Raw genomic sequence first — 57671 nt, 5'->3', positions numbered from 1 at the left:
GCGTTCTTTTTTTCAGTAACCTCAGCTCTAATGGCTTGAGCTAGGTTTTTCAGCTCCTGCATACCTTTGCGAACACGCGTTCCCGCAGCAGCGTTCCCATTCTCATAAAACTTCACCACATCAGCCTCAACCGAGGCAATCAGCTCTTTTACTTTTCCAAAATTTTCCATTGCATTAAAATTTAATAGGTTGAATCTCTTTATCTGCCCGCTAATTTATCAAAATACCTTAAACGCCCAAACCCTGCTCCTGCTCTTTTTTATTGGTCTTTTCCTTACCGGCAGATACCTCGGCTACCTGCTCAGGCTTAAGGTACTGCTCTCTTTTTATCGATCTACCCTCCAGTGAATACAGGTTGACCTGCTTGAATTCCGGAACCGCCTCAGCCAGTATCGCCTCTTTTTTCCCGGCAATATTTACAGTGACCACCGCCCTGTCCCCGTTCCTGAGCGCTGTCTCCACATCGGCACGTTTATCCAAAGTTGCCAGCTCCCTGAAATTAAACCTGTCCAGCACCGCTGAGAGATCATAACCATAGCCTTCACTGAAAGTTTTCATCGGAAAATTCCCACTCTTATCCCTGGGTCCATCAAAGTCCAGTTTCGCCCATGCAGTATATTCGTTCTTCTGCACATTGAGCATGTCCTCCCTGTAGACCGAACGGCCCGCAAGCAGGTTAAGGCCTTGCGAAAGGGAAAACCCGGTTCCCTGCTCCACGTAAAAGGTCTGCCCTGGCGAAGGGTTCTTCAGCGTCTTATAAAATTCTTTATCAATGTTGATCAATTTCCCGTCGCCCATCGTCGCCAGTTCCCTGGAATCCTGCAAACTAACCCCTACATACAACTGCGCCGCCCCGCGTATATCCTTTGATGCTTCCATACGGGTATTGAATTCCTTAACCGCCAGGCTAGGCATCTCAAATTCCTTCAGCACCACCTCCTCACCCTGGCGCTGAGCAGAAACAAAATACTTCTCGCCCGGTGCCAGTGGCGGCTGGGTTTCCCTAACCAGATCAAACTTGTTGAAATAATAATATTCCGAGGTCCTGGACTGGTTAAAGTGCAGCGCCATCTCCACTCTTCCCTTTTCGGACTGCACTTCATCATACAAAATAAAGCGCGGCTCATTCGCCGCCATTTTGGCCTCCATCTGGCCAATCAAATCGTCAGTAAAGCCGAGCTTAGTCATCTCGGCCTTAAGGTTTTCTAAATTCTTTGCATCCATAATCATTTTTTTTTAATGGGGCCAGATTCCCGATCGCTCAGGTTTGATTGTCCCCGCTTCCATTAATCCTATTAAGTATATACCACTTTTGCTTTTCTCGACAACGAAAAAAATACCCTTAACTTTCCCAAAATTCCCCATCGTTCATTGGCACCAGATAGTCTTACACTTCCCATCAATCAGCCATTACTACCTTGGCTTTAGTTCAGACACTAGGGTCGATTGTTTCGAAGCAAAACTTTTTCCCCAGATTTCAGCTTCACCCTCACCACACGCACTTTCCTGGAAAAAAGACTTTTCGCTGCATCCAGTCCCGCACCCGCTACCTGCCCTGCCACGCCATCCATCCCATAAACCGAGATTCCGCCTACTGCATCCACCGCACCGCCCGATGCTACATCACCAAACACCGCATCCCTTGCCTCAAGGCCCGGCATGCCATCCATCGAGTACATCGTTAGTTCCACCGGAATGATTAGTTCCCTCAACCTGATGCTCTTGATGTCCAACAGCAAGCGCTGGTTCACCAGCCTGCACAGCCCAAAAACCAGATGTCCCTTAGGCACCACTATGTTCTTCAGCACAACTGAATCCAATAATCGAAGCTTAACTGTTGATCCCTGCACCACCTTTCCACCATCCGCTATCTCTGCCGGCACCGCCAAAAATTCCCGCTCTGCCCCATCCCCATAAATTTTTGAAACCAACTTTTGCTGGACGCGGGCAGGATTCTGGATATCCAGCAATTTCTCCAGCATCGAATTCATCTGCTCCATTTCCGGATCACCTCCCTTATCCGCTTTCATGGATTTCATCAGCAGCTCCAGCCGGTCCACGTCTGCAGAAATATCATCTCTTCCATTTTTTGAAGCGGTGCTGGCCGCTGAGCCTTTGCTGCCGCCAATATCAGTAGGTGCAGCATTGATTTCCTTATTCAATGCCTCCAGCTTCAAATTAATCTCAGCTGTCTTCTCATCCTCCATCCTTCCCCCGAAGCCCATTTTCTCGGTCAAACCGGAAATCCCACCTGACCAGGAACTATCCTTTTCGCCCTTTGCATACAACCCCATTTTGTCCAGTGGCCCCTCCGGTTTGAAGTTCGCATCAGGCAGCGCGGTATTAATGCCCTTGGATGCTACCGCACCCCTAAACGAAGCCCTTCCTCCACCGCCCGCATAAAATGCCAGCGCCAGAAATGGCATGACCAGTAGCGGCAATACCAAGAGGATTTTCCTCTTGTCCCTTGTTTTTGTTTTTGTTTTCATAAAATCTGATTTGAATTGTTAAAAATTAGACCGATAAAATATTGCGTTAATGATAATATAGACCAGGTAGCCAGCAAAACCGATGAGCGTCGCCCCTAATAAACAAATGACGTTCGTTTTTCCTATTTTTTGGGCCTTGCCATTCAGCTTCGCTGCTGTGCGCTTTTGCAACGCCAATATCTTATGCGCTATGCTGCCAGCAATTTTGTCCTGATGCTGCGCCAAAGGCTTTGTTTTACTTGCTCTTTTCCTTAACCATCCCATAACCTAAGGCTTTATGATATCCTGATTTAGTACCGTCTCCCACCTTTCGATCAGAAACCCATGCGGGTTATTGTCCGACCGCGACACGTTTCGCAAATCACCTTGCGTCACCAGTTTCCTTGAAACCCTAGAGCTCGAGCGGATCAGTTGCTGCGTGGAAAAACACCTGAAATGAAAAGGTTCCTGGGCCATATCCAGTAGCACCGAATCGATGGTAATATCTTGAGAAATGTTCGCCGAAATCAGATTGGTGAAATATCCCTTTTCCTTTAAATTGTCATATTCTTTCTTTGCCGAACCATCGGCCAGGTACAAAGCCTTTCCGATGTTTGAGGCGATCACCTTTTCATCCGGGTCTAACGTAAAGAACCAATAATGGAACATCTTCACATGGTCGCGAATTTCCACCGCTACATTGTCCTTCCTTTCAGCCGAAAAAGCCTCCAGGGCCTTACCATTAGCCAGGATATAGACCTTACCGGTAATTTCGCTGACCGCCTGAAAGCTCTTCCATATCGCAAAGCCCGACAACAGCACACATGCAAGGATCAGAAAGAGGCTGAACCTTTTGATGTGCGAGAAGGCGGTATCTATATTTCTAAATTGTGTAAACATGAGCTCAAATCTTAAAATGAATTTTTTATTGTTTTAATCTAGGGCTGAACAGGAAGCGCAGCTTTCAGCACAGCCATAAGCCTTTTCCCATATTAAAATCAGTTTTCCATTGTCTTAATTTGGGGCGGGGCAGGAAGCTCAGCCTTCAGCAAAGCCCAAAATCAATCGTCACTTGCCGCTTAACTTATCATGCTGATGGGAATTGCCACCAGACTTACCCTCCGGAAAATAATCGCCCTGCGAAGCCCCGGCATACCCCTGGCTCATCAGTCTGGGCGCATTTCCAAGCGCATCCGCCGCCATGCCCATGCCAGCTGATCCTGCCGAGCTCACCATCCTGGACGAACTTGACACGATCATATTGGTTTTCTGTAGAATCGTATTCCCGCCTCCGGCATGCACGATGTAGTTCGCCACGGTCGGCACGCAGAAATAAGCCACTATTCCAATCACCATAAAAATCAGATAAGCAACATCACTGGAAGAAAAAAAAGTTTCTCCCTCCTGGCCAATCTGGGAGATGTCCAGTTTGAGCATATTCTCCTGAATCTTTCCCAGAATGCTCCCAAGGATATTGGCAATCGGCAGCCACATGAAAATGTTCACATACCTTGCAATCCAGACGGTCAGACTCTGCTGAAATCCATCAAACACCGTAAAGCCCATCACTAATGGTCCCAGAATAGTCAGCACGATAAGGATAAAAGTACGCACCACATTGATGCACAGCGCCGCCGCTGCATATAGCACCTCGAGCACTTCTGCCATCCATTGCTTGATGGAGTTGCGGAAATTGTAGCCCTGCTTTTCCATAAAAAAACTCATATCATTACTCACCGATTCCAGCATTCCCTCACCCGAGCCGTCCGGATCATCAGGATGGGTATACTTGTACCATCGCTCGCGATCCCCGTTCCCATCCTCACCCACATACAGCTGCCATTTCTTCGTTTTCTTCAACGCGGCTTCTTTCTGCGCCAGCAGCACCAAAATCGCCTTGTTACTATCCTTCACCATTTCTCCGGTTGCCCAAACCGTAGGCTGCAATACCCCGTTAAAAAGCGACATGACCGCCGGGAACATCACAATAGCCATCCCAAGGGCAAAGGGGCGCAGCAGCGGATAAAAATCGATTGCTTCAGCTACGGCAATCTGCCGCCATACCCTTGATCCGATGTACCACAGCGCCCCAAAACCCGCCAGTCCCCTCGACACGTCAATCAGCCTCGAACTTAAAGGAATCATATCCTGATAGACCTTTTCCAGCACCGCCTGCATCCCGTTCAGCGAATCCGAAATCCCTTGGGCATGGCTGGCGCCTGGCAAAAGCATAGCCACAATGAAGCAAAGCCCCAGGTAAAAAATCCTGTTTTTCATAAAATCTAATTGTTATTGTAATAACTTTTGAGCTGTGCAATTTCGCGCTGCTCTTTCTGCTTCTGGCGAAACAGCACAAGCGCACCCCGATTGAAATCCCTCAAAAACTCCAGCTTGTCCGCAGTATCCAGAAAAATCCTATCAATCGCCTTTAGCCTTTCCTCATCGCTCATACGAAGTTTAGAAGAAGTGATCACCATCGCCAGATCCTCCAAATTCTGTAGCGAGGCATCAAAGAGCGAAGCATACACACTGCCCAGGTAATCCAGTTCCCCGGCATTGAATACGTCTGCTCCCCGAAAGGCACCAAGCGCCGCTTTATATTCCAAAACGATTGCTCGCTGAGCTGAAATAATATCCGCCACCCGCCTGTACTTTTTCACTTCTGGCGAGACCACCATCAGCCCGTCCAGGAATACCTCGTGCAGCGAAAAATTGCCCGAGGCAATTGCCGCCACCTTGGAATAGCCTTGCGATAGCACAGTATATCCTTTTTTCATGTCCGAAAGGATGTTTTTCAGACTGGATAGCTTTTCCACGTTCAGCATCAACTGCTTTGCCTCATTGGACTGGGCAGTAGCGCCCAGCCCGCAAAGGCACATCAACCAAACCACCAAAGCATATCTTCTAATTTTTTTCATAAAGCCTCCTTAACTCTTCTATATCCAGTTTTTCTCCTTTCTCAGACCGGGCCACAAGCGCAGCCCCCGTGCAGAACCATCTTGTAAATTCTGATTTCTCCCGCATCGAGGCGTGAATCGCACCCAATCGACCAAGCCGCTCCGCATCGTTCAAAGCCAGATTTCCTGATAACACAATATCCATCAGTTCATCCAGATCGGAATTGCATTCTGCTGCTATCTTTTCCTGCACTGCCTTATAATAATCTTGATTTGGGGCTGGGCTTAAGGCTGAGCCTTTCTGCAAAGCCCTTAAATTGGAATTGATGCCAAGTTGGAATTTCACGATTTCTTCGATCCTGAAATCCTTCCTCACCAAACTGCTCACTTTTGACAGGCCTGAGATAAAGGCCTCATGCAACCTGAATTCTCCAGAAGTAAAACCACCAATGTTTTCCAGACCACCACTCACCAGTTTATAGCCGTTCCAGGCCTGACCGGCATATACTTTAAGATAGGCGATTTGCTTAAGTAAGTATTTTTCCTGCGTTATCTTTTGACGAAAGACCTCGTTCCAATTTTGAGCTTTGCAGGAAGCTGAGCTTAAAGCCACGCCCCAAATCACTACCATAAAACCAAAAAGAAATTTCCAGTAACCTTTAATTCTCGATCCCATACAGCTCCTTTAGTTTAGCAACCTCATCCAATGATTTCGCCCTTTGAATTGAAAGCAAACTATTTTCCCTGTTAAACCTTTTCAAATCCTGCCAGTTGGCTTCCATCGCGTCCGCCGCCGCAACAATCAGCTCCAGCCTCGCCCCGTCGCTCATCTGCGTCTTAAATGAACCCACGATTGAAAGAATCCCGTCTACATTCTTCACCGAAACCTCCAGTATCCCCGAATACACCTTTTCCATCGCAAGCAGCTCATCAGCAGAAAAATGCCCAGACTTATTGAACAGGTTCCAGGCCCACTTATATTCCTCCACGATGCGTACCTGAATCTCAGTCAGTTCCCGAAGCCTTTTATAGTACACGATTGCAGATTTCACCTTCCAGAGCTCCTCATAGTACTGGCCATAAAGCGCTTTCTGTTTCCCTGTCCATTCCGCAATCTCTCCCAACTTCAGTTTTGAAAGCTGGTTTTCCAGCACCTTCTGCGCGTTTTGCAGCCAGATCGTCTCGTTCTGCAAGCGCTGCACCTTTAGATCCATCGCCTTAATCACCTTTTTAACCCCTGCCTTAATCACCTCCAAAAACGCCACCTGCGCGTTCGCACCGGTTGGCAAAGTCACAAATATTGTCATCGCCGAGATTGGCAGTATCACCATAAACTTTTTCATGCTTCCCATCATTTTCTTGTCCTCGTTCTGTTAATTTATCTTTTTATATATGCGCTTACCAACGCTCAGCTCCCCTCGTCCTGGAAAAAAGGAGATCACTCTTCCTTTCCTGAGCTCAGTTAACTGATTTGTGGCTACGCTATAGGTGCAGCTCCAAACCTGCGTTTCATATTCCCTCCTCCCGACCTTGCCATTACGGATCAGGTTGTAGCCCGTACTTCGCAAAACCTTATAATTGTTACCTTCCACCAGCTCGACCTTTAGCGTATCGCTGGCCATGCTGAACTCGCCGCCTGCCGAGCTCACATAACTCCCGGGCATAAAATCCCTGACCCTATCTCCCTGGCAAGCGGCTAAAGCAAAGCCAAAGCACAGCCCCAGCAATAATTTGATTGCGCTCATGTTATTCGTTTTTTAGTAAACTTTAATTGATTTCCCTTCGCTGTTTTCTTTCGGAGCCTTTGCCGGAAGCTTAGCTTTTAGCCAAGGTCCAAATCCTTCCATATCCAATAAAGAATTAATTTTAGATTGGGTGTTACCCGGGCTTTGCCCTGATCTCAGCAGCCAACGCCGCAATCCCCCGTTGCATCGAGCCGTACCTGCCCGCATATTCGCTCACCCGAAGCTTTTCCCGCTCTTCAGTGGTATAGCACAGATACTCTTCCAGAGAAACCTCGGTCCGGTACACCTTACTCATCTGCCCGCCGATAGAAATGAATACCTCCTTATACTTCCTCTTTGCGTCGTTTGCTTTGTTTAAGGACAACACCTGCGCCTTTTCCTTATCGGTTAGTCCCAAAAGTTCCTGTATCTGATCGAACTTGTTCTGGTATTTGCTCTGGTCGAGCAGAATCTTACAGTCCGAGTTATTGATAATTGCCTGCTTGACAATGGGAGAAGAAATAATGTCCTCCACTTCCTGGGTCACCACTATCGCCTCCCCAAAATGCTTTCTAACCGTTTTAAATAAGTATTTCAGCTGCTCAGCCATTCCTTCTTTGGCAATGGCCTTCCAGGCCTCCTCGCACAAAAACACCTTACGAACCCCTTTGAGCTTTCTCATCTTGGAGATGAACACTTCCATAATGATAAGGGTCACCACTGGAAAAAGAATCGGGTGGTCCTTTATATTGTCCAGCTCAAAAACAATAAAGGGCTGAGCTAAAAGGTCCAGATTCTCCCTCGCATTCAGCAGGTAATCAAACTCCCCGCCACGGTAAAAGGGCGAAAGCACATAAATGAAATTCCCGATATCAAAATCAGAAGCCTTGACCCGTCTCCGCTCCAGCTCCGCCCCATAACCAGACTGCAAATACTCATAAAAAGAATTAAAGCACGGAAAGATATCATGCCTGGTTCCCAGATACTCAAAATATAAGCTCAGCGCACCCGAAAGCGCCACATATTCCGAACGAGTAAAAGTCTCATCATCCTTTTTCCAAAGTGCAAGCAAAAGCGTCTTAATGGATTCCTTCTTCTCAGTATCCATCACCTCCCCCTCACCGAGATAAAACGGATTAAAAGCAATAGGCGAAGATTCAGAATAGGTAAAGTAATACCCACCCATCAGCTCACAAAGCCCCGAGTAACTATGTCCCACATCCACAATCACCACATGCGCCCCCTGCTCGGCATAACTCCGCATCAGATGATTGGTCAAAAAAGACTTTCCGGAACCCGAAGGTCCTAGGATAAACTTGTTGCGATTGGTCGCTATCCCAAGGCTAATCGGTTCATCCGAGATGTCCACATGTACCGGACGGCCGGAAAGCCTGTCCCCAAGACGCACTCCAAAGGGCGAAACCGACGAGCGGTAATTACTCTCCAGGTTAAAAAAACAACTCGCCTGTTCTAAAAAGGTGTCAAAGGTATCGTTCATCGCAAAATCCGCCTCATTGCCCGGCAGCCCGGCAAACCAGACCTGCGCCTTCCCGTCGCTCTCCAGTTTCGCTACCGCATCCATCTGCGCCATAGCCGAAGAAACCATATTACCTGCTTCCTTCATCTCCCCCTCATCTTCGCTCCAACAAAGCACATTAAAATGTGATTTCACAGGCAATTTTCCACCAGCAATCGCCTCATTAAGAAAATCGTTTACCGCATCCCGGCTGATCGCATTCTCCCGGCTGTAAGCAGAAAGCGACTGCAAACGAAGTTTCTTCGCCTCGAGTCTTTTAAGCGTCAGCGAACTATCCCCCAGAAAGATGTACTGGTTATAGATATGATTACAGTTGAGCAGCTGCCCCAGGGGTGAAGCAAAACCCACCGAAAATTTGGTCCTGTCGGTAGAATACTTATCATAATTTATCCGCGAACCGACCATCGAAGGCAAATCTTCCGTGTTCGAGAGCGTAAACAGCCAGCAATGTTTCTCCCCCACCCTGATCTCGTCCCGAAGGTGGATATCACGGATAACCGAAGGCTCTCCTTCAGCCAAAAGGAAGCAGTATCTTTCCAGTACGCCCGGGAAATTGGCTGTACCCGCTAGCTCATTATCGCCCAGCCGCTGCAAGGAAACAAAACCCGAGTCCTGCATGATGCGAACAAACTGCCCGGCAGCATCTAAAAATTCATCCACCAAAACCTGATTTGTGGTCTGGGCGGGCGCGATGCTTTTGCGCAGCACATTACTTAACGCCGAACTCGACAATCTCCCACCAGCCTTTCTGGTCAGAAAAATGTAGCAGCTATGGTCCAAACATTCCCGTTCCTTAAAAAACCGCTCTGAAGACCTACCTAAAAAACTGTCTCCAGCCGAATCAAAATCAGCCTTAAACCTCCCCTTGACAAACCAGTCCTGCTTATGAAACATGCAAGTTTCAGGTAATAACTTAATCGCCTTCACCCAGCTCTGGTGATAGCTTTCATACTCCCTGTCCGAAAGGGTAAAAATCTCCGGCAAAGACACCTTAAAGCCAACCGTCACATCTCCCTGCCTGGATAAAATGCAATCCTTCTCAATTTTATAAATTGGCATTATCATCTTAGCTTCTACCATAGTCCCCTCCTTTCAAGCCAACAAACAACCTGCGCGAGGAAAACCTGATATAGCTTGGCACGCCCCGCCTCGCCATCCACTTTCCCAACCCGTACACCCCGAACCTTTTCGATAAACGGAACACCGCCATAAAAAGCCCCGCCCCCAGCAATAAAACTATTGGCAACAGCACATACAAAGGCGTTCTTAAAATATAGAGTGCCGCAAACCCCACTAGTAGAAACACCAGCCCGCCAGCCAATACCCCGATGTAAACGCCTTTAAGCCCCTTGAATTCAATCGGACGCGAAACCCCTTTATTCACCTGATATACACTAGCCATTACAAATCCTCCTAACCTTAAATCCCAAAAAACGACTTTAACACCGTCGCCACCACCACCAAAAATATGCAGGAACCAAACCAGGCCGCCGCCACCTTATTGGTGTCCGGCTCTCCCGCGTTCCACTTATTGAATACCTTAATGGCCCCGATAATCCCCACCACCGCACCAATGGCATACATCAAATCGCAGCCCGTATCAAAATAGCCTTTCACCTTATTGGTCGCCTCCTGGATCCCCGCATTGCCATCCTGAGCAAAGCAGTTCAGCCCCGCCGCAATCCAGACAATCATCAGCGCCAGAACAAACACACATCGCCACAACTCAATATTATACCGCTTTATACTTTGTCGCAGAGCCATAAAGCCCCGCTTCCCCCACATTAACCTTTTCATATCCATTACCTTAAAAAATCCAAAACCAGACTAATACCACAAATTCTCCAACTCCTCAGCAGTTAGGTGAAACGGTGCCTGCTCCACGATAAACCCCGTCAGTGCACCCACCGACGGATGCCCCGACAGCGGCCCGTAATCCTCTTTCACCCTGGCCAGCAGCCTAAAGAAATCTCTTTTATCACCTGCCTTTTTTTCCAGCTCCGAAAAGATACTTTTGAGCTCCTGCACCACATCAGCCACCAGCCCAATCTGATCATACCTTTCCTCACCCATAGCAGTAGAAAAACTAACCTGCGAAGAACTTTTGACCTCCACTCCATCGGGCATTCTCGAAACCCCCATCAGCGCCGCATCCACTTCCCTTTCGATTTCCCCATCCCGCCACTCTTCATCCTTAAATGAGTCCCTGTCATCAACGCTGACACCATCCACGCTGCTCCCACCAAAGACCCCGCCCAGAAAAGCCGAGACCTCCGGGCGGTAAAAAACCAGACCAACAAAAACATACCATACCACATTGAGCACAATCGAAGCGACGAGAAACGCTCCCCAGGAAAACTGCTGTAACATAAACCAGAAAATCAAACCCTCAGGCCCCATTGCCCTCAGAACGAAAGCAAAACTCGAAAACAAACGGTACCCAAACTGACAAGCACATAGGGTCAGCCCCTAAACTTGATTTCAAAAGGCTCCTACTGGCGATACCACCAACGTCGTAGGCGCTTTCGGTTTTTGAAAAATCCGCTATGTGATTGACGCTCGACAGATCTGCGAGCGCCGTAAAAAAAGAATACGAAATGCTAACGCTAGAACTGGGCGGGCAAAGAACTGCTGAATAGGCCCGGAATAAAAAGCAGAGCGAAACGCGTACAGAAAGAAAAAGAAGATAACTGATATCTGAAATTATCGCTTAAGTCAAAGCATCAGGTTAGATGACCTTTGAACCATGCATTCTGCGGTGAACAGTCCTTTTGGGATCAGGTTTTCACATTTATCATCTCTGCATGAAACACATTATGCAGTAAAGAGAAATGTGAAGATAATTTTTCGATTTACTTTTCTATATTTTTGGTTGCAAGGAAAATATATTTGGATAAAACGAACCTAATTGACCTCTTTTACCGAAAATATTTCTCTTGCAACAACATCTATATTAATGACTTTACGAATAATTAGAAACTGGTTCGGAGGGGGCAAATATGTTGGTTTCTCCAAGCCAGCATTTGAACGAAACTTAATGAGAAATTTTATTAAAGAGATAACATGGCTCAAAAAATAGTAACACATACTATTCAAATAGCGATCATTGGTTCGTGGAATAAACAACAGAAGCCTACCAGTTTTTAGCTAGTAGGCTTCTGTTTAAAACATTTCAATTGCATCTTATACTCAATTCGAGATACCTTTCGAAACATTTTGAATAGATGAACTATTTTTTGCGTTTATATGATAATAAAAGTAAGCCACGGCCAAGAAGACAAATACTAAATTTATTCGAATTGCACAATACGTTGATTCAGCAAAACGAACTGTATAGCCGAAATTCAAATTATCAAAATCAATTCCAATTTGGGTAAAAGCAGTATCATAATCCATTTGCCAAAAGGCTACAACTTCAGCTCCCTAATTGAATTTAAATTGAAATCCGTTAAAAACAAGAGCAATGATTTGGATTAACGCTATCCACATCATCGTCTTCAGTCCAATAAGACTTGGAGAACAAATGTTCCTCAAAATCTTTATGCCATTAACTATTGTAATCAACGCTATGCAAATGCAAACGATCATTGAGCACCACCCAAACAGGTTCACTATTACACCTTGCATAATTGCTGTAAAAATGTAAAGCAATGCTGTGAATCCCGTAACAATCATGTAAGCGGTACATGCGCCAAGAATTATAATATAGGTTCTCTTCATATCATTTGTTTACTTATTTAAGGTTTTTTAGAATCTCCTCTGGTTTAAGTGTTCCAACGGCTCACTTAAATCTTTTTTAAAGCCCAGGTCTCCAGACAGAGATCCAGCTACCCTACCCAATGATTGCCTCGATCTGCAATTATGCAGTTAATGCTATACATCTTCTAATCCCTAAAATACTAAAGCATGTACTCACTTTACATCTACAAATGTTATAAAATGAGAAATACTACTTCACCAAATCTCTATTTTATCGCCATTTTTCAGCTTTTCATTGCATCTTTGTTTCTTCATTTTTCAGACAAAGTCTTAGCTTCTATTTTAGATTTATTGACCGCTAAAAAGAGAACAATAAACCAGAAGGGATTACCGAGCCTTTATATTTTCTTTTCTGCTTAAATTACCAACAAAACCCTTATTCTTATACAAGAAATTTAAGTTGCCTTATTAAAAACTTAAACTAGTGAGGGAATACAAATCCTTACTAACAACTAGTTCGAGATGTGCTGAAAAGCTAACATCTCGAACAGCTATAATTAAGTTTTGACTAATTCAAATTAATAAAGCCCAACTTTTAGGGTTGGGCTTTGTGAAGTTTTATTTTAAGCACACGTGGAATTGAGGCAGAATTTAACCATCTAATTTTTTCAAATACTTTAGAACTAATTTTTTTGGATAGATACTTTTTCTCCCCCTTTTCCTATTGGATAAATGCTTAAGAAGAAACTCTTTTGCTAGCTCATCTTCACATATTGTATAGTAAGCTTTTCCTATCAAGAAATTTGCATCATTTTTAATTGACCGCATCCATCCTGTATCACTTTCTGTAAAGCCATATACCGTTAGGTCCTCATCCATATGCTGTATTAACATTAAAAACTCTATGGCTTTCTTTTCCTTTTTAAGCATTATCAATACACCTGCATAGTCCCATAGCACTAAGGGTGAGTTGGGATTTAATTTATAAGCCTTTTTTGCATAAGAAAGGGCTTGCTTATAATCTTTAAGTTCATAATAGCAGGAACTTAATCTGGAATATAGCCAAAATGAACCTTTTCTATCTTTTAGAATAATAGCTTTAAGCAACAATATAGCTTCGTTATAATTGCGATTTCTATATGCTAAATAAAATTCATCTAACAACTCATCACTATGTTCTGTTTTCATCTCTATTCTGTTTTTGGGCCAGTGCGCTTGTAATCAGGGTCATCTCTCTTTTTTTGATTATTTGATCGAGTATCTTTCTTCGTGCTTTTCGTATTGCTATATTTTTCATCAGCTTTTGCTTGCTCCCTATCCTTTCTCGCTCTAGCATCTTCGTGTTTATTCTTGTTCTTTTGCTGTTGATTAGAGGTATGTTCAGCATCTGCTCTTCTATTTTGCTTTTTTGAAGTTTCAGGAGTAGTTTGTTTTGCCTTAGCATCATCTTTCAATTTAGGAGGAATTGGTGGCGGAGGTAAAAAAGAACTTGGCGGTCTATCCGAACCTCGGCCCGCTTCTGTAGGTAAAAATACCAAAGCAACCGTCCCAGCGATCGCTGTTGCTGCACCAGTTCCAACTATTTCTATACCTTCTCCAATAGTTGCAAGTGCATTCCAAATAGCTCCACCGACCGTAGCTGCCCCTGCAGCTGATACAACCTCTTTAGGTTTTGGCTTTGGGCCTTCTTCCTGACCAAAATCGTCATTAAAATCCTCTCCAAACATTCCATCCGGATCTGTGTGACGAATAGGGTTGTTAAACGCATAAGCATATGGAGTTGTCTTTCGATCGAGTTCAGTCAACGGATCCACAACATTCCACCTACCAACTACCGGATCATAAAACCTAGCCCCATAATCATATTGCCCAAGCTCATCTTGTAATTCTTTCTTATTGTAAAGGTATTTATTATCATTGGAAGCTGCAAGCGTGCCTCTTCTTAAACCAAAAGCAAAATAATCGTCACGCTGCAATACCTCCAAGGATTGACTATTGGGGTTTTTATAAAATGTCGCCCTGGTATTACCCAAATGATCGGTTAAAGTGTACTCATAACTATAGACTCCGCTATTGTTTCTCGCAATTCCCACCTCTGTTTGAATAAAATCAATGGTTCCATTTGTTTTATATTGGATGCCATCAACATATTCTATATTTCCACCTGCAGAGGATTTTCTTAATTTGTTGCCCGCAGCGTCATATAAGTACGTTACATTCTGGCTTCCAGAAACTACACTTGGTAGATTCAAAAAATTATAGCTTAAAGTTATATTTTTCTGTGAATCAGATATCAGATTACCATTAGAATCATAACTATATGCAGAATTAACGAAGCCATTGATATTTTTCAATCTGTTGCCCTCATAATTAGAATAATGATTAGTGCCATATCCCTCCCGGGTTAAGCTCGTTATATTGCCCATAACATCATAGCTAATGCTCTCCCCAAGTCCGGAAGAGGATGCTGATGTCAGTCGGTTTAGCCTGTCATAACCATATGTAAAAGCGTTTAGTCCGGGATTGCTTCCAGCTCCCCAGTACTGGTTTGAGATATTGCCATTGTATTGGGGTACATTGCCATCCTGATAGTTTAGCTGTAAACTGAACTGGTTACTGGTACTGTTTTTTAACCAGCCTCTTTCATTGTAAGCAAAGCCAGTGTTTTGAAGAAAACTACTTCCATCTGTACTGTGAAGGCTTTTATTTTTAAGCTGACCGATTTCATTATATTCGGATTTGCTAATCACGACTTCACCTTGATTATTTATACTTTTCATTGAAGCAAGTTTTCTGCCGAGGTGGTCATATTCAAAGCGATCGGCAACAGTAGTGCTTAGACCGTTTGCAACATGTGTTCTGGTTGAAGCCGTTAATTCATCCGAAAAATTATAAGCATTATCTATTACATCTGTTCCTCCCAAGTGATTCTGAGATTTGCTTTGAACGAGCAGTCCTTCCTGATCATAATAGTTAACGGTGAGCAGCATTGATCCGGTACCCAAGGTCGTAATTTTTGTTGCAGTTGGAAGACTTTTAGTTCCTAAACCTGCTACCTGACTTCCGGTTGGACCGCCAAAACTATTCCCAGGAAAATTGTAGTCATCAAAATAATTAATGGAATGATAATAAGCGATAGATTGAGGAAAAGCATCATTAGTATATCCCTCACCTGCACTTGTTTTATCCTCCCATTTTTTCACATGGGCATTAACAGCAGCTTGTAAGCTGGCTCTACTAGTTCCATCACTATATAAACCGGTAATAATTACCCTGCCAACAGCATCGTACTTGCTGAATAACCACTGTTGATTTTGTCTCTGAACGGCATCCTGGGTTAATACTACCTGATCTAAAATATTGTAAACGCTGTATTCCCAGCCTTTTCCGGGTATTTTCTTTTCTGTTACCCTGTTTCGGCTATCATGATGATAAGCATAGATAAATTGATCAAAGGCAGCATCATTCTCCGTAAAAGAATTTAAGAAAGCTTGTCCATTTTCATTTACCGCAGGAGGCAATACATAAGTCAAGTTTCCAAAATCATCATAGATGTAATAGGTATTAAGCTGTTTTGAGGCTGTTTCCCAGAATCTCTTCAATACAATTTGTCCATCCAAATCTTTAAATTCCTCTTTTACACCAGCAAGACCATCATTTGGAGACCAGTTTTCATCTTTTGAAGTGGTTTTTGATAACCTCCCCGCATCATACCAGGAAGCAGAAGCACCATTGCCAGTTAAGGTCCATAATTTCACGTCACTTGCCCCGTTGGTGCCATATTCAGTTTTGATGGTATGTCCAGTGTTGCTACCAGCAATTGGCTGCCACGCATCTCCTGGAGCGCCCTGTTCGACCACACGATTAAGTGGGCTAGGTTCAAAAACGGTTAACGAAAATGGGCTTGCGGTATTTTTTATTCCAGATGGTGGGGCATTGTAAAAACCTGCCTGACCACCAGTCACCGCATCTGCCCTGTAAGCGCCATTATTGTTCCATACGGAATAGGGCTGATGTTTAACCTGTTCGCGTCCATACCCGTCATAAGCAACCGGTTGAACCAGATCGTGCCCGACATTACCACCATTCAAAGTTATTTTCTGCACCGGCCTTCCCAATCCGTCAATATATTCTATGCTTTGGTTTTCTTGGCAGACCGAGCGTCCTGATACATTTACCTGTGCATCTGTTGTGATGCCAGGTATCTTGAAAGTCCTAGAAAGGACATAATTTTGATTGGCACTCGGCAAAGAAGTCAATATAGCACAATTCTGAAAACTGGCACCGGTAAATATACGCAGGTTTGTCCCGGCGGGCGCATGAAAGCCATCAGTAAGCGTCACGCTGCCAGTCGCTTTAATTTCACTTTGGCCCGAATAACTCGATAGGGAAATATGCTGTTGTCCCTGAACTTTAATTGCTGACAGAGCTAATATTAATATTATTGTCTTAACTAAAGAATCTAAAAATTTTTTCATGAGGCCTTAATTTTTGTAGTGGTATTCGTTACTTTTTACAATATTTCCATTCTGGTCTTTGACATGTTTCAGCCTTCCAAAAGCATCGTATTCATAGCTACTTTTAAGACCTTTAGCATCGATTTGACTGGTCATACCCACCAGGGTATTATAAGTGAAACTCTCTACCTGAACATTGGGAAGATTTCGAAGCTGGTTCGTAAAAGACTCCACAGTCGCATCGGCAGGATTCCTTTCATTTCTGAAATTCTCAACTACCTGAGCACCACCCAAAGCGGCTTGTACAGAAGCGTAATCTGCATTGGTAATTTTAGCCAGAAGATGCTCCCCGCCGTAACCCCAGACATAACACATTGGAACGCCATTTTCCTGCTGAACAGAGACCACTGATCCATGGGTATCGTAATTCATAAACCTAATCCTTGCTTCTTCGGGATAGCCCTGTTTTTGAGTATAGACGACAGAGGGCGCAAACAAATCTGAAGACCAGTTGAAGTAATCTTTACGTTGTGCCATTAACTCGGTTCCATTCAGGTACTGCTTTTCACCGACAACATTTTTAACCATGTTTTTTGCTTGCATTAATGCGAAAGTCCCAGCGTTGGGCCCAGAAATTGCCCGGTCTTTTGTATACTCGCTTACGGTTTTACGTTCCTGGTTTTTGCTGTTGATATTTTTGGTTTCTTTCAGGTAATATTCCTGCTGGTCGTAAACATTATTAGTAACTGAAACCAAATCAGCTTGTCCAGGCTGGTATTCCGTCACCACGCTTTGGGTTAGCTCCGAGCGACCAGCGACAGGCGTAAAACTGCTCATCAAGTAATAATGAGGTTCACCATCAGGTGTAATGTGTGGATTGAAAGGGTCACCGGGCCACAGATATTTCACCGGCGCAATGCTGATGGAACGGAAATTTTCAACTCGGGTTGGAGAACTGCCATAACCATCATTTGGAAGGCTGTAAGTATTTTCAGTTTTCTTTAAAACCTGACCAGCAGCATTATAGATTTCTTCCTTTTTAAGCAGCCCATAAGCCCATGTTCCATATTGTGTGGGGATGGGCGGAAATACATCCTGAACGACAGGTGCATAATCCTGAAAACCTGTAAAATAACGGACGGTTTTACCAAGACTTACCCCATTTGCGGTTGATTTTTCTACAACCCTTTTGTAGGTAACTGGGCTTCCATTGGTGTACGCCATTTCATTCACAGTTGATGTGCTCCGGATAGCATAATTGTAATTGAAATTGCCATGGTAAGATGGTTCCTCATACAGTGTAGGATCCCTTTTATAATCATAATATACCAGATAGGTATACACCGGTTTAAAACCAAGTGCACCGGAAGAAGTTACCCCATCTTCATTTACATATTCATATTCGCGGGTTGTTGCAGGTTGACCACTGTTGTCCACAAAATCCTGGATTTTTTTTGTCCTTAAGCCGCCGACAAATGGCTGAACGTGTGAAAGCGTCACTGTAGAAGTGCTTCCATTATTAATTTCTCGTCTGTTTATCTGCACATATTCATAATAGCCTGACACATTTATCGTAAAGGCTTTTATATAATAAGTCTGTCCTTTTACTAGGCCTGATAGTGAAAACGATTTGGTAATTTGATAAGGGTCTGGAGAGGGATCAGTAAAGTTAATTTGCTGAGTTGTCTGCAACACATTCGAGCTGTTGTAGATTTCAAACCTAATGGCACAAGAACTAGAACAATTTCCGCCAAGCGGATTGATTGTTATATCAAATGTAGTTGAAGTGCTATTCTCTCCTTCAAATAGGAATGGAATATTTGCAGCTGGATAGTTATCACTGTTCAGGCTCTCGCTCATCATCTTATCCGTGTAAGGAGGGTTGGTCACCGTTACGGTTTCATTCTGTTCCAACCAATTATCTTTAGCGGTATTGGCTTCCATATCATATAGGGTATAACCACCAGTCGGATAGGTCATTTTCAGTAAAGAGCCAGCCTTAACCCTGTCGGAATGGGTATCGCGATTACCGCCGCCAAATTCCCGCCAAGGATTATATTGTCCACCGGGTGCTCTGAAGTATTCATGAGGAAGCAGGCCACCTGGATTGTAATTAAAGTATCCCCAATGATCTTGCTGGGCACTGTATTTAGCAGGCAAAGCGGGGTAGGTTACATATTCAAATGTATAAGGTTTATCGGGTGCTTCAGCTATTCCACCTATTGGGGTAACGCTTAAGAGTGTAGCCCTTCCAGAAAGCGAATAATCCTGGTTGAGCAGGTAACCATAGGTTGCGTTGCCCTTGGTCATTTTTATTTTCTGCAACATGTAATCCCCCAGTAAATCTTGACGTTGGATTGTGCTATAAAAAAAATCTACTACGTTGCCATCTGGAAAAGTAATTTTCTTAAGCCTCCTGCCGAAAACATCCATCGCAGATCCTCCGGAAAATTCTGCAGGAAAACCAAAACCATCACCGAATAGCGGCATTGCAATCGTAAATGCCCCAGCATACTCGTTTCTGAAATTGTTAGATTCGTACTCGAATTCGATGGTATCGTTATTTGTAGGATTATAGATTCTAGTTAAGTACCAGCTAGAAGTAAACCTGGCATTCCAGCCAGAACCATTCACACGCGAGGAAACTTCATAATCCTGAAAAACATATTTATATCCGTAATCATCTGTTATTATAAACTTTGATAACATGGGCTTACCATCTATGATATCGATGGATTTTTCAACTTTTATCTTGGTTTGTTCCAGAAACAAGATATCATCATTTTTACCCAGCAGAAACCGTCCGCTCTGTCCATTAAAGCTGTAATTGAAAATGTCATTCTGAGTATCTACAAGATTCGAATTCATTTTGGTAAAAAGCCTTTCATTATTTGGAACGCCTGGTGTATTCCCCTCATGCGCACCTGCTGGCATAGCTTTATACAAAAATCCATCCCCGGGTAGCTCATCATAGGTACCCCGGACTGTTCTTGAAATCACTCCTCCGGCATTCAAAGCCCAGCCGATGCCAATGTTGGAAGCCGTTTCATCCACTTTCACGCCACTATTATGATAGTTCAGGGAAATATTTAAGGTTTTACCGAAATTTTTTCCGTTCCAGGCATAAATGGGCACACTAATGTCGGGTACACCAGTCGACTGACCAACAGGGATATTCCCAAATTTATTAATCGCACTTGCATTAGGAGATGGGGGCATGACATTGTCAATTCCCGGAGTAAGCGTTTTGCTCTGGCTACTTGCATGAAAATTCGCAAGCAATAAAAGCCCCCAGGCAGAGAAAAAAATCTTTGTCTTTAACATAGAATAAACGTATTTAAATCAGATGTAATTCAGTATGGTTTGATTTTGAATAATTTAAATTCAGAAGATTATAGCATATGCAAAAATCTATTTGACGATCGATCGCTCTCGAAACATGAACGCTCGTTTTTGCATGACGAAAAAAATGCAGCCTCTACCAAAAAGAGTTTTAAGTATTTTTGATTGAGCGAATTTGATTGGCAAAACAATGGAGACATGCTTAAACAATTAATCTTTTTTAAGCTTTATTTGTTGAACTTCCTTTTCCAGGTTCAGCATTTTTTTATTCATGTCAATCATTAGCAAGCTCATTTCCTCAATCTTTTTTAGCAATTGCTTATTCATCTCACCCAGTGCTATCCCATTTTTTTCCACTTCATTAGCAGATGGAATTTCAGGCAAATGTTTATTTACCTTGATATAACTTTCCAATGCTTCCAGCGTTCCTACCTTATAACCCTCCTCAAACACATAATCCGGCCAGTTCGAAGTTTCCACTTTAACCTCATGCGCCCGGATTTTTCCATTTACAGATAACTTTTCCTTCGGCGTGCTGGTCCCGATACCAATATCTCCGTTATTGATAATAAGCCAGTCATTCATAAAACTAAGTTCAGGCCTGCCAGAAAAGGATGGCGAAAGCTTCAATACGGCCTCTTCCGAATCACCGGAATTAGTACCAACAATATCTAAATCTATTGCCGAACCACGGTCGATGGTTTTGAACTTCCACCGATAAGAATTCTCATAATTCGCCGAAAGGATAAAGTTTGTAGTACTGGGAGAATTTCCAAAAATGTGCATTTTAGCGTCTGATATGTTGCCGGTATTGACGCCAATCCCAACAGCATGAAGGGTGCCATTAGTCCGTAGGCTATTGCCTTGCGACATTAATCGAATAGAATAATCTTCCAGACCATTATCTGTATCATGAAAATCAATATATTTTCCTATTTCAGTTACGCCATCTCCGGCGATGAATGCCGTTCTATTCCAATTTTGAGCGTTGATATTCGAAAGTAAAGTCAACATAAGCACGGTCAATATTATAAATCTTCTCATTTCTTGCTATTTATTTCCAATATTAGTTCTTCGAGCTTCTTAATCCGCTCTTCCTGGGCGGCACGCTTATCTAGTTCTGATTTAAGGACTATTCCCTGGCTGTTAATTGCTTTTTCCTTCTCAATTAGATGGAGCGTGAGCTCTTCAATTTTTTTTAGCAACAACTCATTCATCTCTCCTAAACCTACCCCGCTTTCCGCTACAACTCTGGCAGACGGCATTCCTGGAAGATGTTTGTGTCGCAGAATAAAATTTTCAATATCGGTAAGAGATTCCTTTTTGTAACTTTCATCAAACACATAGTCTGGCCAATCAGATGCATCCACTTTTATTTCGTGTGCACGTATCTTACCATTAACAGAGAGTTTTTCTTTGGGGCTTGTGGTACCAATACCGACATTGCCATTAATATATAACCTATCAGGACTGTGAAAAACAGGAGGCTCATATCCGAGGCCCATTCCGTAAGGACCTACCTGAAGTACTTTACCTTCCTCGGTACTCGCGATATCGATGAAACGGAAGTCTGTTGCATACTGGGGTACGCCCCAAGAACCTTGGTAAAAAATTTTAAGGGCTATCTGGGAATCAGTGCTGATTTTTCTAAAAATATCCAGGCTCGCAGCTGGAGTGGTCATGCCAATCCCAACTTTTCCATCTGCTTCAGTAAGAATCCTTGACCAATTTCTAGCCGGATTATCATTCGTTTTCCTGAAGTATAGATTTTGATCAAAAAAACTTCCAGAGAATTGCATAGCATAATTGTTGTCAAGATTTGAATGCCTTACATCCAAAAGATGCCAATAAGAGTTTGCACCACTTGGATAATTAACCGGATTCCAGGTTTCGAAGAATCCTGATATTGCGCCCTCCCTACCTTTCAACCCGGCATTATCTCTCAGAGAGGTCTGACTCTTGGCCCCAAAGGCGCAGAACATGAAGAATAACCAATACGTTCTTTTCATAATATTCTTAATTGATTTTAATTCTACCCTGGATTCCTTTCATTATAATTTGAATCTTCTTCTCCATTTCAGACATCCTTAAATCACCAGACTTTATCTGTTTATCTTTTTCTATCAGGTGCAGGGTAAGTTCTTCAATCTTCTTAAGCAGAAGTTTATTCATCTCCCCTAATGCAATACCATTTTCCTCTGCCTCCTTTGCAGACGGTATATCAGGAAGGTGTTTATTCTGGCGAATGAACTTTTCAATATCACTCAGTGAATCTTTTCTGTAATCTTCATTAAATACATAATCCGGCCAATTGCTGGTTTCAACTTTAACCTCATGTACCCTCATCTTACCATTTACAGAAAGTTTTTCGAGAGGCGTTGTAGTTCCAATACCCACATTTCCAGTGTCTGAAATCGTCAGCCTTGGCCCATAGCTATTACCATCTAAACTGTAGTTCCAAAACTGTAGCCCGTTGCCGTATGTTCCTGTCATATTATAAAAGGCCCATCTGTAAGCTGTGTTTCCCATAGTCTTGGTCGAATTTTCTAGGATTAAACCTGCTCCTTCCGCTGAGTGAACACTGGAGAAAATATTACCACTTACTGAAAGTTTTTCAGTTGGCGTCGCTGTCCCAACGCCCACATTTCCAGTGTCTGAAATGGTAAACTTTGAACCATAACTTCCATCTTGTCCATAGTTCCAAAACTGCAGCCCATTTCCATATGCCCCTGTCATATTGTACAAAGCCCACCTGTAAGCTGTATTTAAAGCAGTCTTTGTAGAGTTTTCCAGAATTAATGCACCACCTTCTGCGGAATGAACACTTGAAAATATATTGCCATGAACACTCAGCTTTTGTTCCGGGGTAGTTGTCCCGACACCTATATTACCGTTAGTTCCAATGGTCATACGCGAAATATGCCCAGTCATCAGCGAAAAAGGGTGATCGGTAAAAGTTCCGGTTATCGCCCCCCCAGGTGCACCATAATATCCATTATTATGGACCCACTGTCCGCTAATGATACTGTTTGTGCTCAGTAAGGTTTTTGCATTATCAGCGCCATTAACCTGAAATACAGTTCGCCAACCTTCGCTATTTTCCACTTCTGAGGCGCCCAAAACTGCGTGACTGGTTGTCGGCAGAACATAAGTCTGTGCGCCAGCACAAAGTGCAGTTAATAATAGGCCCGCTAACAATATTCGTTTGATAATCACTATTTCTTAAGTTTAATGTTTGTAATTGCCTGCTTCAGGCTTATCATATCTTTTTCCAGCACAGATATGCGCTGTTTGGACGACTGTATTTCAGTCTCTGCTTTTCGGATGATTTTGTCCTTATCGATTAAATGCAGGGTAAGTTCTTCTATTTTCATAAGCAAACTCTTATTGAGTGCGCCCAATTCCACTCCATTTTTTTCCACTTCCTTGGCTGATGGAATATCAGGAAGATGCTTATATTTTAACACATAACTTTCCAATTCCGAAAGGGAAGCCTGCTTATAATCATCTTCAAAGACATAATCCGGCCAGTTGCTCGCTTCGACTTTAATTTCCTTTGCACGGATCTTACCGTTTACAGAGAGTTTTTCACTCAGGTTACCCGTTCCTATGCCTACATTCCCTTGAATAACTATATTGTCCTCTAATGGAACCTGTGTTATCTGCGAGGTTCCTGTGGGCATTTCTCCTTGCTGGTAGGTCCAGTTAAGATAATAACTTCTTAGATCTGCCCGGTCTGTAGCCGAAAAAGTATAATTAGACCAATACATACCATCATTTGCTATTTCTATGCGTATATAATTGGTTCCATTTTTAGCATAGGTACCCAGCCTTATTCTGGATGGCTTATGATAGCCTAAATCACTGTGAAACTGCGACCAATAAAATTGGCCGGCATAGTGATACCAGGATAAGGTTAGTTTTAAAGACTTGTTTGACGAAGCATACATGTAACCCGTAATTTGTATCTCTGGTGCTGGGGTATCGGTGGCAGGAATGTTCGTATTCACATAAAAATATAAAGGAGCATTGTCCAGCGACGGAATTTTAAGCACGCTTAAGTAGCTGCCATTATCACTCACCACCTGTGCCTGGGCAATCCTGCTTAGAGATAACAGACCCATAAAAACCAATAGAAAAAAAAGTTTTTTCATTTTATTTTTGTTTATTTTGTTCTAATACCTCTAATCTTGATAAGACTGAGGAAAGCACTTTGTCTTTTTCAATCAGATGAAGGGTAACCTCTTCGATTTGCTTTTGCTGCGATTTAATAATTTCGCCCAGCTGCACCCCATCCTTTTCAAGAATAGCTGCTGAGGGCATGCCGGGGAGGTGACCATTTTCTTTAATAAATGCCGAAACTTCGGAAAGTGATGGTAGCCTGTAGTCTCTTGAAAACACATAATCAGGCCAGTTCGATGTTTCCACTTTAACTTCTTTGGCGCGTATAGCACCATTTACAGCTAAGTGTTCAGCACCTATGGATTCTGTTCCTATACCAACCTTGCCATCTGCACCAACGATGAAATAGGGATGAAAAATCCCATCAGCCCAATATTCTGTTCCAATAACGAACCTGTCATCTCCACTACCGAAGTCATCGCCGATATTTACCCTCAAATCACTCAGGTTCATGGCCCTGTTAAAACGATATATACAGAGCAGGTCTGTATTAGACTGCAGCCCTCCAAAATAAATTGTCTTCCCCCGTCCGGCAATTTGCCCGCCATCCAGGCCGATGGATAAATTGCCGTCTATTTCCTGATTCTGCGCCGAGGCGGCAAAAGCGGTAAGTATCCCTAACACGCTAAGCAAAATTATTTTCATTTTCTTCCTCTTTTAGATTTATGTTCAAATTGGTATAGCTTCTCAGCAAGGGTTTTATTTTCCTTTTTAATTTCAATAAGGTGAAGGGTGATTTCTTCTATTTTTTTGAGCAGTAGCTTATTCAGCTGACCAAGCTCCACGCCCTCTTTTTCGATATTAATGGCATCCGGCATCTCGGGCAAGTGATGGTGAAGTTTAATATAATCCTCGATTGCCTGAAGTGGCATAGGGTTATAGCCTTCTTTGAATACATAATCAGGCCAGTTGCTTGCTTCAACCTTAACTTCCTGTGTTCGGATTTTTCCGTTCACCGCCAAATCATAATCTCCGGGGTTCATCGTCTTGATACCTACCTTGCCGGCAAAGTAACCTTGTTCTACAGCGATGCCTTGAATTCCGAGCAAACTCGCTATCGAAGGCTCATTTCCGTTCACCGCCTCTACTCTGGGCGCATAGAAATATTGCCTGTCATTTATGTTTGGATCATAAAAAAGATATGCACGTTGCTGACCGACTGCATCGTTAGGACCAAACTTAAAATCGATTAAGGACTGAACCTTCTGACCGGTCTGGCCATCATAAACTCCTCCGTAATGCACAGTTGATGCATCTCCGCTACCGTGGATATATCCAACAACCAAATACCATTTATCCAGCGCAGGCAGTTTGCCCACAAAAAAATAAGGATTATTATCTGGCGTATTATCTAACTGAAGTACAGCCTGACAACCTAAATAGCTGTTTCCTGAGTTCGAATTCGTCTTTTTTAACCATACGCTAAAACGATACATCAGCTGGTTATTTATGGGAAAGGTATTCGTATTCCAGCCCCCATCATCATGGGCATCACCGACAGGCGATGCCTTCCAGAGGATGCCCCTTTTACCATTTGGTCCATCTCCCCACTCCCTGGTGTTTTCAGGAGTAGAACCGTTTTGGTTAAACATGCCCGTACTACCATTGCCCGGTACCCAGCCTTGCATATCCAGCAAGTTCTGTGATTTAGAAATTTCAGAGCAAAACAACAGCAAAAGCGAGAAAATGATGGTTCCAGCGTTTTTCATACTAAGGTTTTGGAATGTTTATATTTTTAGTTAGTTCTTTGATTTGCCTTTCAAGCTCAGGCAATTTCAAAATGGCGTGATGGAGTGCCTGAACTTGTTCATCCTTTTCAATCAGATGAAGGGTTAATTCCTCTATCTTCTTCAATAGGAGTTTATTCATTTCACCCAGTTCCAGCCCATTCTGCCTGATGTCCGAGGCCGATGGTATTTCCGGTAAGTGTTTGTTTTTAATGATAAAGGTCTTTATCCTCTGTAGCGGGGTTATTTTGTATTCGGGGTCGAACACGTAATCAGGCCAGTTATCAGCTTCTACCCTTACTTCCTGCGTCCTGATTTTTCCGTTAACAACAAGCTTGAATCCTTTTGTATCCCTTGTTCCCAGTCCGAGATCGCCATTCATATAATTAAGACCATTACCTTCAGCATAAATACTTGCTGTACTGCTTTTACCAAAATTATTTAAATATGGATCTACAGCAGTCTTGAATGAATGTACAGGTCCGTTTACCTCCTGAAAAGGCAAAGCATGTTGATTGCCATCATAAACCACTGGTGACTGCTGGCTGTTGGAAAAATAGTGGTAAGTCGTTGCACCCCTTAACCAGATAATGAAATCAAATGTAGCATTGGACCCGGTTGCATCCCGGTAGCCGGCAACAAACGGAACATCCTGAACGCTATACTTGTTATACCGCTGAATAACATCAGCATCAACAAAACTAGCGGCATTTCCCCAACGGGTTGCGTGAAAACGGAATCTTGCCATCAGGCTGCCCCTCCAGTTTTCATCCATATGCACATCCGAGCGACCTATTTCAATTTCAGTTGCACGGTTGTTAATCCAGTTTGCATCCTGAAACACTACCGGATAAAACTTATCCACATCGCCATGAACCAGAAAAGTTGAGCCGCTTTGGCCAAATCCGTTTAGGCTATAAGTCAATAAAAAAAATAAAACCAATCTTTTCATCACATTATAAATTAAAGTGCAGGAAGATTGCTCATGAGTAATGCGAAGAGATCTGTTTTCCTACAGGATTAAATTATACTTAGAGAAGGAAACGAAAAAATCTATTTGACAAACGAATGGTATAGACAGATAACCAGTGGTTTTTGCGTGACGAAAAATAAAGCTTAACTGATTTTCAGCGATAGATACCTTGAAATATAATCCTTCAACTTATACATCTCAAATTAAAAATCTCATAGTTTAGCCTTTTTCAATGCCCGCTCTATTGCATGAATCCTTCTGTTTTGATTCTGGTTCAGTTCCTGTTCTCGAAGCAGCTGCCGGTCCTTTTCAATAAGATGAAGCGTGAGCTCTTCTATCTTTTTAAGCAGCAATTTATTCATTTCACCAAGATCAACACCGTTGATTGCGACCTCCTCTGCTGAAGGGATTTCGGGTAAATGTTTATTCGCTTTAATGTAGCGATGTAACTCTTCCAAGCTTTTTGGTTTATAATCCAATTGAAACACATAATCAGGCCAATTTTGAAGCTCTACTTTAATCTCATGCGCACGAATTTTTCCATTAACAGAAAGCTTTTCCATGGGTGATTCAGTGCCTATACCAACATTACCTTTAATGGAAAACGTAGCCACATCATGGTACTCAGAAACATTAGGAATGAAATCTGCAATCTCGCTGAGCACGTCTTGATTAACAGGCTGCCCGCTAACCTCGTAAGCCACACTCAGCATCGATTGTGCTGAGGAACTTAACCAACCCGTGAATTTTAAGCCATGGTCAAACAGCGAGTGATCATAGGGTACTTCTAATGCCAAGTACTTCTTTCCCTGAAATCGGCAGGTCTTCAATTTCCAGGAACCTGCGGAATTATAAGCGGAGATAACATTACCATAAATGCCATTATAGGCAGAGGATGTATTTATTTGAGCGATGTTTAACCGGTTCCAACTTGCAGTACTACCGCGAAGAGCGGTGATGGTTCCAATGGCGAAGTTTCCAGTGATGATAGATCCATCAAAACATTCATGTAGTAAGAGCAGATTTCTGGTGTAATCGCTCCAGTGATTATTGTAACTGGATACATTAACATTTTTGTAATCTCCCGGTGCAAGATTTGTCACCTGAGCATTTAAGAAGTTGATCCAAAATGAAAAAAGGATAAAGAATAAAATGCGTAATTTTATTTTAGTTAGCATAATGGTGGGTTTTAGTGTATTTATACAGGAGACTTAAAATTATTTCCGCTCAACTTCCGCAATTCGCTCTTCAAGTTTTTTGATGGTTTTAGCTTTTTCAATAAGGTGTAAGAATAACTCCTCCTGATTTTTCAGTAAACGTTTGATCATCTCACCTAACGCTACCCCATACTTTTCTGCTTCCTTTGCAAGTGGCATTTCAGGTAAATGCTTATGAATGGTAATATACCGCTCTAGTTCTTCTAGTGTCAGTTTTTTATAGTCCGGCTCAAAAACATAATCCGGCCAGTTGCTTGTTTCAACCTTAACTTCCCTTGCACGTATATTTCCATTGACTGCCAGCTTTTCACTTGGGTTAGATATTCCAATGCCTACATTGCCATTGGCATTGCCTCTGGTCTGAAAAGAAAAACCATTATTACCATCAATAAATAACTGCGCGTAATTACTTTGATCTCCATTTTTGGAAGATTGTATCCGAATTTGATTTTGACCGATATTGGGACTTACTTGCTCGAAGAATGCACCGAGGTGATCCTGGCCACTATACATAAAATCTGTATCTTCACCCCAGCGGATATTGCCCTTTACAGATAGTTTTTCCTGTGGATTAGCGAATCCGATTCCCACATTGCCACCACTTGTTTGATTCAAAATCAACGGAGCAGCATCAATTCGCAATGATTTATAAACGTTATCTCCGAATACATCTATATAACTAGTATTAGTGAGCAAGTCTGCATTTATAAAAATCCTTCCTGACCCAACATCATTTCCACCTCCAATTCTGATTTGCCCCGCTTGATTTGAGGTATTCACCTGGAGCGAGGAAAAAGTATTTGATTGTGAAAAGACAAGGGTGCAATAAATAGATAGCAAAAAACTAACGAGTATTTTTTTCATGATGAGGAGATTTAAAATAAGATGTTTAGATATGGGGCAATTATTAATGCCTTGAATGTTATGAAATCATTACACAAAAAAGTTTTGCTAATACACTCACTTGTTGCGCTTTACCAGCGACTCCAGTTGCTCAATTCTTTTATTTTGCTTGATTACATGCAAAGTCAGCTCTTCATGGCTTTTTAATAACCGCTTAATAAAGTCACCAATCTCTACACCTGATTTTTCTATAACCTTGGCAGCCGGTATATCTGGCAAATGTTTATTGGTTTTGACGAACCTTTCAAGTTCCTTCAGATTAGAAACCTGGTAGTTGTCTTCAAAAACATAATCGGGCCAATTATTGGCTTCTATTTTAACTTCCCTTGCACGTACATTGCCATTGACAGAAAGTTTTTCCTGTGGGTTGGAGGTTCCAATCCCCATATTTCCGTCCTTATTAATTCTTACGCGCTCGATATTTTTATCTGTGTTAAATGAAATTTCCCCGCCATCGGCTGATTGTCCCCTGAAAAAATTTATAGAACTATTCACAATCCCGTAAAAACCATGTTCCAAAGCAAAACTTTTGGAACCCATACTCAGACTTGTTGTATAGCCGCGGACACCTAAAAAGGTGCCTTCCCCTTGATGATTACCTTCATTTAACCTGCCTAGTATAGCGCCTAGTTTATATCCGTCCAGAGGGGTCGCTACATCAAAGAGACCACGTGGATTTGTTGTGCCGATACCAACATCCCCATTGCCTTTTATTCGAAGTTTTTCGGTCTGTCCTGTCTGATAAGAATTTTGGGTAAAAAACTGTAAGGCATATGTATTATTCCCTGCATTTTCAGTAAAAGTTCGAAGAGAGGTTCCAAAATTTTGGTAGGGACTGAATTTTAAGGAATGGTCAATCATGACCGCCGATTCATTCGTGATATTATCTAAATTTTTTACCAATATATTACCCCCCCTGACGTCGAGCGCATTCAAAGGCTCCGAAGTACCAATACCCACATTGCCTGTGGATTCGATTTTATTTTGACCAAAGCTTTCTGAGCCGAAGGCCATAGCTATACCTAAGAAATAAATTAATTTACGCTTCATATTGACTTTCTTATTTTAATTATTTAATGGCCTTTGAGGAGTCAGAAGTCTTCAGCTGCAATTTCAATTCCTGAATTTGCTTATACTGTTCAATTAGCCGCAGGGTCATTTCTTCCTGGTTTTTAAGCAATAGCTTAACCATCTCACCAAGTTCAACACCTGATGCTGCTGACTCTTTAGCCGTAGGCATACCTGGCAAATGCTTATAAGTCTTAATGTATTGTTCTAACATTGTCAGTTCCAAAATCTTATAATCCTCTCCAAAAACATAATCCGGCCAGTTGCTTGCTTCTACCTTCACCTCTTTAGCCCTTATGTTACCATTAACCGAAAGCTTTTCCTGAGGCAGCGCAATCCCTAAACCCATATTTCCATTTGCAATAATCGTGGCAAACAGATTCAAATTCCGCCCATTTCCGCCCAGATTGACATTAGAAGATTGTGATGCGTCCTGAGTACCATAAAAGTTAAAACCTCCAAATGTAAATTCGAGGTAAGAGCTGCGATCATTGAGCGGGCGAGAGAATATACCGGTAGAGGAGCTGAAATCAATATTATACCCTACGCCACCATAATTTCCACCGCTATAACCAATTTTCACAGCTCTACTATTGCCAGCATTAAACCCTGACCACTTTATTTCCCCATTTACATCCAGTTCAGCGGCAGGATTTGTATTATTTACTCCTATCTTTCCATCATGATTAATCGTCAGACGGGCATCACCCAGACCGGCGGATGCAGGTGTATAATCAGTATTATTCAAAAAATGTATTTTTCCCCTTGCTGCTTCATCTGTCCTTTGAAAAATAAGTGCAGCTTTCCTGTAAGAGGTATTTTGTGGTTCAAGATAACCGAAATGTATTCCGCTAAACTGGCCCAATCCGATTTCGCCCCCTAGGCTTACTACCTCGTTTACTGGCGTAAATACCTCAAACTTTTTCAAAGGCTGGGCGATACCGACACCTACATTACCTGAAGATGGGAAATGATTAACTTGCGCAAGTAGGCTCTTCCCAAAGAGAAAAAAAACAACAGTAAAACTATATTTATTCATGCTTAGATTTATTTTTGTTTTTTTTAATGGATTTCTCAACAATGTCCATCCTTTTTATCAAAGTTGAGATTAGTTTGTCTTTTTCAATTAGGTGTATGGTTAGCTCTTCCACTTTTTGGAGTAAAATCTTATTCATTTCACCTATAGCCAGGCCATCCTTACCGATAGTTCTAGCGGGAGGAATATCCGGCAGATGTTTGTTAATCTTTATAAACTTATCAAGCTCGGTTAATTTCAATAACTTGTAGTCCTGTTCAAATACAAAATCAGGCCAGTTATTTACTTCAATTTTAATTTCCTGAGCACGGATTTTCCCATTAACCGAAAGTTTTTCAGTGGGGTTAGTTGTGCCAATGCCTACATTTCCATATTGGTTCCAGATGCCAGAACCTGGAAGATTCACTTTCCCAGCAAATGTATTTTCATAACCAACTTCAATCATGTGCGAACCGGAATTGGGTTCATCGGCCGTTGTCCAACCCTGGAACCAAGTAGCATTTTCACCCATACCTTCCGCAAAAGCACTTACAGTGAATCTTTGATAATATATTTTACTATCGATATAAATGATGACTTTCCCGTTTTCATGAGAAAGATAAATCCCCGGCGTAAGCCCACCTGCTGAAGATGCTTTTACTGCATAAAAATGATAGTTCACCGGATTAAAGAAGTCAACTGGATTCGAGTAAATATAATACACCAGTTTAACATCAAACACCTGAGCAGCACCATAGCTGTATCCTGACAACTGAATGGTCGGCATCTGGTTTCCTGGAATGAACGGAATATTCGTTTTAATCTTCACTCCATGCACAGGGGTTCCGTTTAAAGCATAGTTTAAGATATTAGGATAGTTCTGCGCCACCGCAGAAACAGACCAGAACATTAAAAACAACATTCCAGCTACTATTAATAATTTGCTTTTTGTCAACATTTTAATAATCATAAATTAGAGTTTGGAAAAAGTACTTGAAGATTGTATAGCCTATGGCACTTGTCCAAGAAAACGAACGCACGGGTCTAACTTTTCTCATGCACAAATGAAAATGATCAGTTATAGATCAGATTTTCTTATTTTTCTGGTCGTTATCATTGATCTCAATTCTTGAATTTGTTTATTTTGCTCTATGACATGTAGCGTAAGTTCCTCAATTTTTTTCTGCTGGAGCTTGATCATGTCTCCAACAGCCAAACCATCACGTTCAATGCTTTCCGCAGAAGGCATATCCGGCAAATGTTTATTTACTTTGATATAGCTTTCCAACTTTTCCAACGCTTCAATCCTATAATTTTCATCAAACACATAATCCGGCCAATTACTTACTTCAACCTTTACTTCATGCGCTCTCATTTTACCATTGACAGAAAGTCTCTCTGCTGGAGTTGTAGTGCCAATTCCAACATTTCCGCCATTTGGTTGTAAAGCCAGGTTAGTCCATTTGTGCGCATACCAACCCGCTTTAATGTATCCAAAACCTGCCCCATTCACATCGTAGCCTAAAACCAGTCTCTTCGCATTATCTGAATGACCGGAGATTCCAAATTGGGCTATATCAATGTCATTGTTCATTGTAAGATCCTGAGAAACATTTAACTTATAGAGGGGATTTTGGGTGCCAGTACCGATATTTCCATTCGTTAAAATACTTAGATGTTCATCGCCGTAATGAGAAATTGCAAATTTTGACCCTAATGACTCCGGGTATTTGACGAGTGACCATTGTCCAGGACCAGTTCCCGAACCACCAGATACCGCACCGAGTGCAATGCAAGAATATCCGGCAAGTGAATTTGGCAAACGAAGATTTTCATTGTAATTGTTTCCGGCACTATTGCCTATGATAGCCATAGCATCTATGTTTACCTGCTGATTTTCCATAAGCAATACTTTGCTCCAAGGCGTGGAGGGGTTATTCAGCGTCTTGCGAAAATATAAGTTCTGATCGAAAAAGCTACCGGCGAACTGCATTGCATAATTATTACTGGTGTTGGTGTGTCTTATATCCAATAAATGCCACCAGCCATTTGCCCCGAACGGATAGTTGACCGGATTAGAGGTTTCAAAAAAACCAGAGGTGGCTCCTGAATTACCCTGGAGCCCCGCATTCTCCCGAGTTTGGGTTTGTGCAAAACAGAGCACCGGCAACAATGCTATTAAGAGTAAAAGTCTACTTTTCATCGCTATTTATTAAGTTTTTGTTCGATTTGCAAAAGTCTTTTAGTAATAATCTTCACTTCTGATTCAAGCTCAGCAGTTTTCTTTTCGGATTTATTAAGCGCCTTATCTTTTTCTATTAAATACAGCGTGAGCTCCTCAATTTTTTTTTGCTGAAGCTTAATCATCACCCCAACCGTTAAACCCTCACGCTCAATATGCTCTGCGGAAGGCATTTCGGGTAGATGTTTATTTACTTTGATATAACTTTCCAACTTTTCCAGTGTTTCGATTTTGTGCCCCTCATCAAACACATAATCCGGCCAATTACTTACCTCAACCTTTACCTCATGTGCACGTATTTTCCCATTAACAGAAAGTTTCTCAGCTGGAGTTGTAGTGCCAATTCCGACATTCCCGCTATCCATAATGGTAAACCTGCTACTACAAAGTCCATTTATATCACCACATCCTGCAAGATCATATGCGCAAAACTGAAGACTGTTCCCATAGTTTCCAGTCATGTTATAAATTGTCCATCGATTTGCCTGAGCCTGTCCGGTTTTAAGAGAATTAACTAATGAGATTGAGCCACCCTCGTTTGAGGATGCTTTCGAATATAGGTCTCCATTCACGATTAGATTACCACTTCCATCGCTAACCATAATCTGCTTCCAGCTTTCCCATCCGCTAGCGTCATAACCAGACCTCCAATATATTTTTCCATGATTTGAAAAAGCCAGCTCATGTCCTTTACCCCCGGTGTCATCAATCCACCCCCTGAAACCCAAAACCCCATAATATGGATTATCTCCCCATGGTAAACCAATGGCGCTAGATACCTTAAAATGCCCCTCGAACCGCTGATTATACGAATTCGGAAATGTCGAAATCGCCCGGGTATCTGACATAGGAATAAAATTCTGACTAAAGGAAATTTCTGTCAAAAACGGTAGGCTGACCGCTAATACAAACAGGATTTTAATTATTTTTCTCATGATAACTGAATTGAATCTGCCGATTTTGATTGAAGCGTTGAGCGTATCAACCAATACCTATTTCAGTTGTAAAGTATCAGGATAAAAGAATTAAATAAAATCTACTTGACAAACGGTGGGTATGAACCAATGAACGCTTGTTTTTACGTGACGAAAAAAACAGCAATTGCAACAAACCGAACGGACCGCTATTTAACAACAGACAGACGGAGTTTAAGGCGCAATTGATCAGAAGGTTCATCTGCGAGCGGGGATCTCGAAAGCTCGATAGCTGAAAGCCTGCCAATACCCGGGCTCGCATTTGTAGAATCCAATACTTTTACAAGCTGCGCATAGTTGCCTTTAAACACAAAATCATAAGCATTTACCTGTTGCACCGTATCTGCTACAACTTCCAAGGCTGGCTCTAAACTGATCTCTGCGGCATGATGAACGGCAATTCCAGAAAGCACCTGCCAGATGTGACCTTCAACATCAGCCTGCTTAACTTTATAGCTTTTAACTACACCTAAATAAAATTCATGTTTTCTCAAAACAAATGGGCTAGCGGAATCCTGTTGCCTCCCTTTACTTTCCTTTCCCGACAGTTCCCTGTTGAGCAGCATAGCCGAAATGGCATTTTTAAAAGAGAATGCCCAAGCCATATACGCCATAAAAGCCATCAGTAGATAAAGTGCCGCCCGCTTCCGCTTAAAATCAAGTTTTGCCCACATCTTTAATAGCCTATTTTTAAATTAAACCTATAGTTACCCGATTCGGGATCCGCACTGTAGCCCTGTAATTTAACAAGCTTCACCCATTTCCTTTCTTTTAATAAAAAAATCCAGTTATTTACAGCAGTCAGGTTTCCGCTGAGCCCAGACAAGAGTATAACCGGTCTTTCATCCGTAGGCTCTTTTGAAAGCGGATTCATCGAGATCTTAAGTAAACTCAATTGTCTTGGACAGGTACTGCTGATTTCCTTCAATACAAAACCAGGTGGATAACCTCCATTCCAACTGACCTTTTTTAACAGGGCTTCTTGCTCGGCAATATCTTGCTTGAATAAATCCAGCTGATTTTCAGAAGCCGCCAGCGTTCCCGCCACGCCCGAGAGCCTGGAATTCTCACTGTTATAATGACTAAAGACCAAAAAACTCGTTATTAAGCTTAAAAACAATATACCCATAAATACTAATGCCCTTTTCTTTAAAATTGAGTCCTGCAGGAAATTTTCAAAAGCAACCTTAACTTCCGGCACCTCTGCCCATAGCATATTCATTTGTTTATAAAGCAGCAGCTGAAATGCAGCAGCATATGCAATTAAGTACTTATCAGCCAGTTCCTGCCCTGCAATGTTTTGAATTTGCTCGGACTGGATTATTGAACGGTGGTTATACTCCAGCAGTTGCATGCCGCCGTCCAGCTTAAACTGATGCCCCTGAAAAGAAAGATACATACCATCCAGTTCAAGTAAGCTCCAGATGCAGGAAGTCACCGATGCACCAAAGGTCAGCGCTAACACCTTTATCCCCGATTGTCTAAATGTTTGCAGGATAATATCGGTAGCGGTTCTACGCATGATGCTTAAAACGCTGTGTTTACCAGAGCTAAATTGCTGTACATAAAAGTCGGTGGCCAGCACTCCCGGAAATACTGAAGAAAATACTTCTGCCACGTCCCGGTCCCCGTTGTCGGTTAGATGCTTAAAAAGGATACCTTTACCTGTCAGGTTCAGAGCAATCGGATAATTCCTTGGGATTTTCTCCAACACCTGAACCAGCGTGCCTTCCATAATGCTTTTGGATTGAATTCCCAGGATACTTCCCTTTTTAGAAAGCAGACATGCATGACAGCGGTAAAGGTTATCGCCAAGCAAAATCAGTTCCAGGCCCATAACAGTATTTAATGGTTGTTCCAGCATCAGTTTAATACATAATTATAGGTTTGATGAAAACCAGCGTCACCACCTTATTATTTGATTTTTCCCTGCTACTGAATAACCACTTCAACACCGGTATACGGGACAGCAGCGGAATGCCAGAGCCACTCTCGGTACTTTCTGTTCGTTCAAGTCCGCCAAGTACGATCATATCCTCATTTTTGGCACGTATTATCGAATTAAATTTACTGGTCGATTTCGGTGGCGGTGCATTTAAAGGCGGGGTACCTATAAAATCTGAAATATTAACCCCAATATTCAGCGTAACCTGATCATCGCCGGAAACCACCGGTCTAATATTGATTTCAAGATTCGCATTTACCTCGGTAAAGGTCTGGGTTACCACAGTCTGGGCATTCAGAGAAGGCACAATATTCTGGGTACTCTGGCTATAGTATCTTGAACTTCCGATGCTCAGATTTGCCGCATGCCCATTCAAGGTCGAAAGCTTAGGCACCGAACGGATTTCAACATTACTGTTATTCTCCAGTGCACTGAGTTTAACATAAAAATTTGGTGTTACCCTGCCCAGATTTATCGAATTATTATTACCCAGTCTGGAAAGAAAGCTATTAATAGAATTGGCCCCAAAAGTATAATCAAGACCAGGCAAAACCGTACCACCGGTTTTTACGCTATCTGAAACACCCGCGGTAATGCCGGTTTTTACGGCTTTACCCTTTCTGATATCCACGAGGGTCACTTCAATAAGCACCATCGGCACTACCTTGTCAATTTGTTTGATGTAGTTTTCAATTTCATTTATCTGCGGGGCAGAGCCGGAAAGCAGGATGGTATTCTGCTCCCTGAATTCTTTTATCTCCACTCCCTTTTTCCACTCATTTGGAATCATCATTTGTATCGTGTCCAGCGAACGGTGTTGCAGTTGTATAATCCGGTTGGAACGAAGCCCTTCCAGTTTCCGGTCCCCTATCAGATAAACCCCGCCATCGCGTTTGTAGGTGTATTCGGTTCCCTGTAATAATGCGGTCAGAAAATTATCGTAACTAATACCATTCAGGTGGGTGGTCACATTGCCTTTAATATCTGAATAGATGAAATAATTGATATTGGCTTCCACCGAGGCCGATTTAACCAAATCCAGTATTGGCGAATTCAGCGCATAAATGGAAATGAGCTTATTGCCCTGCGCATCTTTTTTGGCTGAAAGGTGGAATGCACCTGTGCCAGCCCCCGACCCAGACGCGTTTGCAGGTTTATTCACGCGTTTAACGGCGGTTTCCTTATCCCCACTGATGTAAAGTTCCTCCCCTTCTCCAAGAGGTTGAAAGAGATAAATGTTATCATTGGTCTTGACAAATTTAAGTTCATTGGCATAGGCCATTTTTTCGAGCGCTGTTTCAAAGGGTGCCGCGGCAATAAATCCAGTTACTTTTTTTGAAGAGAGGTTGATTGGAACCACAACATTTTTCATAGACAGCCGGCTAATTTTCCTGGCAACCTCACTAAGCGAGTCATTATTTAGTTCAAAACTTAAGTTATCATTGCCCGCATTATATTTCACACTGATATCCCTCGCTAAAACAGCAACCTTGGGCGAGGCAGCCTTGGATACAGACATTATAGAGCCGATAATATTGATGTCAAGATCATATTCCCTGACCATGAAAAGCAGGATATTCATTGCCGTTTCACTCCTGAAATTGTTACTCATTTTAAAATTAAGGGCCGGATCTACATTAATATTCAGGTTATTAGCCTGGGCCAGTGCCCGCAAAAACTCCTGCACGGTAGCGCCCGACATAGCCATCTGGACCTTTTGGTTCAGTCCCGGTACCATTACCGAAACGCTCCTCAGCCGTTCTTCCACCTGTCTAAGTCTTTCTGTAGTTCCATCCTGGGCAAAAGCAGGGTTCGCCGAACCAAGTAGCAGACTGAAAAACATTACGAAAATTAAATTATATATCACTTTGCTATTCATCAGATGGTTAATAAAAGTGGAAAAATTTCTTCTAGCGAGGTTTTACCCTCGGCGAAGAGTGTAAAGGCGTTACCTGAAAGGGTATTGATGTTTCGCTCGGCGAGCAGGCCATCAACAGCCATATTGCCCTGCTTGATTTGCAGGGCCAAATCTGCATCCATTGGAATCACCTCATATACCGCTTTTCGTCCCTTGTATCCGGTATAATAGCAAGCTGGGCAACCCAAGGGCTTATACTGGGTCGTTAGTTCAAATGGAGGCAAAAATTGTCTTGGGTAAGCTGAAGGTTCGAAAGCCGACTGCTGTTTGCAATCCGGGCAGAGCAGCCGCACCAAGCGCTGCGCAATGGTCGTATTCAGGGTGTTGGCGACCAGAAATGCGGGAATACCCATATCAATCAATCTTGAAACAGTTCCCCAGGCCGAATTTGTGTGAATGGTCGATAGTACAAGATGACCGGTTAATGCGGCCCGGATGGCCATATTTGCGGTTTCCGGATCCCTGATTTCTCCAACCATAATCACATCTGGGTCCTGACGAAGGAAAGTGCGTAATGCGGAGGCAAATCCAAGGCCTATACTCTCTTTCAACTGTACCTGGTTGATGCCATCCAGCGTATATTCAATGGGATCTTCGATGGTCAGGATATTTCTGGTTGACTTATTCAACAATTTCAGGGTTGCATACAGCGTTGTCGTTTTCCCCGAGCCGGTAGGACCGCTGATGAGTATAATGCCATTGGGCCGCTGCACGCCCTGCATGTAGTTGAACATATCGGCCTCGGATAAGCCAAGGGTATTCAAATCAATGTCGGTACTGCTGTTGCTAAGTAAACGTAGCACTACTTTTTCTCCGTGCAGGGTAGGTAAAACCGACACCCTAATATCAAAAGCAGGTCGTGAGGCAGAGCGGAACTGAATCCTGCCATCCTGAGGCAGGCGTTTTTCTGCGATATCCAGATTGGCCATGATTTTGATTTTATTCACCAGCGCCGGATAATCGTCTTTCTCCACCCGGTAACGTTCAATCATCATCCCATCAATCCGGACACGTACCCGGCCGTTTTGTTCGAAGCGTTCAATATGTACATCACTGCTTTTCAAACGCCTGGCTTCTTCAATAAGGGTACTCAGGAAATCCTCACCCGCAGAAATAGAAGAAATCCCCTCATCCTGCTTTCCGCTAGCTGAACCTTCCAGATAGTGTATGGATAGCAACCTGCTGATTTCCGATTCCGGCAACCGCTCCAGGCTGACCGTTTTATCCAGTATGACTTCCAGCTCCTGCTCAAGCTGGTCAGACAAGGCTTCTTCTCCGCAGTAAAGCTTGAGAGTATTTCCTTTAGTCGAAAAGGGAATCACTCTGTACTGAATGGCAAGTTCAGAAGGAAGCAGGTGGAGTATGTCGGATGAAAATTCCATATATAATTATATCCCCAGACTTAAAAGCCAGGCTTGAACAGGAAAAAAGAAACCGGTGATTAACAAGCAGATCAGGCAAAGTGCCTGGTAACCGGCCAGAGGAATCTTGAGATTAACCTCAGGGGAAGCCAGGCGGATTATTCCACTGATAAGTACCACGAATAGCAGACTGAGCACATAGAAAAACAAATAATGAGTCAAGGAGAAATAAACGCTCACCGCCAACAGAAAACATAAGTCACCAAGGCCGAAGTAACCATCGAAGATATTCAGCCATCTGCGGTTTTTAACTGCAAAATAAAGGCTTAGCAAAAAAACCTGCAAAAGCACAAAAGCACAGTTATAAAGCATTCTTTCTGCTGCTAAGGGGAAGCCTACTTCCAGCAGGCTAATCGTCCACAAACCTGAAAAAAGCAGTAAAAACAACCACCAATACACGGCCCTGAACTTAAAGTCCTGCCAGGCGATCGCCACTAAAACTGATACCACAAATCCCCCTATCCAAAACATCTAATCCGGTGTTATTTCTTCTAAATTCTTATCCTGGTCAATTTGCCAGACATTAAACACCCCATCCCCATCAAAATCAGCTATTGCCGTCGCCTTTGCGGTAAATGTATTATTGGTCGCTCCAGTAACCTCTATTTTGTAATTGGCCTTTCCATCTTTACCATCAGAAGAAAGTTTCTCCTGAATGAAACCAAGTTCAGCCAAATCATTTGTGTATTTGGAATGCTCATAAAAATACCCTTGCTCAAGTTTGGCTAAATGCTCCAGCTGCAATTTGGCTTCCGTGGTTTTAGCTTTTGTAATGAGCGGCATCAGGTTAGGCAGGGCGAGCAGAACCAGAATCCCGATAATTACCAGTACGATTAGAATTTCCGTAAGCGTATAGGCATCAAGTTTTTTATTCAGGTGTTTCTTCATAGATAGATCATTGCAGTTGAGCGAGCGAACGATGTCCCTCTACTGTTCACCCTTAAAGCTTGAAAATTATCCTAAAAAGCAGAAATCTATTTGACCAACGATCGTTTTTGCTTGACGATCGTTGCTTCTGGAATGACGAACAAAAAACCGTAAATCTACTGTAAGTCGAGTTTAACACTTAAAGGAATAAAGGACTTATCTGTTCTTTTCCAATATCTGAACCCGCTTAAGTAGATCAGCCATGAATTCCTGCAGTTTCGCCTGTTCTGATTTTGAGTTAACGTGGGCTGCTTTTACTTCGATTAATTCTTTGTCTTTTTCAATCAGGTGCAAGGTTAGTTCCTCTACTTTCTCCAATAAAAGCTTGTTCATAGCCCCTAGCTCAATACCCTCCTTTTCCACTTTGGAAGCAGTTGGCATACCAGGCAGATGCTTATTTGTTTTGATATAGTGCTCAAGTTCTGCAAGTGAGCTCTTGCGGTATTTGTCATCAAATACGTAATCCGGCCAGTTCTGTAAATCTACTTTTACCTCCCTTGCATGAATTAAACCATTTACAGCGAGCTTTGCATCAGGAAAATTTGTCCCGATGCCTACATTGCCACCGATCGCATTCCTAGTTGATGCTAATATCAAGTCACCATTAGATTTAAAGCTTAATGGCGCAGCGTATGCACCATTATTCATTACGGAATAGAATTCAAGACTGGATTGCCCTGTTGGATTGCCGGAAAAATAGCCATCTTTTCTATGGCTTACAATCCAAGAATGCACACGCTGTGGAGAATCATACAGCCTATCCTTAACCGAAAACACCATATCAGCATAAGCGCTTTCATTACCGTTACTGGACATTGTTAGACCAAGCCGGTCATTATTCGCCGACAGTTCGAGTAGGCTTGAAGGATTGATTGTTCCAATACCTATGTTTCCATTAGTTTGAGCAGTGAACCTGGGCGTGGCACTTGTTATAATACTAAACGGATGGTTAGTTAATGTACCGGCCATACTTCCGGCTGGCGCTCCATAGTAACCCTGAAAATGTGACCAGAACCCCCCTGAAACATTCGACGAGCGCACCGATAACTTGGCATGTGTATTGCCATATACATCCAGTACCTTATCCCAGCCATCAATATTCTCAGGCGTCAAAGTACCCACCCCAACATTACCAGTTGAAGGAAAGACGTTAGTTTGCGCCTGAAGGCCAGCAAAGTAGCAAAGGCTTAAGGATAATAAAATTATTTTTCTTCTCATGGTGTATTTATTTAGGTTTTAGCAAATACTTACAACTATCTACACTAAAATTCTGATACTTCATCAAGGCGTAACACGTTCAGATTGCTTATCGTAGATTAGATTCACTTTAATTGATTGTCTTTAAGAAATCAAAGAGAAACAAAGGGAGAATTTTGAACTTTTTCATATCATGCATCTCTATATTAAAATTATATTTTTCAAAAACACAACTTCTCTTGGCACATAGCGCTCAGATACCAAGAAATCCGAAAAAAAAATAATAAAATTAATTTTTGATCCCTGGTTTATTGGAGATTAGGATTCAAGCTAATGTTTTGAAAATCCGATAAGAAATGTTTTTGACGATCTGCCGTTCTTGCTTGACAAACAAGCATTTTTGCATGACGAAAAATATTTTATTTGAAAAAAACAATACTGATGTTATTGATGGTCCGTATACTCTAAGTTTCAACGATAAAATTTTAATTTTGAAACGATAAGATATAAGTTCGGCAAAGGCAAATTCCATTCTACAGAACTAAATTTATCTTGCTTAGTTCGAAGTTTTTTTAATTAGCGTTGGCATGTAGGATACAGACTGAAGCCATTACTCTTGTTGCTTTTCAGCAATGCAAAATCATTGTAATTAAGTTTAATAAAAACCTGACAGATTAACAACTGTCAGATTATGGATTAAAAATCTTATCTATAATCAGTTCGAGATGCGCTGAAAAGCTAACATCCCGAACAGCGCGTCAGATATCTTATCTGCAATTAAAGTCAAATTTATAGGGAATATTTTTTGCAACTAACTCAATTATAATTTGATAAGAATCAGTCCCTCTCCCATATGTGTCAATAAATAGCTTATCCGCGACAAAGAGCTGTGTATGATTTCCATCATAGTTTTCGCCACTTATATACTTCCCCTCAATTTTAATGTTTTCCACCTGTTTCTTTAACTGCACGATATCGTTTTTAGCTTTTAACTGGAATGAAAAACTGTCAATTTTTTTTGTAACAAAAAATGTTTGTTCGTTAAAGTTATTGACTTCCGCTCGAACGATGCTTCCTTTGCCCTTTGTATCCAATTTAATTAAATAGGAACATAGTCCATTTGACCTCGAAATGATTTTAACATAATCGGGTAAGGGTTTTTTCTCCGTAGTATTTATACAACCCAAAGAGAGCATCAAATAGCTAAACAACAATAAATATTTAGCAATTTTAGTTCTTACCATATCCATTCCTTTGCTTTTGATAGTCTGTCCATCCTCGGCCATAAGAGATCCGCCTTCCAATTCCGTTTTCTTGACGTAATTCATTTTAAATTGCTGATGTTTATTATTACTTTAGTAAAAAAATACTTATCATCTTAGAAATTGTCAACCTCACCTTTTTGGACAACGCCAGAATCATCATTATTATACTTTATCCGATATCAGCATAACTTGTCCCGCGTAAGGATTTCCACATCTGCAATATCCTCCTTTTTTATTTTTTGTTTCGAGTCTCCTTTATTCCTTTCGCAAGAAATTAAAAAGCAAACCAGTATGCTAAAAAACAATAAAATAAAAAGATTATCTTTCTTTAAATCTTGATATTTCAATTGCGTACTGAACTCGTTGTTCTTGATTCTTTTATTAAAAAAAATAAAAAATTTTAATATAATAAAAAAGTCCAACAGTTTTTAATCTCTTAAACTTTACTTTACGGATTACAAATCATGTCTTACACATAGTTCGATATGTCTTGCAGACCATAAAAGAGCGAGGAATCCAGTTGCCACAAACAGTTTACATCCTAATATAAACAGTCCTTCCTCTTGTAATTTGGGGAATAATGTTTTCCTTGAAGTTTATATCTCAAAACCTCAGTTTCTTCTGGAAGTACTCGCCTAATTCTAAGAGAGTAGCCGGAAGAGTCATCATGCAGAACGCCTCTCAAAAATTTAATAAAATCGTGTTTGACTGTATCGTTGACAGAAGCGACATTTATAGTTTTAATTTTCTCCGATGTTTTTTGAAGAACGACATTTTCTTCAAAAAAAATTGATTCCAGTCCCTTAGGTATTTTAAATAGATAATTTGGCTGCAAACAGGCGAACTCGCTTAATTCCCCATCAAAAAAACCACTTATCTGTTTAGGTTCTTGAAATGAATAAAAGTAAACATTATTGGTTGAGTCAACTATAAAGTTGTATCTTCCAAACACGACTTTAGGTGGTAACAAAACAACCCCATCAGGCCTAGTATGGCTTGTTTTATAGATACTATCTTCTCTAGAAATTATATATTCAAACTTGGATTCATTTCTACATGATGTAAAAAAAGATCCATACATGCATATGAAAGAGAAATATATGTAAGACATTGTTAACCTATTTATTTTCTTTAACATCTTGGTTATATGATCTTATAAATTTTGTTGTATTTTTTATCACATCCATTTGCAAACTAAAATTCAAGAATGCGCCTGATTTCCCATTCGACAAATTTTTGTGATCAATTTGTCCACTATTTGTTATTGCCTCTAATTTATGTCCATACTCTTTAGTGCCTGGCTGGATCGTTCCTTTATTCAACTCCTGCCTTAATTCTCTAAGTCTATTTTGATCTGGAAAAGCGTGAACAAAAGATTCATGTCCTAGTGTAGAAATAGTGCTTTCCAGTCCCTGCCCTTTTTTAAGCCAAATTTGTTCTACGACTTTTCCTCTCACGTCATATCTATCGTCTTTTCCACCAAATCCATCTTCATTCAATTCGTTTCCGTCGGGTTTATTTGTGGTTGTTCGACCCAATACTGTGACTCCATTTCCTGTGCCTAAATCCTTCTCAGAGCCTAATGCTAACAAATCATTCGCAAACTCACCATCTTTTTTTACAATAAATACATGAGTTTTCTTTCCAACTGTAATATTCAGAGATTGACCTTTTTTAAGATAACTTGAAACAAAAGCCAACCCATTTTTTGTTTTCAAAAACTCTAGCAGTGCCCGTTTATGCTCATCATCCGTGAGATTATTAATATCGACGTCTCTTCCATCTGGATCTATTAATGAGGAGGGAAGGTTCAACGAGTATGCGAAAGGCGTAATTCCATAGTACTTTTCCGCCAACGGGTCTACCACATTCCACCTGCCAATAATGGGGTCGTAAAACCTTGCACCGTAATCTAACACCCTTATGCAACTTTTTTACAGTCCGCCGGATTCGCTGGCAGCTACTTTTCAGCTTTATAAAGAACGTTCCTTTAACGTAAAGTTAGTTTTTTGTTTGGGTTTTACAAGAGGGGTAATTTCGTTCTTCGGTTACTTTCTGCGGTAGGTAAGGTTGATCATATGTTACAGCAAAGATAGCCTCAGAAGGAAAAGCAGTAAAGGGACTTTCGCGGCATAAACGCTCTTATCCTGCCCGCAATGGCCATTTATTCCACGTTCCCTTGACAGCTCTCCCTTCTTCCGCTTTTGGGGGCTTAACAAATGATCACCCCAGACCTCTATTCTCGTTGGTGCAGATAGATCGTTGATGGAGCAAGTTTATGTTTTTGTAACACAAAAACTATTTTAGTGGCTCCCGGTGGTTGCACGAACATTGTTGCTCTGCCGACTTCGGAGGCAGGATTCTCTATTAATGCATACATTAATACATCTTTGCTAAACACCCGGGTGTTTATATTTCAGGCGTTGGGTGGTAACCTCTTACTGATAGAAAGTGCTTTGGTTGAGGGAGGGATGAGAGCGGCTCTTTATATCAGTAAGAGGTTCCAAAGGGGTTTGGGGAATGGAAGATTCCCCAACTATTACTGCAAAGCACCATGCTGCCGCAGGCTTTTGGCTTTTATTTTAAGGGATGATGTTTGTTTAAGGCTTCTTTCAGATCCTCCAGGTTGGTGGTCTGGTAACGCTCTGTCGAGCTTACATAGCGGTGGCCAGCCATATACTGAACAGTTCGTAAGTCTTTTTCTTTTAACCATTCGGTAATCACACTCTGCCGGATTTGTGCCGCATTTTTATACTTAGGGTTCAGTTTACGCAAAGCCTGGTTAAAGTGGTACAGACTATTCTTGATATTTTCACAACCGTTCATACTGATAAAAAGCTGGTGGATCTGCCTGGCTGCTTTCATTGCTTTGGGTTTTCTACCTGAACGTTCTTTGCTACGCTCTGCCAGTATCTTTGACCTGGTCACATGGATATATTCATACAGTTCCATGATCTGGAAGGCCTCCAGTTTCAGCATCCTGCTGCTGCTCTTTGCTGATGCCGGAACATAAAGTTTTCCTTCTTTTAATTTGATATGGCCGGCCTCCAGTTTATGCAGTTCTGCATTGCTGATACCCTGATAGATCAGCAGGGACAACATCACCTTATTGCGCTGGCTACGCTCATCTATGACCGCATAACTCTCATATAAAGCTTCCAGCTCGCCCTTTTCCAACAGGTCTTTCGGGACTGTCCTTATAGCTCCCTTTAAGCTGATTCCGGCAGCAGGATTGTGGGTTATCTTATCTTCCTTTTGCAGGTAAGTAAAGTAATACCTTACCGCCAGCAGCATCCGGTTCACTAGGTTAACCTGATTGCCCGCCTGCCGCTGATGGTCTGCATAATCCAGGACCTCTGTATAACTCACCTCATTTAAGTTTAAGCCCGAACGCTCTTCTTCTGCAAGCCAGGACAAAAAGTAACTGACATATTTACGGTGCTGGTACACCGTAACAGGCTTTAAGCCCAGTTCTTTTAAGTACTCCTCAAAGTTCATTGACAATGTGGGTATAGATCTGTGTGCTTTCCAGGCTGCTGTGGCCTAAGAACCGCTGGATCTGTTCCAGCTTCATACCTGATTGCAACAGGTGCGTAGCAATGCTGTGGCGCAAGGTGTGCAGGCCAATTGGCTTCTTTATCCCAGATGCCGAGCGTAGTTTCTGCATCCGCTCAAAAGCGGTCTTTAACCTTTTTCCGTTTGCGTTCAGTAATAATGCCGGCTCCTTTTTACCGCTGAGCAGGTAAGGCCTGGAAAAGTTCAGATAATATTCCAGATCCTTTTTATTGCTGCCGGTCAAAGGAACATACCTTGCTTTATAACCTTTGCCTTTGCGTACCAACACCAGTTCCTTTTCCAGCAGGATGTCATCAGTATTTAAGCTTAAGCCCTCACTTTTCCTCAAACCACAACCATAATACAGCGTCAATAATGCCCTGTCCCTTAACCCCAGCACACTTTCTGTAGTCGCCTCGTACAATCTGGCAACTTCCTTTTTGGTCAGGATGCTTTTGATATTGCTAGATTTGCCTTTGAGCTGCACTTTCACTGAAAAGCTTTCCTTTCCGCTCTCGGCAAGGTACCGGGCAAACTTGCGGATCACTTGAAGGTGTTTGCGGATATAGTTTAGGCTCAATGTGCCTGGTTTGGTTTTACAGGGCTGCTCACTTAAGACCTGCAGGTAATTTTCAAGGTGGCTTTCTGTAATGCCGATAATACTGTTACAGTCATTTTCTTCCAGGAAGATCAGGAACGCCTTTAGCATGATCGGCATATCCCGCTGGCTGGTGTGGTCAAAGTTCAGGATCCTTAGCCATTCACTAAAGCCTGCGTTTAAACGGATATAGAGCGGATTTTTCATAACGTATTTTTTTGCTAACTGTACGTTTTTTACTTACTCTGGGTTACTGCTTCTTTCCTGCTGTCTTTCTGCACTTTAAGTAACCCATCAGGCCTTTGGGATACTGTTGGGTTACGGGATACTGATTTGATATTTTCAAGGATGCTGCTGACCAGCATTTTGCTGCTCTGCTGCAAACTCTCCAGATCATTCCAGCTCTGCACCTTGTATTCAAAGCCTTTATAACGGTTGCCACGGGTGATCTTGATATAGCCCATCCGTTCCAGCTCATACAGATATCGTCCGATGCTGCTGGGGGTCAGCCTAAAGGCCGAACGGATCTCCTTGCTATAAAAGCTTTCGGTATCTTTTTCTTTCAGGTAGCCTTTCAGCTTTTCAAAGAAGCTTCGGCAGGCATCATTTAGTTCATCACTCTTTTTCAGCAGTGTGGTTTCCAGCAGCGTAAAGGCGGCCTCCACATCTTCCAGCGTACTTTCAATGTATTGCTCCCCGGTGTCGGTATCCGTCTTCAAGGTTCGCTGGTACTGGTGGTAATACGTAATGGTCTCGGTAAACAATAACAATAGCAGCATTGTGCGTCTGGGCTTAAAGACTTCTTCCGGCAATTGCAGAAAGGTGGCGTAAGGATTTTTAACCGTGATGGGTTTTAGGATGCGTTGCACATTTTTGACCTGCTCTTTCAGCTTGTGCTGTCCTGATTCATCAACCTGACCGGCGCTTAGCTTACGTTGGTATTCCATGATCTTTTTATCCTGTTCTATACTGTTATCCATATACAAAAGGATACAGCGGTTCGCATTGTCTTCATACAATTGTTCCCTGGTGGTACATCCTGATACGCAGACTGGCCCCTCAACATTCAAAGTCACGGTTTTCAGGTTACCTTTATTATCTTTCAAGGTCACCGTTTTACTGATCTTCCTTTTGCTTTGCAGTTGCCGTAAGGGATAAAGCACACTTTCGGCTCCGTCCAGATCCTCGATCAATAACAGCTTGTGTTTCAATTCTTCCCTGCCGAAGTAATAAAAAGCATTGCTGGAAAGTGAGGTGATTTCCAATTTATCCTCCTCGGGCATCAGCTCTGATACCTTTTCCTGCAGCCAGGTTTTGCCCGTACCACTGGCACCCAGGCACATCAGATGCAGCGGGGTATGCCGTTTACGGCTCGTATAGGTCAGGTAAGCAATCAGGCTGTTATCCTCTTCCCCAATCAGCCCGCTATCGGCAATGACCTGTTTGGTGCGCCCTAACAGGTTAGGGGATTTCAAGAAAGTGATGGCTGCTTTGCGCTCGGATTCAGATAACGTTCTCTTCTCCGGTTGTTTCGGCTTCATGGATTCCAAACGCTCTTCACGGTAATGCTCCAACGCAGTGACCAAACCATTAATAACCTGCGACAGCTCGCTGCTGCTGATATCCAGCGCCTCGGATGCCTTTTCGATCAGCTGTTCGCTCTGCATACTGTTGTACAGGTCAAGGTTATGGCGGAACGCATTGGACGGCTTACCGATAATGATCAGCTTTAGCGTTACTTTCAACCGGTCAAGTCCGGTCAGCTTAATGCCTCCCAAAACAGTGATGTGCAATTTACCCTCCAGGTAGAGCAGTAATTCAGGGTTTTCTGTGATCAGTTTGGGCTTTTATCTATCTAAACTATTTATTGCTATTTTCGATATAGCAAACCTGACAATTAATACCTATTTTAGCAACTACAAAATCAGCAATAACGCAACATATTGATTAAAGTAGCTTTTATGGGTATTTTTGGAAGAAAACCAAACGTCATGAGCTTAGGCGATAACATTAAGAAGATCAGGGAACGCAAAGGATTGCTGCAAAAGCAATTGGCCGCTGAACTGAACATTCCCTATACCAGCTATAATAAGGTGGAGAACAACACACGTGATATTGCTATTGATGAACTGGAACGCTTTGCCGGATACTTCGGCATGACCATTGACCAGGTGGTGCATTTCGACAATCAGCCTGTAGAGGTAACCATTCAGGACAAGCCCAATTTTGAACAGGTCAACCTGATTAACCAATTGGATGAAGAAGACCGCAATGTGGTCTTTAAGATCATTGATACCATGCTCACCAAAAAGAAGTTCAAGGATTTTTTTAACAACAACATTGCTGCTTTATAGCAACCTCTTACATAAACATTATGGCAGAAACCAAGTTGCGTAGGTTTCTTTCTTTTGCCCAAGCAAAAGCACGCAGGTTTTTGGGCACCCAAAAACACAACTTGTAGATCACAAAACAACAATAGGCTGCATAATCAGATATGCAGCCTATCAGATAAACATCAAAGTGCTCTGATTCGTGACTTTGATGTTATTTTATTTTGGGCATGAGTGGCTTGTTGGCACCTGTAGATGAACTTGTTTAAAGTCTACTCAAGGTAAATAACTCAAAGTAATTTTTTATCGAAGTATTCTCTTTTAAAAAACTAACAAATGGTTGTCCATCGTTAAATTCCAAAACAAAAGTATTGCCATCCGTTAACCTCAGCCAAATAATATTTAAGTCTGGTTCACTAAAAAGACTCTCGAACTCATTTGTAAGATCAACATATTGATCTCTTAACAAAAGATACTTAATATACCAATAATCTGCTTGAAAATTAACTGAAAACTCTACATAGGGCTCAATTTCAAGTTCACCACACAACCTTACTTTTGGTTCAATTAGCAATATATTTTTTATGAAATCTAAACTTTTTAGCTCATTAATAATTTTATACTTAGAGGCCTTCACTGCGTTTTCCATTTTTATAATATGTATGTTTATGGGGTGACGATTTTCCACTTTCTCCATGAGTTGTAAAGTGCGTATCACTTCTTTTTCTTCCTTTTGCATCAAAAGTCGTACGTTGAGCATAATTGCCCGAAGCATCTTCTCTTAATTGAGTGTGTGAAACGCCTCTACCCTCTGCATCGATTTTTGTATTCCCAGCCTTTGTCTTAACCGTTTTGATTGTTACACCCTCTGCATCCTTCGGAATAAAAGGACTTTTTCCAAAAACTGAACCTTCTTTAGATGCAACCTTTGTTACTGCACCTAGAACCCTTCCAGCCCCTTCTGTTACACCAACAACAAGCCCCTCAGCGGCTTTACTACCTATAGCCTTCCCCAAAGCTGTCAAATCCCCCTTTGCTGCTGCCGAAGATACTGTGATTCCTTCTTTTGCCATACCATAGGTACCAAAAGTAGCAGTATTTAACAAATTGTTCGTTATTGCTTCAGTAGTAAACTGGCTTTTAACTGTTTCAACTGGATTTAATACTGCCTGTTTTATTCCTCCAAAATATCCAGTAAATCCTTGCTTTACCCCATCCCATAGGTCGTCCCCAGGTCCATCTGGAAATCTTCCATCTGGATCAGTTAATAAGATTGGGTTATTAAGCACATAAATGTATGGTGAGGTGTTTTCCTGATTGAGTTCAACCAGAGGATCTATAGTCGTCCACCTTCCAATCACTGGGTCATAGAACCGTGCCCCGTAATCATACTGTCCTAACTCTTCCTGCAATTCCTTCCCGTTATAAAGATATTTATTATTATTTGAATTAGGAATACCTGACTTCCTCAAGCCGAAAGCATAATAATCATCTCTTTGCATAACCTCTAATTGCTGGCTTGAAGGATTCTTATAAAAACTTGCCCTAGTATTCCCTAAGTGATCTTTCAAATCATATTCATAACTATAAATTCCACCATTATTTCTTGCCACTCCCTCTTCGGTCTGGATAAAATCAATTGAATTATCAGCTTTATATTGAATGCCGTTGATATAATTTACTGTTCCCGAGACACTGCTTTTTCTAAGCTTGTTACCTGAAGCATCATAAGTATACGTTAAACTCACACCATTTGAAACTGACTGGGGTAAATTCAAATGGTTATAAGAAAAGTGATAACCGGTTCTCCCATCGACAACAGCATTTCCATTGGCATCATAAACATAACCATTTGTAACATTTTCAGCATACCACAGGCGATTGCCGTTATAGTGATAAAGGTTGGCATTTCCGTTATCTCTTTTTAAAGTTTTAATGTTGCCCATTTCATCATAAGTTAAAAACTCATGCATCGTAAGCCCGGAACTAACTGCTGAGTTTAATCTATTCAATTTATCATAGCTGTAACTGCTCAGGTAATTAGGAGTACTTAAGTTAGTGTTGGGAGACCAGGATTGTTTGCTGATATTTCCATTAAACATTTGACTGCCATTTTCCTGATAATCTAACTGCATGCTAAACTGGTTACTTACAGCACTCTTTAACCATCCCCGTTCATTGTAAGCAAAATCGCTGTACTGTAAAAAAGCACTTCCATCTTTACTGTGTAAATTCTTTTTGATCAACTGCCCGATTTCATTATAATCGGACTTCGAAAGCGCTACTTCTCCCTGATTATTGATGTTCTCCCATGATGCAATTTTTCTTCCCAAATGATCGTATCCAAAACGGCTATCGATAACTGTATTACCCGCAGCTGTATGATGAATTCTTGAGGATGCAGTAAGTTCGCCTGCAAAGCTCCATGTATTGGAGGTTTCATCATAATTATCATTATTTATGCTACCTGATAAATAGTGCTGAGTGTAACTTTTAGCAATCCTCCCATCATTATCATAATAATTGACGGTCCAAAGAAAATCGTTTGTTCCCAAAACCTTAACTTTAGTTGCAGTCAAAAGGCCCTTAGTCTTAGTACTATAAGCGCTTATATAATTGAAAGGCAGACCGGGAATATCGTAATTATCATAATAGTTAATGATTTGAGGCTGAAGATTGGGTAAATATGCTGGTGCACTAACATTATTGTACCCATGCAGGTTGCCTGTTCCATTATCTCTGGTATCCCAATAAACGCTTAAAGAGTTTACCGTTCCCTGTACATCGGCTCGAGTACCTGTATGTCCAATTTCGATCCCGGTCATCGCTACTCGCCCAAGGGCATCATATTTTACAAAAGCTCTCTCGGAACGTTGCCTTTGTATTGCATCCTGAGTAAAGACCACCTGATCGTTTGGATTATAAATCATTTCTTCCCAACCCTTACCCGGAATTTTCTTCTCAATTACCCGGTTACTGTTATCATAATGATAGCCATAAATATAAAAATCAAATGACTGGTCAGTTTCGCTAAAATGATCTAAACTGGCCGTTCCATTTTCATTCACTGCAGGCGGCAAAACATACCTCAAATTGCCTAAATCGTCATAAACGTAGTAGGTACTTAAACTTTTTGAATCCGTTTCCCACACCCTTTTCAATATGACACGACCTTCCAGATCTTTAAATTCTTCTGTTGTACGAGCTTTAAAATCCGATGCTTTCCAGTTTTCATCTTTTGTAATCGTTTTCAACAATTTGCCAATTGCATAAAAACTATTGATTGCGGAAGCACCGTTTGAGGTCAAATTCCATCGCCGTATTCCACTGATATTTGTAGCATAATCTGTTTTAATGGTATGCCCTGAGGATATTTGCCAGTCCAATCCTGCTGCGCCTTGCTGCAGGACACGATTTAAAGGAGAGGCTTCGAAACCGGTTTCTGTAAACGGATAGAGTGTATGGGCTATGTTACTAGCATTCAGATAAAAATAGGACTGCCCGCCTGTTAGCGCATTAGTCCTGAATGCGCCATTGTTACCGGCTTCAGTATAGGGTAAAAATTTGAACTTTTCGCGGCCAAAGCCATCATAACTCACCGGCTGAATAATGTCATTGCCTAAAGGGCTGCCCTGTACATCGATGGTTTGAACTGGTCTACCCAGCCCATCAATATATTGGATTTTCTGATTTACATCGCAAACACTTGCAATGGAATTAAAGTTCCCGTAGTTTACACCTGCTAATTTATATGTTCTGGTTAAAATATAATTCTGGGTACTGCTTGGTGAGAATGAGCTGTTAAAGCAGTTGACATAGTTTGCAGGAGTGATGTAAATTCGTACATTACCCGTTGCATGAAAACCATCCGTTAAGGTGATACTCCCTGTAGCCTTGATTTCGCTTTGACCCGAATATGTTGAAAGGCTTAAATGTTGTTGTGCATTTACAGAACAATATAACAAACCAAAAGCTGCCAAATATATTTTGTTGAAGTGAAATTTCATGAGTCTTTAATTTTTAAAATGGTATGAATTACTTTTCACAATATTTCCATGCTGGTCTTTTACAAATTTTAGTCGCTGAAACTCATCATAATCAAAGGAAGATGACATACCTTTTGGATCTGTAACCGTTCCAAGGCCGGTCAAAGGAGCATATGTATAACTGGTCACCAGGATATCCCGTATTGCAGGATTAGCAGGGTTTGCCCGGAGCGGAGCGAGAAAGCTATTAATTTGGGCAGCAGTTGGACTTGGGAGCATGGCAAAATTTTGAATTGTGGAAGCACCAAGAACACTTTCCAACACCGGATAAGTGACGTTTCTGATTTCAGCTATAGGTTTGGCGTATCCAAAGGACCAAAGAATACAGCTTGGAGCGCCTTTCTGAGTAAACTGCAGCAATGATTTGTAGCCTCCATATTTATCAAAGGTTACATCTGTACTGCCGGGAGTGGCATTGAAGGAGGTAACCACATTATTTCTGACTAACTGGCCGTTTTCAAGTCTATAAGTAACATTGCTTTTTGAAAGCTCGGTATTGTCATTGAGCAGAATTTTTTGTTCCTGTATATTATCAAATAATCCTCTACTGATAAGCTCAGCGGACATCGGATCTCCAGGATTATCAATAGGATAAAGACTCGCAATAGTTTTTTTATTCAGCTCGCTGTTGATGCTTTCAACCTTAACCTGCTGCCCTTTTGAATTATAACTGTAATCCTCCTGTGAAACAACCTGACCGTCAGTGAGATTTTGTTTTGTCTGTTTACTAGATAAAACATACCAGTTGGACAGGATGGGATAAGCGACTACATAATTTCTGAAAATCAAATCGGGATCGAATGCTATAGGAATAGAACATGGATTTTCTCCGATGTTGGCAGGCATTATTTTAAAATTACTAAATGAGGATGTTTGTTTATTGATGTAGCTGTAATTGATTTCAGTAATCGGAACAACATAAGCATCTGCTGCATAAATTTCTTCTTTTGAGAGTTTTCCATTCAGCCCATACGGATTATCCGGAACGGTTGGCCTGGAATCACTCTGGGCATTATTGTAATGATAGACATGCTGCCCGTTCACAGCTCCTCCCGGGGCAACATCGGTTTCTACTACACGGGAATATCCCACAGGATTTCCAGATGCAGCGGTAGACATCGGAACAGCACTTTCTGAAGAGATAAACCAAACATCCATGCTTTTTATTTGCACGGTGATGTTGCCCCCGCTTACCCCCGTTAAGTCATGAACTGCATTCATCCTACGCTTGTAAAGCGGCTTGACCTCAGACATGAGTTTACCCGAAGTGATATTATCTTCTCGCAGGTAATTGATTTTTTTTGTAGAAGCAAGTTGTCCTTCTTCAGTATAACTTTTCACAAGCGATACCCTTACCCCGCCACCATAACTGCTGGACAAATTGCTTTGCCCTGCATCCTGATAACTAAAATTACAAGATACTGAGGCATAATTTGGGAATGACTCCTGAGGCCCAAGTGCATCCGGCAAATAAGCCGTAACTGTATATTGTGCTCCAGAAATAAAAGGGAGATTAATCGCCTCATTCCATTGCATTGTGCCGCTATTATTAAAGGCATCATAATCTCCAGGATAAAACATTTGCCAGGTTTTGATAATCGTTGTAACACCCCCAACAGTTTTAGATAAAGTTACAGTGGCGGGCTGGATATCAAAAAATCCAATGGCATCGTTTGGACCTCTGGTTATAATGGGATTAAAGGTTACATTTTGAGCATTCGGAAGGCTGAAGCTGAAGCTTTTGGTATCAGATGTCTTATTATAATCACCAACATAACCTTGCTGGGTTGATACCAATGCCCGTTCTACGTCAGGGTATACGTGATTATTAAAGCTATTGGCCTGGTAGTCAAATGTGGTAAAACCACCGGTTGGATATGTTATTCTTTTCAGCATCCCCGCTTTCATCTTAGTCGAATCCGGTGCCCTATTAGCGCCTTGAATATTACTGATGATATTCGCAGTTACATTGACTGGATGTGTACTGAGATCCTGAACCCCTGTATAGGATTGTTTTAATTCAATAGTACCTTGCGGGCTGCTACCGTAATCAGGATCTCCAGAATAATAAAAAAAGGATAAGTCTGGAATAAGCTTAGTATTCTCTTTCCCATTGTAATAGCCCCAGAAATCCCGGGCGAAAGATGTTTTCAGAGGCAGCTGAAGCGTTTCATCATAGGAAAAAAGATAAGGTGGATTTGCAATAGCCTGATTCAATTCATTGTAGCCGAACTCGTGCAATGAAAGCAACTTCAGGCGCTTAGCATCAGCATTGGAGTAAACCAGACTGCCACCACTCATCCCCTTATAACTGCCTCCCACTAAACTGGAAGTAAAGTATCCATAAGAAAAGTTAAAGGTTTTTTTCTTTTGCAGCGTAACCGCATCTTTTACGTCAATAGATGCTATGCGTTTATGCCCTGTTAACCCCTGTCCATTTGCAACATCTAAATCTTCCCTTTCCTCCAGATTAAATTCTATCAGCACTTCAGCATTGGATATGGTCTTAATCGTCTTGGTATAGTGCATGGGATTAGATATCGATGGCTGTATGTAATATTCGCCCATTCCTGTGTTAAGCGGGTATTCTGAATGGTAGCTCTCTGAATAAGAAGAATTTGTGTAAAATCCATCAACATAGGAAAAATTAATTTCCTTACCATTGTGCACTTCCACTTTTGTAAGCTTATAGGTTAGGCTTGAATTTTCGAATAACAAATAGTTAGGCGTGGCTCGCTCGCGCGCATTAAAATAGAATTTATTCCCATCCATTGTTTTAGCAATCCAGGCTTCTGGCCCGTTTTGAATGAATTCAATATCAACAGTTTTATCAATCAGCACGATGTTATGGGTTTCTGGATGTATGTAAAACTTGCCAGAATAACCAGCGAAGCTATACTGAAAAATGTCTGGTTGACCCTCATTCTGATCAAGGAAAGCAAATGTCGTCGGACTATATCCAGCGTAATTCACCGTGCATGGCCAAAAGTCACCTGTTCCGCGCTCATTGTAGACTCCCTGAATCGTCTGATTCTTTAGAAAATTAAATCCTGCGGCATCCCTTGATGGAAGAGGATCACCGTCTTGGGGATCTTCCTTACCACTAATGACTTTGATAATCGAGCCGCCAGGTTCCAAACTCCAGCCCAGACCAACATTACTCGCATCATCCTCCACCTTGATGCCTGATCCGTGATATCTTAACACCACAGGGATTTCTACCCCGGATTCCTTAATTGAGTATAACGGAATAGAAACATCTGCAGTCCCTGTATAGAACCCGATTGGAATGTCTCCGAAACGGCCTAACATTGCTGCTTCCGGAGAAGATGGCAGCATTTTTTTTATGTCGAAGTTATTAAGACTTGAGGAAGTTTGTCCAAAAGCGGTCAGGCTTGACAGTATGCAAAGGGCATTTGCTAAGAGCAAAAGGATGCGATGTTTCATCATAAATCTGGTTAGTATTTAACATATTGGAAATCTTTATAAAGCACTTCCAAGATTAAATTATGATTTGTATTTACTAGGAAAAAATCTTTTTGACGACCTATCATTTTCGCTTGACAAACGATCGTTTTCGCATGACGAAAATATTCAAACACATCAAAAATGTGCACAATTCAGGCATTCACATAGAGGTACAGATTTTCAGAATTGGCTAGATGGTATTACTCATCTGGAACATAGGCAGGTACATGGCAATCAGTATTACCCCAACTGCGAGCCCTAAAAAAATGATAATCAAGGGTTCCATAAGCCCGCTAATCGCGTTGGTTTTGTATTCAACCTCTTCAGTGTATTGAGTGGACAATTGCTCAAAGAAATATTCAAGGCGGTTCACTTCTTCAGCAATCTTTATCATCTGGATAAATTTAGCCGGATAGAAATCATCCTTGCTTAATGCTTCAGACAAACTGTTACCCATCAAAATCTGCTGTTCAGCCAGCTTTAAAGATTCAACAATTGGATAGAAGCTAATCATTTGCCTTACCATACCCAGCGCCTGAAGCAATGGCGTATTGGTACCCGTCAAAAGCCGCATGG

Annotated in this window: 49 protein-coding genes (2 of these 49 running past the window's edge); 1 reads left to right on the top strand and 48 read right to left on the bottom strand. The window is 41.8% G+C overall.

The annotated features are described in order from the left end of the window. The 44 genes from QWY86_RS15720 to QWY86_RS15505 all read right to left on the bottom strand — a co-directional run. Positions 1 to 170, bottom strand: the 5' portion of a protein-coding gene (locus QWY86_RS15720) for a BF3379 family histone-like protein (RefSeq protein ID WP_290243382.1). 7 nt of this gene lie to the left of the window's left edge; 170 of the gene's 177 nt are visible here — the first part of the coding sequence; the start codon lies at positions 168 to 170; its stop codon lies off the left edge, out of view. A 58-nt stretch (positions 171 to 228) separates the two neighbouring features. Continuing rightward, complete coding sequence (locus QWY86_RS15715) at positions 229 to 1224, bottom strand: hypothetical protein (protein WP_290243379.1); 996 nt, start codon at positions 1222 to 1224, stop codon at positions 229 to 231. Between the two features lie 212 nt (positions 1225 to 1436). Continuing rightward, entirely contained in the window at positions 1437 to 2489 is a 1053-nt protein-coding gene (traM, locus tag QWY86_RS15710) for a conjugative transposon protein TraM (RefSeq protein WP_290243378.1), read from the bottom strand. An 18-nt stretch (positions 2490 to 2507) separates the two neighbouring features. After that, complete coding sequence (locus tag QWY86_RS15705) at positions 2508 to 2753, bottom strand: hypothetical protein (RefSeq protein ID WP_290243377.1); 246 nt, start codon at positions 2751 to 2753, stop codon at positions 2508 to 2510. Between the two features lie 3 nt (positions 2754 to 2756). Continuing rightward, positions 2757 to 3368, bottom strand: coding sequence for a conjugative transposon protein TraK (traK, locus tag QWY86_RS15700; RefSeq protein WP_290243376.1), 612 nt, complete (start codon positions 3366 to 3368; stop codon positions 2757 to 2759). 168 nt (positions 3369 to 3536) lie between these two features. Next, positions 3537 to 4745 (bottom strand): conjugative transposon protein TraJ, encoded by a 1209-nt coding sequence (traJ, locus tag QWY86_RS15695; RefSeq protein ID WP_290243374.1) that lies wholly within the window; start codon positions 4743 to 4745, stop codon positions 3537 to 3539. A gap of 5 nt (positions 4746 to 4750) precedes the next feature. Continuing rightward, complete coding sequence (locus tag QWY86_RS15690; RefSeq protein WP_290243372.1) at positions 4751 to 5386, bottom strand: TerB family tellurite resistance protein; 636 nt, start codon at positions 5384 to 5386, stop codon at positions 4751 to 4753. After that, positions 5373 to 6041, bottom strand: coding sequence for a hypothetical protein (locus QWY86_RS15685; RefSeq protein WP_290243371.1), 669 nt, complete (start codon positions 6039 to 6041; stop codon positions 5373 to 5375). Before QWY86_RS15685 ends, QWY86_RS15690 begins: the two co-directional genes overlap by 14 nt. Further along, positions 6025 to 6708, bottom strand: a complete 684-nt coding sequence (locus QWY86_RS15680; RefSeq protein ID WP_290243369.1) for a conjugal transfer protein TraI — start codon at positions 6706 to 6708, stop codon at positions 6025 to 6027. Before QWY86_RS15680 ends, QWY86_RS15685 begins: the two co-directional genes overlap by 17 nt. A gap of 30 nt (positions 6709 to 6738) precedes the next feature. Beyond that, a complete protein-coding gene (locus QWY86_RS15675) occupies positions 6739 to 7110 on the bottom strand; it encodes a hypothetical protein (protein ID WP_290243367.1) in 372 nt (123 codons plus the stop codon). A 133-nt stretch (positions 7111 to 7243) separates the two neighbouring features. Continuing rightward, a complete protein-coding gene (locus QWY86_RS15670) occupies positions 7244 to 9706 on the bottom strand; it encodes a TraG family conjugative transposon ATPase (RefSeq protein WP_290243365.1) in 2463 nt (820 codons plus the stop codon). Beyond that, positions 9693 to 10028, bottom strand: a complete 336-nt coding sequence (locus tag QWY86_RS15665; protein WP_290243363.1) for a DUF4133 domain-containing protein — start codon at positions 10026 to 10028, stop codon at positions 9693 to 9695. Before QWY86_RS15665 ends, QWY86_RS15670 begins: the two co-directional genes overlap by 14 nt. A gap of 17 nt (positions 10029 to 10045) precedes the next feature. After that, a complete protein-coding gene (locus QWY86_RS15660) occupies positions 10046 to 10321 on the bottom strand; it encodes a DUF4134 domain-containing protein (protein WP_435406639.1) in 276 nt (91 codons plus the stop codon). A 132-nt stretch (positions 10322 to 10453) separates the two neighbouring features. Next, a complete protein-coding gene (locus tag QWY86_RS15655; RefSeq protein WP_290243359.1) occupies positions 10454 to 10996 on the bottom strand; it encodes a hypothetical protein in 543 nt (180 codons plus the stop codon). 1980 nt (positions 10997 to 12976) lie between these two features. Beyond that, on the bottom strand, positions 12977 to 13513 hold the full coding sequence (locus QWY86_RS15650; protein WP_290243357.1) for a tetratricopeptide repeat protein: 537 nt from the start codon (positions 13511 to 13513) through the stop codon (positions 12977 to 12979). Between the two features lie 2 nt (positions 13514 to 13515). Beyond that, positions 13516 to 16803 carry a DUF6443 domain-containing protein gene (locus tag QWY86_RS15645; RefSeq protein ID WP_290243356.1) on the bottom strand — a complete coding sequence of 1096 codons (3288 nt, stop codon included), beginning with the start codon at positions 16801 to 16803 and terminating at the stop codon, positions 13516 to 13518. Positions 16804 to 16809: 6 nt separating this feature from the next. Further along, the gene (locus tag QWY86_RS15640; RefSeq protein WP_290243355.1) at positions 16810 to 20106 is read right to left on the bottom strand and encodes an RHS repeat domain-containing protein; all 3297 of its coding nucleotides are present in this window, start codon (positions 20104 to 20106) and stop codon (positions 16810 to 16812) included. 228 nt (positions 20107 to 20334) lie between these two features. After that, a complete protein-coding gene (locus QWY86_RS15635) occupies positions 20335 to 21168 on the bottom strand; it encodes a hypothetical protein (RefSeq protein WP_290243353.1) in 834 nt (277 codons plus the stop codon). Then, positions 21165 to 22133: a hypothetical protein gene (locus tag QWY86_RS15630; protein ID WP_290243351.1), complete on the bottom strand. Its 969-nt coding sequence runs from the start codon at positions 22131 to 22133 to the stop codon at positions 21165 to 21167. Before QWY86_RS15630 ends, QWY86_RS15635 begins: the two co-directional genes overlap by 4 nt. 7 nt (positions 22134 to 22140) lie before the next feature. After that, on the bottom strand, positions 22141 to 23340 hold the full coding sequence (locus QWY86_RS15625) for a hypothetical protein (protein ID WP_290243349.1): 1200 nt from the start codon (positions 23338 to 23340) through the stop codon (positions 22141 to 22143). Continuing rightward, a complete protein-coding gene (locus QWY86_RS15620) occupies positions 23340 to 24278 on the bottom strand; it encodes a hypothetical protein (RefSeq protein WP_290243348.1) in 939 nt (312 codons plus the stop codon). The genes QWY86_RS15625 and QWY86_RS15620 overlap by 1 nt, the downstream gene beginning before the upstream one ends. Before the next feature lies 1 nt (position 24279). Next, positions 24280 to 24951, bottom strand: a complete 672-nt coding sequence (locus tag QWY86_RS15615) for a hypothetical protein (protein WP_290243346.1) — start codon at positions 24949 to 24951, stop codon at positions 24280 to 24282. After that, positions 24948 to 25934, bottom strand: a complete 987-nt coding sequence (locus tag QWY86_RS15610; RefSeq protein WP_290243344.1) for a hypothetical protein — start codon at positions 25932 to 25934, stop codon at positions 24948 to 24950. Before QWY86_RS15610 ends, QWY86_RS15615 begins: the two co-directional genes overlap by 4 nt. Before the next feature lie 82 nt (positions 25935 to 26016). After that, positions 26017 to 26985: a hypothetical protein gene (locus QWY86_RS15605; protein ID WP_290243342.1), complete on the bottom strand. Its 969-nt coding sequence runs from the start codon at positions 26983 to 26985 to the stop codon at positions 26017 to 26019. A 233-nt stretch (positions 26986 to 27218) separates the two neighbouring features. Beyond that, positions 27219 to 28184 carry a hypothetical protein gene (locus QWY86_RS15600; RefSeq protein ID WP_290243340.1) on the bottom strand — a complete coding sequence of 322 codons (966 nt, stop codon included), beginning with the start codon at positions 28182 to 28184 and terminating at the stop codon, positions 27219 to 27221. 39 nt (positions 28185 to 28223) lie between these two features. After that, positions 28224 to 29087, bottom strand: coding sequence for a hypothetical protein (locus QWY86_RS15595; protein ID WP_290243338.1), 864 nt, complete (start codon positions 29085 to 29087; stop codon positions 28224 to 28226). 96 nt (positions 29088 to 29183) lie between these two features. Continuing rightward, positions 29184 to 30176 carry a hypothetical protein gene (locus tag QWY86_RS15590; RefSeq protein ID WP_290243337.1) on the bottom strand — a complete coding sequence of 331 codons (993 nt, stop codon included), beginning with the start codon at positions 30174 to 30176 and terminating at the stop codon, positions 29184 to 29186. Between the two features lie 19 nt (positions 30177 to 30195). Then, complete coding sequence (locus tag QWY86_RS15585) at positions 30196 to 31233, bottom strand: hypothetical protein (protein ID WP_290243335.1); 1038 nt, start codon at positions 31231 to 31233, stop codon at positions 30196 to 30198. Continuing rightward, positions 31226 to 32179, bottom strand: coding sequence for a hypothetical protein (locus tag QWY86_RS15580; protein WP_290243333.1), 954 nt, complete (start codon positions 32177 to 32179; stop codon positions 31226 to 31228). The genes QWY86_RS15585 and QWY86_RS15580 overlap by 8 nt, the downstream gene beginning before the upstream one ends. A gap of 108 nt (positions 32180 to 32287) precedes the next feature. After that, positions 32288 to 33412: a hypothetical protein gene (locus QWY86_RS15575; RefSeq protein WP_290243332.1), complete on the bottom strand. Its 1125-nt coding sequence runs from the start codon at positions 33410 to 33412 to the stop codon at positions 32288 to 32290. A 2-nt stretch (positions 33413 to 33414) separates the two neighbouring features. Then, complete coding sequence (locus QWY86_RS15570; RefSeq protein WP_290243331.1) at positions 33415 to 34386, bottom strand: hypothetical protein; 972 nt, start codon at positions 34384 to 34386, stop codon at positions 33415 to 33417. Between the two features lie 188 nt (positions 34387 to 34574). Continuing rightward, the gene (locus tag QWY86_RS15565) at positions 34575 to 35099 is read right to left on the bottom strand and encodes a hypothetical protein (RefSeq protein ID WP_290243330.1); all 525 of its coding nucleotides are present in this window, start codon (positions 35097 to 35099) and stop codon (positions 34575 to 34577) included. Between the two features lie 2 nt (positions 35100 to 35101). Further along, positions 35102 to 36289 (bottom strand): hypothetical protein, encoded by a 1188-nt coding sequence (locus QWY86_RS15560; protein ID WP_290243328.1) that lies wholly within the window; start codon positions 36287 to 36289, stop codon positions 35102 to 35104. A 4-nt stretch (positions 36290 to 36293) separates the two neighbouring features. Next, a complete protein-coding gene (locus tag QWY86_RS15555; protein WP_290243326.1) occupies positions 36294 to 38249 on the bottom strand; it encodes a type II secretion system protein GspD in 1956 nt (651 codons plus the stop codon). Further along, positions 38249 to 39670 (bottom strand): GspE/PulE family protein, encoded by a 1422-nt coding sequence (locus QWY86_RS15550; RefSeq protein ID WP_290243324.1) that lies wholly within the window; start codon positions 39668 to 39670, stop codon positions 38249 to 38251. The genes QWY86_RS15555 and QWY86_RS15550 overlap by 1 nt, the downstream gene beginning before the upstream one ends. Positions 39671 to 39676: 6 nt before the next feature. Next, on the bottom strand, positions 39677 to 40180 hold the full coding sequence (locus QWY86_RS15545; RefSeq protein ID WP_290243322.1) for a hypothetical protein: 504 nt from the start codon (positions 40178 to 40180) through the stop codon (positions 39677 to 39679). Next, a complete protein-coding gene (locus QWY86_RS15540; protein ID WP_290243320.1) occupies positions 40181 to 40597 on the bottom strand; it encodes a type IV pilin protein in 417 nt (138 codons plus the stop codon). A gap of 195 nt (positions 40598 to 40792) precedes the next feature. After that, positions 40793 to 41854 (bottom strand): hypothetical protein, encoded by a 1062-nt coding sequence (locus QWY86_RS15535; RefSeq protein ID WP_290243319.1) that lies wholly within the window; start codon positions 41852 to 41854, stop codon positions 40793 to 40795. A gap of 746 nt (positions 41855 to 42600) precedes the next feature. Further along, positions 42601 to 43077 (bottom strand): hypothetical protein, encoded by a 477-nt coding sequence (locus QWY86_RS15530; protein ID WP_290243318.1) that lies wholly within the window; start codon positions 43075 to 43077, stop codon positions 42601 to 42603. 562 nt (positions 43078 to 43639) lie between these two features. Beyond that, positions 43640 to 44236, bottom strand: a complete 597-nt coding sequence (locus QWY86_RS15525; protein ID WP_290243317.1) for a hypothetical protein — start codon at positions 44234 to 44236, stop codon at positions 43640 to 43642. Continuing rightward, on the bottom strand, positions 44217 to 45017 hold the full coding sequence (locus tag QWY86_RS15520) for an RHS repeat domain-containing protein (RefSeq protein ID WP_290243316.1): 801 nt from the start codon (positions 45015 to 45017) through the stop codon (positions 44217 to 44219). The genes QWY86_RS15525 and QWY86_RS15520 overlap by 20 nt, the downstream gene beginning before the upstream one ends. 658 nt (positions 45018 to 45675) lie before the next feature. Further along, positions 45676 to 46596 carry a tyrosine-type recombinase/integrase gene (locus tag QWY86_RS15515; protein ID WP_290243315.1) on the bottom strand — a complete coding sequence of 307 codons (921 nt, stop codon included), beginning with the start codon at positions 46594 to 46596 and terminating at the stop codon, positions 45676 to 45678. Further along, a complete protein-coding gene (locus tag QWY86_RS15510; protein WP_290243313.1) occupies positions 46586 to 47458 on the bottom strand; it encodes a tyrosine-type recombinase/integrase in 873 nt (290 codons plus the stop codon). Before QWY86_RS15510 ends, QWY86_RS15515 begins: the two co-directional genes overlap by 11 nt. A 29-nt stretch (positions 47459 to 47487) precedes the next feature. Beyond that, entirely contained in the window at positions 47488 to 49029 is a 1542-nt protein-coding gene (locus QWY86_RS15505) for an MTBMA_p00010-related P-loop-containing protein (RefSeq protein WP_290243310.1), read from the bottom strand. Between the two features lie 165 nt (positions 49030 to 49194). Between QWY86_RS15505 and QWY86_RS15500 the strand changes: the two genes are divergently transcribed. Further along, positions 49195 to 49605: a helix-turn-helix domain-containing protein gene (locus tag QWY86_RS15500; protein ID WP_290243309.1), complete on the top strand. Its 411-nt coding sequence runs from the start codon at positions 49195 to 49197 to the stop codon at positions 49603 to 49605. A 241-nt stretch (positions 49606 to 49846) separates the two neighbouring features. On the opposite strand, the gene QWY86_RS15495 is transcribed toward QWY86_RS15500, so the two are convergent. The 4 genes from QWY86_RS15495 to QWY86_RS15480 form a co-directional block, all read right to left on the bottom strand. Further along, positions 49847 to 50230, bottom strand: coding sequence for a hypothetical protein (locus QWY86_RS15495; RefSeq protein WP_290243308.1), 384 nt, complete (start codon positions 50228 to 50230; stop codon positions 49847 to 49849). Next, a complete protein-coding gene (locus tag QWY86_RS15490; protein WP_290243306.1) occupies positions 50205 to 53588 on the bottom strand; it encodes a DUF6443 domain-containing protein in 3384 nt (1127 codons plus the stop codon). The genes QWY86_RS15495 and QWY86_RS15490 overlap by 26 nt, the downstream gene beginning before the upstream one ends. A 6-nt stretch (positions 53589 to 53594) precedes the next feature. Beyond that, positions 53595 to 57077 carry a hypothetical protein gene (locus QWY86_RS15485; RefSeq protein WP_290243304.1) on the bottom strand — a complete coding sequence of 1161 codons (3483 nt, stop codon included), beginning with the start codon at positions 57075 to 57077 and terminating at the stop codon, positions 53595 to 53597. A 208-nt stretch (positions 57078 to 57285) separates the two neighbouring features. Continuing rightward, positions 57286 to 57671, bottom strand: the final stretch of a protein-coding gene (locus tag QWY86_RS15480; RefSeq protein WP_290243302.1) for a type II secretion system F family protein. The gene runs 754 nt beyond the window's last position; only the last 386 of its 1140 coding nucleotides appear in the window; its start codon lies beyond the right edge, outside the window; it ends in the stop codon at positions 57286 to 57288.

It is taken from the genome of Pedobacter aquatilis (genome assembly GCF_030409415.1).
Classification (GTDB): Bacteria; Bacteroidota; Bacteroidia; order Sphingobacteriales; family Sphingobacteriaceae; genus Pedobacter; species Pedobacter aquatilis.
The sequence above is the reverse complement of the archived record's forward strand: the minus strand, read 5'-3'. Positions and strand labels throughout refer to the sequence as shown.

Excerpts from the sequence above, each read along its gene's own strand:
- QWY86_RS15715 (WP_290243379.1), bottom strand. The coding sequence starts at position 1,224 with ATGGATGCAAAGAATTTAGAAAACCTTAAGGCCGAGATGACTAAGCTC.
- traM (WP_290243378.1), bottom strand. The coding sequence starts at position 2,489 with ATGAAAACAAAAACAAAAACAAGGGACAAGAGGAAAATCCTCTTGGTA.
- QWY86_RS15705 (WP_290243377.1), bottom strand. The coding sequence starts at position 2,753 with ATGGGATGGTTAAGGAAAAGAGCAAGTAAAACAAAGCCTTTGGCGCAG.
- traK (WP_290243376.1), bottom strand. The coding sequence starts at position 3,368 with ATGTTTACACAATTTAGAAATATAGATACCGCCTTCTCGCACATCAAA.
- traJ (WP_290243374.1), bottom strand. The coding sequence starts at position 4,745 with ATGAAAAACAGGATTTTTTACCTGGGGCTTTGCTTCATTGTGGCTATG.
- QWY86_RS15690 (WP_290243372.1), bottom strand. The coding sequence starts at position 5,386 with ATGAAAAAAATTAGAAGATATGCTTTGGTGGTTTGGTTGATGTGCCTT.
- QWY86_RS15685 (WP_290243371.1), bottom strand. The coding sequence starts at position 6,041 with ATGGGATCGAGAATTAAAGGTTACTGGAAATTTCTTTTTGGTTTTATG.
- QWY86_RS15680 (WP_290243369.1), bottom strand. The coding sequence starts at position 6,708 with ATGAAAAAGTTTATGGTGATACTGCCAATCTCGGCGATGACAATATTT.
- QWY86_RS15675 (WP_290243367.1), bottom strand. The coding sequence starts at position 7,110 with ATGAGCGCAATCAAATTATTGCTGGGGCTGTGCTTTGGCTTTGCTTTA.
- QWY86_RS15670 (WP_290243365.1), bottom strand. The coding sequence starts at position 9,706 with ATGGTAGAAGCTAAGATGATAATGCCAATTTATAAAATTGAGAAGGAT.
- QWY86_RS15665 (WP_290243363.1), bottom strand. The coding sequence starts at position 10,028 with ATGGCTAGTGTATATCAGGTGAATAAAGGGGTTTCGCGTCCGATTGAA.
- QWY86_RS15660 (WP_435406639.1), bottom strand. The coding sequence starts at position 10,321 with ATGATTGTCTGGATTGCGGCGGGGCTGAACTGCTTTGCTCAGGATGGC.
- QWY86_RS15655 (WP_290243359.1), bottom strand. The coding sequence starts at position 10,996 with ATGTTACAGCAGTTTTCCTGGGGAGCGTTTCTCGTCGCTTCGATTGTG.
- QWY86_RS15650 (WP_290243357.1), bottom strand. The coding sequence starts at position 13,513 with ATGAAAACAGAACATAGTGATGAGTTGTTAGATGAATTTTATTTAGCA.
- QWY86_RS15645 (WP_290243356.1), bottom strand. The coding sequence starts at position 16,803 with ATGAAAAAATTTTTAGATTCTTTAGTTAAGACAATAATATTAATATTA.
- QWY86_RS15640 (WP_290243355.1), bottom strand. The coding sequence starts at position 20,106 with ATGTTAAAGACAAAGATTTTTTTCTCTGCCTGGGGGCTTTTATTGCTT.
- QWY86_RS15635 (WP_290243353.1), bottom strand. The coding sequence starts at position 21,168 with ATGAGAAGATTTATAATATTGACCGTGCTTATGTTGACTTTACTTTCG.
- QWY86_RS15630 (WP_290243351.1), bottom strand. The coding sequence starts at position 22,133 with ATGAAAAGAACGTATTGGTTATTCTTCATGTTCTGCGCCTTTGGGGCC.
- QWY86_RS15620 (WP_290243348.1), bottom strand. The coding sequence starts at position 24,278 with ATGAAAAAACTTTTTTTTCTATTGGTTTTTATGGGTCTGTTATCTCTA.
- QWY86_RS15615 (WP_290243346.1), bottom strand. The coding sequence starts at position 24,951 with ATGAAAATAATTTTGCTTAGCGTGTTAGGGATACTTACCGCTTTTGCC.
- QWY86_RS15610 (WP_290243344.1), bottom strand. The coding sequence starts at position 25,934 with ATGCAAGGCTGGGTACCGGGCAATGGTAGTACGGGCATGTTTAACCAA.
- QWY86_RS15605 (WP_290243342.1), bottom strand. The coding sequence starts at position 26,985 with ATGAAAAGATTGGTTTTATTTTTTTTATTGACTTATAGCCTAAACGGA.
- QWY86_RS15600 (WP_290243340.1), bottom strand. The coding sequence starts at position 28,184 with ATGCTAACTAAAATAAAATTACGCATTTTATTCTTTATCCTTTTTTCA.
- QWY86_RS15595 (WP_290243338.1), bottom strand. The coding sequence starts at position 29,087 with ATGAAAAAAATACTCGTTAGTTTTTTGCTATCTATTTATTGCACCCTT.
- QWY86_RS15590 (WP_290243337.1), bottom strand. The coding sequence starts at position 30,176 with ATGAAGCGTAAATTAATTTATTTCTTAGGTATAGCTATGGCCTTCGGC.
- QWY86_RS15585 (WP_290243335.1), bottom strand. The coding sequence starts at position 31,233 with ATGAATAAATATAGTTTTACTGTTGTTTTTTTTCTCTTTGGGAAGAGC.
- QWY86_RS15580 (WP_290243333.1), bottom strand. The coding sequence starts at position 32,179 with ATGATTATTAAAATGTTGACAAAAAGCAAATTATTAATAGTAGCTGGA.
- QWY86_RS15575 (WP_290243332.1), bottom strand. The coding sequence starts at position 33,412 with ATGAAAAGTAGACTTTTACTCTTAATAGCATTGTTGCCGGTGCTCTGT.
- QWY86_RS15570 (WP_290243331.1), bottom strand. The coding sequence starts at position 34,386 with ATGAGAAAAATAATTAAAATCCTGTTTGTATTAGCGGTCAGCCTACCG.
- QWY86_RS15565 (WP_290243330.1), bottom strand. The coding sequence starts at position 35,099 with ATGTGGGCAAAACTTGATTTTAAGCGGAAGCGGGCGGCACTTTATCTA.
- QWY86_RS15560 (WP_290243328.1), bottom strand. The coding sequence starts at position 36,289 with ATGCTGGAACAACCATTAAATACTGTTATGGGCCTGGAACTGATTTTG.
- QWY86_RS15555 (WP_290243326.1), bottom strand. The coding sequence starts at position 38,249 with ATGAATAGCAAAGTGATATATAATTTAATTTTCGTAATGTTTTTCAGT.
- QWY86_RS15550 (WP_290243324.1), bottom strand. The coding sequence starts at position 39,670 with ATGGAATTTTCATCCGACATACTCCACCTGCTTCCTTCTGAACTTGCC.
- QWY86_RS15545 (WP_290243322.1), bottom strand. The coding sequence starts at position 40,180 with ATGTTTTGGATAGGGGGATTTGTGGTATCAGTTTTAGTGGCGATCGCC.
- QWY86_RS15540 (WP_290243320.1), bottom strand. The coding sequence starts at position 40,597 with ATGAAGAAACACCTGAATAAAAAACTTGATGCCTATACGCTTACGGAA.
- QWY86_RS15535 (WP_290243319.1), bottom strand. The coding sequence starts at position 41,854 with ATGAGAAGAAAAATAATTTTATTATCCTTAAGCCTTTGCTACTTTGCT.
- QWY86_RS15530 (WP_290243318.1), bottom strand. The coding sequence starts at position 43,077 with ATGGTAAGAACTAAAATTGCTAAATATTTATTGTTGTTTAGCTATTTG.
- QWY86_RS15525 (WP_290243317.1), bottom strand. The coding sequence starts at position 44,236 with ATGTTAAAGAAAATAAATAGGTTAACAATGTCTTACATATATTTCTCT.
- QWY86_RS15515 (WP_290243315.1), bottom strand. The coding sequence starts at position 46,596 with ATGAACTTTGAGGAGTACTTAAAAGAACTGGGCTTAAAGCCTGTTACG.
- QWY86_RS15510 (WP_290243313.1), bottom strand. The coding sequence starts at position 47,458 with ATGAAAAATCCGCTCTATATCCGTTTAAACGCAGGCTTTAGTGAATGG.
- QWY86_RS15495 (WP_290243308.1), bottom strand. The coding sequence starts at position 50,230 with ATGGAAAACGCAGTGAAGGCCTCTAAGTATAAAATTATTAATGAGCTA.
- QWY86_RS15490 (WP_290243306.1), bottom strand. The coding sequence starts at position 53,588 with ATGAAATTTCACTTCAACAAAATATATTTGGCAGCTTTTGGTTTGTTA.
- QWY86_RS15485 (WP_290243304.1), bottom strand. The coding sequence starts at position 57,077 with ATGATGAAACATCGCATCCTTTTGCTCTTAGCAAATGCCCTTTGCATA.